Annotated in this window: 55 protein-coding genes, 1 other RNA gene and 2 pseudogenes (1 of these 58 cut by a window edge); 12 read left to right on the top strand and 46 right to left on the bottom strand. The window is 38.5% G+C overall.

Annotation, left to right across the window (positions count from 1 at the left end; all coding sequences use genetic code 11):
• Nucleotides 1-878, bottom strand: the 5' portion of a protein-coding gene (locus HNQ85_RS03705) for an IS110 family RNA-guided transposase (RefSeq protein WP_181536281.1). It extends 355 nt beyond the left edge of the window; the window shows 878 of its 1,233 coding nt (coding positions 1-878); its start codon is at nt 876-878; its stop codon lies beyond the left edge, outside the window.
• A 131-nt stretch (nt 879-1,009) separates the two neighbouring features.
• Entirely contained in the window at nt 1,010-1,786 is a 777-nt protein-coding gene (locus tag HNQ85_RS03700) for a recombinase family protein (RefSeq protein WP_003251245.1), read from the bottom strand.
• A 158-nt stretch (nt 1,787-1,944) separates the two neighbouring features.
• On the opposite strand from HNQ85_RS03700, the gene HNQ85_RS03695 reads away from it, so the two are divergent.
• Entirely contained in the window at nt 1,945-2,145 is a 201-nt protein-coding gene (locus HNQ85_RS03695) for a helix-turn-helix domain-containing protein (RefSeq protein WP_181536279.1), read from the top strand.
• Between the two features lie 333 nt (nt 2,146-2,478).
• On the opposite strand, the gene HNQ85_RS03690 is transcribed toward HNQ85_RS03695, so the two are convergent.
• From HNQ85_RS03690 to HNQ85_RS03645, 11 genes and pseudogenes are all read right to left on the bottom strand, one after another.
• Nucleotides 2,479-2,874 (bottom strand): CDI toxin immunity protein, encoded by a 396-nt coding sequence (locus tag HNQ85_RS03690; protein WP_153127507.1) that lies wholly within the window; start codon nt 2,872-2,874, stop codon nt 2,479-2,481.
• Between the two features lie 12 nt (nt 2,875-2,886).
• A pseudogene (locus tag HNQ85_RS17505) lies at nt 2,887-3,219 on the bottom strand (T7SS effector LXG polymorphic toxin); the annotation flags it as partial.
• Nucleotides 3,220-3,440: 221 nt separating this feature from the next.
• Complete coding sequence (locus HNQ85_RS03685) at nt 3,441-3,686, bottom strand: DNA-binding protein (RefSeq protein ID WP_144598446.1); 246 nt, start codon at nt 3,684-3,686, stop codon at nt 3,441-3,443.
• Between the two features lie 444 nt (nt 3,687-4,130).
• Nucleotides 4,131-4,505 (bottom strand): DUF2750 domain-containing protein, encoded by a 375-nt coding sequence (locus HNQ85_RS03680; protein WP_181536277.1) that lies wholly within the window; start codon nt 4,503-4,505, stop codon nt 4,131-4,133.
• Between the two features lie 7 nt (nt 4,506-4,512).
• Nucleotides 4,513-4,728, bottom strand: a pseudogene (locus tag HNQ85_RS17500) (polymorphic toxin type 8 domain-containing protein); the annotation flags it as partial.
• A gap of 106 nt (nt 4,729-4,834) precedes the next feature.
• Nucleotides 4,835-6,070 carry an IS110 family RNA-guided transposase gene (locus HNQ85_RS03670; protein WP_181536275.1) on the bottom strand — a complete coding sequence of 412 codons (1,236 nt, stop codon included), beginning with the start codon at nt 6,068-6,070 and terminating at the stop codon, nt 4,835-4,837.
• A gap of 161 nt (nt 6,071-6,231) precedes the next feature.
• A complete protein-coding gene (locus HNQ85_RS03665) occupies nt 6,232-7,008 on the bottom strand; it encodes a recombinase family protein (RefSeq protein ID WP_181536273.1) in 777 nt (258 codons plus the stop codon).
• 508 nt (nt 7,009-7,516) lie between these two features.
• Entirely contained in the window at nt 7,517-7,867 is a 351-nt protein-coding gene (locus tag HNQ85_RS03660) for a transposase (RefSeq protein WP_006324125.1), read from the bottom strand.
• A gap of 5 nt (nt 7,868-7,872) precedes the next feature.
• The gene (locus tag HNQ85_RS03655) at nt 7,873-15,993 is read right to left on the bottom strand and encodes a DNRLRE domain-containing protein (protein ID WP_181536271.1); all 8,121 of its coding nucleotides are present in this window, start codon (nt 15,991-15,993) and stop codon (nt 7,873-7,875) included.
• Between the two features lie 426 nt (nt 15,994-16,419).
• Nucleotides 16,420-16,569, bottom strand: coding sequence for a DUF2639 domain-containing protein (locus HNQ85_RS03650; protein WP_181536269.1), 150 nt, complete (start codon nt 16,567-16,569; stop codon nt 16,420-16,422).
• A 110-nt stretch (nt 16,570-16,679) separates the two neighbouring features.
• Nucleotides 16,680-18,713: a transglycosylase domain-containing protein gene (locus HNQ85_RS03645; protein WP_181536267.1), complete on the bottom strand. Its 2,034-nt coding sequence runs from the start codon at nt 18,711-18,713 to the stop codon at nt 16,680-16,682.
• Nucleotides 18,714-18,924: 211 nt separating this feature from the next.
• Between HNQ85_RS03645 and HNQ85_RS03640 the strand changes: the two genes are divergently transcribed.
• Complete coding sequence (locus tag HNQ85_RS03640; protein WP_181536265.1) at nt 18,925-19,260, top strand: hypothetical protein; 336 nt, start codon at nt 18,925-18,927, stop codon at nt 19,258-19,260.
• Nucleotides 19,261-19,474: 214 nt separating this feature from the next.
• On the opposite strand, the gene HNQ85_RS03635 is transcribed toward HNQ85_RS03640, so the two are convergent.
• The 13 genes from HNQ85_RS03635 to HNQ85_RS03575 form a co-directional block, all read right to left on the bottom strand.
• The gene (locus HNQ85_RS03635; RefSeq protein ID WP_181536263.1) at nt 19,475-19,864 is read right to left on the bottom strand and encodes a cytosolic protein; all 390 of its coding nucleotides are present in this window, start codon (nt 19,862-19,864) and stop codon (nt 19,475-19,477) included.
• A gap of 145 nt (nt 19,865-20,009) precedes the next feature.
• A non-coding RNA gene (gene ssrS, locus HNQ85_RS03630) (6S RNA) lies at nt 20,010-20,199 on the bottom strand.
• A 77-nt stretch (nt 20,200-20,276) separates the two neighbouring features.
• A complete protein-coding gene (locus HNQ85_RS03625) occupies nt 20,277-20,501 on the bottom strand; it encodes a YozQ family protein (protein WP_181536261.1) in 225 nt (74 codons plus the stop codon).
• A 117-nt stretch (nt 20,502-20,618) separates the two neighbouring features.
• On the bottom strand, nt 20,619-21,272 hold the full coding sequence (locus tag HNQ85_RS03620) for a CoA transferase subunit B (RefSeq protein ID WP_181536260.1): 654 nt from the start codon (nt 21,270-21,272) through the stop codon (nt 20,619-20,621).
• Between the two features lie 5 nt (nt 21,273-21,277).
• Nucleotides 21,278-21,967, bottom strand: a complete 690-nt coding sequence (locus HNQ85_RS03615; RefSeq protein ID WP_181536258.1) for a CoA transferase subunit A — start codon at nt 21,965-21,967, stop codon at nt 21,278-21,280.
• A gap of 24 nt (nt 21,968-21,991) precedes the next feature.
• A complete protein-coding gene (locus HNQ85_RS03610) occupies nt 21,992-23,539 on the bottom strand; it encodes an acyl-CoA carboxylase subunit beta (protein ID WP_181536511.1) in 1,548 nt (515 codons plus the stop codon).
• 27 nt (nt 23,540-23,566) lie between these two features.
• Nucleotides 23,567-24,349, bottom strand: a complete 783-nt coding sequence (locus HNQ85_RS03605) for an enoyl-CoA hydratase (protein ID WP_181536256.1) — start codon at nt 24,347-24,349, stop codon at nt 23,567-23,569.
• A 14-nt stretch (nt 24,350-24,363) separates the two neighbouring features.
• Nucleotides 24,364-25,281 (bottom strand): hydroxymethylglutaryl-CoA lyase, encoded by a 918-nt coding sequence (locus HNQ85_RS03600; protein WP_181536254.1) that lies wholly within the window; start codon nt 25,279-25,281, stop codon nt 24,364-24,366.
• Between the two features lie 12 nt (nt 25,282-25,293).
• Nucleotides 25,294-25,506, bottom strand: coding sequence for an acetyl-CoA carboxylase biotin carboxyl carrier protein subunit (locus HNQ85_RS03595; protein WP_181536252.1), 213 nt, complete (start codon nt 25,504-25,506; stop codon nt 25,294-25,296).
• A 28-nt stretch (nt 25,507-25,534) separates the two neighbouring features.
• Nucleotides 25,535-26,890, bottom strand: a complete 1,356-nt coding sequence (gene accC / locus HNQ85_RS03590; protein WP_181536249.1) for an acetyl-CoA carboxylase biotin carboxylase subunit — start codon at nt 26,888-26,890, stop codon at nt 25,535-25,537.
• 19 nt (nt 26,891-26,909) lie between these two features.
• Nucleotides 26,910-28,565 carry an AMP-binding protein gene (locus HNQ85_RS03585; RefSeq protein WP_181536247.1) on the bottom strand — a complete coding sequence of 552 codons (1,656 nt, stop codon included), beginning with the start codon at nt 28,563-28,565 and terminating at the stop codon, nt 26,910-26,912.
• 67 nt (nt 28,566-28,632) lie between these two features.
• On the bottom strand, nt 28,633-29,775 hold the full coding sequence (locus HNQ85_RS03580) for an acyl-CoA dehydrogenase (RefSeq protein WP_181536245.1): 1,143 nt from the start codon (nt 29,773-29,775) through the stop codon (nt 28,633-28,635).
• A 96-nt stretch (nt 29,776-29,871) separates the two neighbouring features.
• The gene (locus HNQ85_RS03575; RefSeq protein ID WP_181536243.1) at nt 29,872-30,507 is read right to left on the bottom strand and encodes a TetR/AcrR family transcriptional regulator; all 636 of its coding nucleotides are present in this window, start codon (nt 30,505-30,507) and stop codon (nt 29,872-29,874) included.
• Nucleotides 30,508-30,911: 404 nt separating this feature from the next.
• Here HNQ85_RS03575 and HNQ85_RS03570 point away from each other — a divergent pair, with 404 nt between their 5' ends.
• From HNQ85_RS03570 to HNQ85_RS03560, 3 genes are all read left to right on the top strand, one after another.
• Entirely contained in the window at nt 30,912-31,448 is a 537-nt protein-coding gene (locus tag HNQ85_RS03570; RefSeq protein ID WP_181536510.1) for an NAD(P)H-dependent oxidoreductase, read from the top strand.
• Nucleotides 31,449-31,771: 323 nt separating this feature from the next.
• On the top strand, nt 31,772-32,014 hold the full coding sequence (locus HNQ85_RS03565) for a DNA alkylation repair protein (RefSeq protein ID WP_181536241.1): 243 nt from the start codon (nt 31,772-31,774) through the stop codon (nt 32,012-32,014).
• A gap of 26 nt (nt 32,015-32,040) precedes the next feature.
• Nucleotides 32,041-32,181 carry a hypothetical protein gene (locus HNQ85_RS03560; RefSeq protein WP_181536240.1) on the top strand — a complete coding sequence of 47 codons (141 nt, stop codon included), beginning with the start codon at nt 32,041-32,043 and terminating at the stop codon, nt 32,179-32,181.
• 129 nt (nt 32,182-32,310) lie between these two features.
• Here HNQ85_RS03560 and HNQ85_RS03555 read toward each other — a convergent pair whose 3' ends face one another.
• Complete coding sequence (locus HNQ85_RS03555) at nt 32,311-33,096, bottom strand: GNAT family N-acetyltransferase (RefSeq protein WP_181536509.1); 786 nt, start codon at nt 33,094-33,096, stop codon at nt 32,311-32,313.
• 172 nt (nt 33,097-33,268) lie between these two features.
• Here HNQ85_RS03555 and HNQ85_RS03550 point away from each other — a divergent pair, with 172 nt between their 5' ends.
• Both HNQ85_RS03550 and HNQ85_RS03545 read left to right on the top strand, forming a co-directional pair.
• Nucleotides 33,269-33,520, top strand: coding sequence for a DUF6154 family protein (locus tag HNQ85_RS03550; protein WP_181536238.1), 252 nt, complete (start codon nt 33,269-33,271; stop codon nt 33,518-33,520).
• Nucleotides 33,521-33,654: 134 nt separating this feature from the next.
• Nucleotides 33,655-34,841, top strand: a protein-coding gene (locus HNQ85_RS03545) for an IS3 family transposase (protein ID WP_181536236.1) whose coding sequence is annotated in 2 segments (ribosomal slippage) — nt 33,655-33,952 and nt 33,952-34,841 — 1,188 coding nt in all. Because the reading frame shifts where the segments join, the coding sequence is not laid out codon by codon here.
• Between the two features lie 73 nt (nt 34,842-34,914).
• On the opposite strand, the gene ilvA is transcribed toward HNQ85_RS03545, so the two are convergent.
• Both ilvA and HNQ85_RS03535 read right to left on the bottom strand, forming a co-directional pair.
• Nucleotides 34,915-36,123, bottom strand: coding sequence for a threonine ammonia-lyase (gene ilvA / locus HNQ85_RS03540; protein WP_181536234.1), 1,209 nt, complete (start codon nt 36,121-36,123; stop codon nt 34,915-34,917).
• A 118-nt stretch (nt 36,124-36,241) separates the two neighbouring features.
• The gene (locus HNQ85_RS03535; protein ID WP_220129074.1) at nt 36,242-37,462 is read right to left on the bottom strand and encodes an MDR family MFS transporter; all 1,221 of its coding nucleotides are present in this window, start codon (nt 37,460-37,462) and stop codon (nt 36,242-36,244) included.
• A gap of 187 nt (nt 37,463-37,649) precedes the next feature.
• On the opposite strand from HNQ85_RS03535, the gene HNQ85_RS03530 reads away from it, so the two are divergent.
• Entirely contained in the window at nt 37,650-38,822 is a 1,173-nt protein-coding gene (locus HNQ85_RS03530; protein ID WP_181536232.1) for an MFS transporter, read from the top strand.
• A gap of 277 nt (nt 38,823-39,099) precedes the next feature.
• Here the strand turns inward: HNQ85_RS03530 and HNQ85_RS03525 are convergent, their stop codons facing one another.
• Entirely contained in the window at nt 39,100-40,305 is a 1,206-nt protein-coding gene (locus HNQ85_RS03525) for an MFS transporter (RefSeq protein ID WP_181536230.1), read from the bottom strand.
• Between the two features lie 349 nt (nt 40,306-40,654).
• Between HNQ85_RS03525 and HNQ85_RS03520 the strand changes: the two genes are divergently transcribed.
• The 4 genes from HNQ85_RS03520 to HNQ85_RS03505 all read left to right on the top strand — a co-directional run bounded on the left by HNQ85_RS03520 (nt 40,655) and on the right by HNQ85_RS03505 (nt 45,415).
• Complete coding sequence (locus HNQ85_RS03520) at nt 40,655-41,836, top strand: alanyl-tRNA editing protein (RefSeq protein WP_181536228.1); 1,182 nt, start codon at nt 40,655-40,657, stop codon at nt 41,834-41,836.
• Complete coding sequence (locus HNQ85_RS03515) at nt 41,833-42,588, top strand: TatD family hydrolase (protein WP_181536226.1); 756 nt, start codon at nt 41,833-41,835, stop codon at nt 42,586-42,588. Before HNQ85_RS03520 ends, HNQ85_RS03515 begins: the two co-directional genes overlap by 4 nt.
• A 74-nt stretch (nt 42,589-42,662) precedes the next feature.
• Nucleotides 42,663-43,928, top strand: a complete 1,266-nt coding sequence (locus HNQ85_RS03510) for a two-component system sensor histidine kinase NtrB (RefSeq protein ID WP_181536224.1) — start codon at nt 42,663-42,665, stop codon at nt 43,926-43,928.
• A 116-nt stretch (nt 43,929-44,044) separates the two neighbouring features.
• Entirely contained in the window at nt 44,045-45,415 is a 1,371-nt protein-coding gene (locus HNQ85_RS03505; protein WP_181536222.1) for an MATE family efflux transporter, read from the top strand.
• Between the two features lie 162 nt (nt 45,416-45,577).
• Here the strand turns inward: HNQ85_RS03505 and HNQ85_RS03500 are convergent, their stop codons facing one another.
• From HNQ85_RS03500 to deoD, 16 genes are all read right to left on the bottom strand, one after another.
• Nucleotides 45,578-46,336 (bottom strand): glucose 1-dehydrogenase, encoded by a 759-nt coding sequence (locus tag HNQ85_RS03500; protein WP_181536220.1) that lies wholly within the window; start codon nt 46,334-46,336, stop codon nt 45,578-45,580.
• A gap of 154 nt (nt 46,337-46,490) precedes the next feature.
• Nucleotides 46,491-46,628 carry a YjcZ family sporulation protein gene (locus HNQ85_RS03495; protein WP_181536218.1) on the bottom strand — a complete coding sequence of 46 codons (138 nt, stop codon included), beginning with the start codon at nt 46,626-46,628 and terminating at the stop codon, nt 46,491-46,493.
• Nucleotides 46,629-46,738: 110 nt separating this feature from the next.
• On the bottom strand, nt 46,739-46,837 hold the full coding sequence (locus HNQ85_RS03490; protein WP_181536216.1) for a YjcZ family sporulation protein: 99 nt from the start codon (nt 46,835-46,837) through the stop codon (nt 46,739-46,741).
• Between the two features lie 216 nt (nt 46,838-47,053).
• On the bottom strand, nt 47,054-47,989 hold the full coding sequence (gene rarD, locus HNQ85_RS03485) for an EamA family transporter RarD (protein ID WP_181536214.1): 936 nt from the start codon (nt 47,987-47,989) through the stop codon (nt 47,054-47,056).
• A gap of 158 nt (nt 47,990-48,147) precedes the next feature.
• Nucleotides 48,148-48,300, bottom strand: a complete 153-nt coding sequence (locus HNQ85_RS03480; RefSeq protein ID WP_181536212.1) for a hypothetical protein — start codon at nt 48,298-48,300, stop codon at nt 48,148-48,150.
• Nucleotides 48,301-48,590: 290 nt separating this feature from the next.
• Nucleotides 48,591-48,686, bottom strand: a complete 96-nt coding sequence (locus HNQ85_RS03475) for a YjcZ family sporulation protein (protein ID WP_181536211.1) — start codon at nt 48,684-48,686, stop codon at nt 48,591-48,593.
• 24 nt (nt 48,687-48,710) lie between these two features.
• Nucleotides 48,711-48,800: a YjcZ family sporulation protein gene (locus tag HNQ85_RS03470; RefSeq protein WP_181536209.1), complete on the bottom strand. Its 90-nt coding sequence runs from the start codon at nt 48,798-48,800 to the stop codon at nt 48,711-48,713.
• A gap of 136 nt (nt 48,801-48,936) precedes the next feature.
• The gene (locus tag HNQ85_RS03465; protein ID WP_220129072.1) at nt 48,937-49,665 is read right to left on the bottom strand and encodes an NAD-dependent protein deacylase; all 729 of its coding nucleotides are present in this window, start codon (nt 49,663-49,665) and stop codon (nt 48,937-48,939) included.
• Nucleotides 49,666-49,842: 177 nt separating this feature from the next.
• Nucleotides 49,843-50,286 carry a TlpA family protein disulfide reductase gene (locus tag HNQ85_RS03460; protein WP_181536207.1) on the bottom strand — a complete coding sequence of 148 codons (444 nt, stop codon included), beginning with the start codon at nt 50,284-50,286 and terminating at the stop codon, nt 49,843-49,845.
• Between the two features lie 21 nt (nt 50,287-50,307).
• Nucleotides 50,308-50,850 (bottom strand): peroxiredoxin, encoded by a 543-nt coding sequence (locus HNQ85_RS03455; RefSeq protein ID WP_181536205.1) that lies wholly within the window; start codon nt 50,848-50,850, stop codon nt 50,308-50,310.
• 193 nt (nt 50,851-51,043) lie between these two features.
• Nucleotides 51,044-52,003 (bottom strand): magnesium/cobalt transporter CorA, encoded by a 960-nt coding sequence (gene corA / locus HNQ85_RS03450; RefSeq protein ID WP_246326763.1) that lies wholly within the window; start codon nt 52,001-52,003, stop codon nt 51,044-51,046.
• Nucleotides 52,004-52,091: 88 nt separating this feature from the next.
• A complete protein-coding gene (locus tag HNQ85_RS03445) occupies nt 52,092-53,294 on the bottom strand; it encodes a YeeE/YedE family protein (RefSeq protein ID WP_409994113.1) in 1,203 nt (400 codons plus the stop codon).
• A 226-nt stretch (nt 53,295-53,520) separates the two neighbouring features.
• Nucleotides 53,521-54,444, bottom strand: coding sequence for a cysteine synthase A (gene cysK / locus HNQ85_RS03440; protein ID WP_181536200.1), 924 nt, complete (start codon nt 54,442-54,444; stop codon nt 53,521-53,523).
• Between the two features lie 212 nt (nt 54,445-54,656).
• The gene (locus tag HNQ85_RS03435) at nt 54,657-55,532 is read right to left on the bottom strand and encodes a cation diffusion facilitator family transporter (RefSeq protein ID WP_181536198.1); all 876 of its coding nucleotides are present in this window, start codon (nt 55,530-55,532) and stop codon (nt 54,657-54,659) included.
• A gap of 310 nt (nt 55,533-55,842) precedes the next feature.
• A complete protein-coding gene (locus HNQ85_RS03430; RefSeq protein ID WP_181536196.1) occupies nt 55,843-56,667 on the bottom strand; it encodes a M15 family metallopeptidase in 825 nt (274 codons plus the stop codon).
• Nucleotides 56,668-56,850: 183 nt separating this feature from the next.
• Complete coding sequence (deoD, locus tag HNQ85_RS03425; RefSeq protein ID WP_181536194.1) at nt 56,851-57,555, bottom strand: purine-nucleoside phosphorylase; 705 nt, start codon at nt 57,553-57,555, stop codon at nt 56,851-56,853.
• Nucleotides 57,556-57,671: the final 116 nt, after the last annotated feature.

Here is a 57,671-nt window from a genome sequence, read left to right as displayed (position 1 = left end):
ATTTCTGCAATGAAAGCGGATGCGGTCACCGTATCAATGCCTGGCATCGTTTCAAGCTGCATCCCTAATGACTTGATAAGTGCTTTTAACTCTTTATCCACTTTTTTGATTTCCTGTTTCTTAAAGCGAATATCCCTCACCATGCTTTGAATGATAAAATCCCTTGTTGTCTGATATTCACGCTTTATTTCTCCATCTGCTTGAATGAGAGATAAAATCTCCTTCGCTTTCCTTGTGGAACAGGATTTGTGGCTAGCTGTTAATAGGAATGTTCGTAAACTTTCTACGGTTTCTCCCTTCAAATGTGCGGGAGAAGGATAGCGTTCCCAAAAGGCTAAAGCGGTTTGACCATCGACTTTAGAAAAGAATTTCTTGTAACTTGGATAATGATGGCTTAATTGAAGATGCAACTGATTTTTAAGGGCAGTTTGCGACTTGACTAAAGCGTTTCGTCTCCCCACCAATTGGGCAATCATCCAATACATATCGGATGGGATGGCATCAGGCAAATAAGGGAATTGACGGATTAACACATTCGCTACACATTGGGCATCCCAACTGTCATGCTTTTGGGTCATGGCATAGCTGTTTCGTTCCGCATTGGATAAAGAAGAATTGACAAACTTTACAATGTGCCCTTTCTCTTTTAAGTACAATGCCAAGTCCCTGCCATAGCCCCCCACATCCTCTAATCCAAACACAGGAGTGATGTCTTCTGTAAGAAACCCATTCACATACTCTAGTAAACTCGGAAAAGCGGATGGTTTATTTTCAAATGTCACTTCTCCCAGCTTTTCAAACCAACAATCTAAAATCACCGATGTATGCTGAAACTTATGCAAATCTATCCCTACATAAATATGCTTATCTCGTCTCATCAGAACATCTCACCCCTATCTTGGATTGAACGGATAAAGCAAGACAGAGAATGTCGGCAACCTTAGGTCGAGCGTTCGTCTCTATGGACTCGCAAGGGTACGAAAGCCTATCCATTCTCTATCTCGTTCCGTTATAAAATCGCTTCATGTGTTCCGTTGGCGATTATCTCTCCATAACGGTATACACCACTGTAGAACGCTTTTCTGTCCAAAATTCGCTTGACTTGGACTTTCGTAAACAACTTCCCTTGTTTGGTTCGATGTCCTTCCTCATTCAGTTGTGATGCAATTTGTGACAGAGACCATGAAGGATGTTGTTCTCGTAAGTCAAACACTCGTTGAACGGTTTTTGCTTGTGTTTCATCTATAACGAGTCGCTTTTGGCCTCTTTTAACCGTATATCCAAAAGCGACATTTCCTCCTGCATAACCGCCCTGTTGTGCTTTTTTATTCCTTCCTCGCCCTAGCTTTAACGCAATTTCTAAGCGTTGATATTGGTCGAGGAGTTCCATTAACCCATTAATAAGAAAATCATTGGGGTCTTTCTTGTAAATACTGTATTGCGGTTGTTCGATACTCCGAATGTCTACTCCATACTTTTTCAGTTCACGATGTACTAACACCTTAACAATGTCTGAACGCCATAATCGGCTTGTGTTAAGTGTCACCACATAATCCACCTGATGGCGGGAGAGATACCCCAACATCTCCTGAAATCCTGTCCTGTCGATTTCTAACGCTTCTTCATCCACTTTCGCCCCACTGATACCCTCATCCTTAAACAAACACAGGAGAGTGTATCCTTGTGCCTGACAATACGCTTTAATTTCATCTTCTTGGTAGGCAAGACTGTATCCATCTTTGGCTTGCCCTTGTGTGGAAACGCGGATATATCCAATCACCTTCATGATACCTTCCCCCTCCGTTACGCAAATTGAGATTAACGTAACGCTTAGCCGCTATGTTAAGTCTATTGTATGCGGCTTAACCGATACAATCAATCCCTTTACCGATACAAATTTTTTATGTATCGTATAAGTAATACAGATAGAGGAAGGGATGTAGTATGCCAATTAAAATCAAACTGAAAGAAATCCTGAAAGCACGTGGCATTTCTCAGCGTGAATTGGCTCGACTCACAGGGCTTCGCCCAAACACTATTAGCCACCTTTGTTCAGACCAAGTAGACAGAGTCTACCTCTCAACATTGGAGAAAGTATGTAAAGTGTTAGACATCGACATCCAGGAGTTAATCGAGGTGGAGTAATCCTCTCGTTATAGTAATCGGTGGTAGCGAAGAAAAAGTTGCGAAAAAAATTTTTATAAAATGGTGGGAAAACAAGGGTAAGGTTTTTGGCGATAAAAACGGTAGTAACTGATAATTTTTCAGTGGGTTATATTTGATGAAAATTATAAAATAGGGCATCTTTTTTATACACATTTTGTGCGTACAAGATAACTCTAAAAATTATCATATAGAAATTGAATAGATTACATGCACAAATTGTATCACTAGCAGCTCGTTCGGCACTACGTCACTAGTAGAAAACCCTCAAAAGAGAATTTATATTCCCCTTTTGAGGGTTAATTCAATGATATTTTACTTCAATCCTATTCTTACTTCACCGTCATGAAATATCTCAATAACATATCCTGAAGATGGTGAAAATATCCATGTATCAAAACTTACAGCAGTAACATCATCTATAACTTCAAATACTTTATTTAACTCAGATTGAATTATAGGTAATGTCCCTTCATCCCAAATAACATATATAACGTTGCTGTATTCATCAATGTTTTGGTTCAAAAAGGAGATGATCTCATCAACTGTATTCACTTTAGCATGATAAGTCACTTTCTCCCATTCAATACGCCCCCACTCAGTAAATGGAAAAGAATTCTCAAAATCTCTTAGTACTTGCTCTCTCTCACTATCAGATAAGACGTGTACATTCTCACCTAGTGCTTCAATACACTCATCAAATAAACTCATTCAAATTCCCCCTTATCTATTCAAATGTTTTAATAAAGATTTAAAGGTGCTTTCGTTACCCTCAAATGGAATAACGATTTTTCGAGCATTAGCCCCTTTACCATTGCGAAAATCTTCAATGTTTATATGTGTCCCCTTATTTGGGTCATAATCTAATCTCCATCTTACTTTTCCGTCAGCAGACTGCCTACCAATTACTTTACCATATCCAGCACTTGACTTAAGAGTTCCTATATATGGCTTTGAATTTGGTCCTAAATCTCCAACTAGGTCTAGTGCTTTATTTCTAGCCTGTTCATATGTCTTGACTTTATCTAATACTTGTTCCCCTTTACCAATACCCTTAGTTTAAACCTTACATCCTCTTTCTCGCCACGAGAATGCGTTCTCACGTGTTTTAAAGTGTACTCGAAGGGTATTTTAATGGTGTAGTCGCTTTACCATGCATATCAGCCAAACTCCATGTAGGTAAAACCATCATGAGCTCTGAAGTTAATATTTGGTTAACTATAACTAATAAAAAACCTCGAAAGGCTTATAGCCAATCGAGGTTATTTAACACTTTTTTAATTGCTATACTTGTTTATCCAATCTATAATGTCTTGTTCTACATGTAGATATTCATCTGGACTATCTTTTAAATCAACTCCGGAAACAATTTGTAAAAGTTCCCAAACAGTTTCATCTGATATATTTGGCTCATCCTGCATCACATATTCTGAAGCCCAATCTGCTACTTCTTCTCGTGTTAGCTTTCCTAGTAAAATCATTTTTAATTTATCAATTATTTCTTCTCTTGTTGGTTGACTCATTTTTTCACCACTTTCCAATATAATTCCCATTGCTATCAAAACGATAGTGAACCTTGACACCACCAGTAAATTTGGTATCTGGTCTAACTTGTCTAATCCTACCATTATGGTCTACAGTCTCATGCCATGTTCTCTTTTGACCAGTAGTAGGGTTCCATTCTCTAACTACTCTTCGGCCTGCCATTTCACCTGGTTTTGAAGCGGGAGTTATCTTACCGTAATATCTAATCCTTCCATCTGGTAGTTCTCTTATTCCGGCCTTTCCATAACTTCTCCCATTGCTTATAATGGGTTTTTAATTTAGCATATTGTGTTGCATTATGCGCAACATTTCCCGTACCCTTAGGAAATTCTAAACATCTACTTGATAAAAGAGTGGCAGTTCAGTAACTGCCACTCTTTATATCAACTTATTTTGTTATTAGATATGTTATTCTCAAAATTTTAGTAATTATCTAATTCCCTTTTTAAATCTTGTAATAAAACTTCAACTTCCATTACTGCCGAGTCATAATTATTCCAAAAAATCGATGGTTTATATCCATCTTTTTTTATACCAGGGAGCCATTCATTAAGAAACTTATCAAGCTCAATTAATTCAGGAGTATATCCTTCCCATTCTCCAATGGCACAATATTGAGCAAATTCTTTTCTAGGCCAAAAAGGAATTAGTAGATTACCATTATCATCTTTAGTCATTGCCCATCCGTCTTGATAGAGCCCCCATACTTCTTCCCAATCAACTACTTTTTTTATAAAGTATTCATATCTTTTTGTAGCAGGTAATTTTATAACAGAATAAAATTCTTTTTCATTCATCTCATTTTTACCTCCTTCTTCCGTATCCATCATACTTGTGCTGAGTTCTATGGTTTCTTATAATTTGTAAATCACTGTATTCATATCCATATCCTTTTCGGGCTTCATATCCACGTCTATGAGCTAGCTCATATCCTTTTGGAACTCTTATATTTTTTCTTTTCCCTCTTTTAATCTCATTAATATCACGTCGAATTTCACCACGTAAAGCTGATGATAGTTTGTCATCATTAGCTAATTCTCTTAAACGTGCTTGTTTACCTTTTCTACCAAGTTTACCCGTACCCTATGTAGTAATCTTAAAAGCTATTATAAAAAAAGACCACCTATTAAATTACCTTTCGCTCTGTTATATTCGGCAATTGATAAGCCGTTTTATGCTTCATCATGCCATAAATAATATTTACCAGCCTTCTCATGATACAAACCAACGCTTGTCCTTTTGTTTTGCCTTCCTTTCGCTTGCGTTGGTAGTATTCATAAAATACAGGATTTCTTGGCTTTTTACTTTCTTTTGCCACTTGTATTTGTTGTATCGCTAATTGATAAAATAACGCATGTAACGTTCGATTGCCTTGTTTGCTTTTGTGGTCTTTTCCTTTTCCTCCAGAGCCAAAATGCACAGGCGCAATTCCCGCATAACGAGCAAGTTTATTGGCATTTGGAAAACGCTGAATATCTCCAATCTCGGCAACCAAGGCGGATGCTGTCACTACATCAATCCCCGGCATTGTCTCCAGTTGGTAATCGAGTAATTTCATTAATTTTCTTAGTTCTCCTTCGACCAATGCCATTTCCTGCTTTTTAAAGCGCAAATCTCTCACCATGCTTTGCACGAGGAAATCCCGTGTTTCTTGGTATTGTTTGGTGGTCGTTCCATCTGTTTTCACAAGTTCTAGTATTTCTTTTGCTTTCTTTCTTGAACAAGTGTTGTGGCTAACAGCTTGTAAAAAAGCAGTAAGCTCATCTATCCTTACTCCCTCTAAACACGATGGTGACGGATATCTTTCCCAAAATGCTAATGCTGTTTTTCCGTCTACTTCCGCAAAAAATTTCTTATAGCTGGGGTAATGATGGCTTAATTGTACATGAAGCTGGTTTTTCAGCGCCCCTTGGGCTTTCACAAGGGCGTTTCTTCTTGTGACTAGCTGTTTAATAGACCAATATACATCCTTTGGCTCTGCATCCGGCAAAAAATCTAGTTTGTTTACAAGAACTCTCGCTACACATTCCGCATCCCAGCTATCGCTTTTTTGCATCGTAGGATAACTATTACGTTCGGCATAAGACAAAGCGGGATTCACTTCTTTTACCATTTGCCCATGATCGACTAAAAACGTTGCCAATGCCCGTCCGTATCCACCAACGTCCTCTAAACCGAAGACCAGTGTCATATTCTCAGGTACTAATTGACGAACCTTGATGAAAAAATCCGTAAAAGCCGCGGGCTTATTTTCAAATTGAATCTCTCCTAATCTTTCATGCCAACAGTTGATGATAACCGCCGTATGATGGTGTTTATGTAAATCAATCCCCACGTAAATATGCCGTTGTTTGTGATGCATACATCCTCCCCCAATCCATTGAGTTTGATGATGACTCCCATGGCGGCAACCTTAGTTCGAGCGTTCACCATTTTAGATGCGCATTGGTACAAAAGCCTGTCCATGGATGTATCATCTATACGGATATATAAGAAATTTCATGTATTTTTTAAGTGACCACTTTAAAGAATGGCTTGGTGTTTCCCTTTCGCCTGTATGCATCCATAGGTATACATCCCTTTATAAAAGTCCTTTCGGTCTAAAATCCGTTTCACTTGTACTTTGGTAAAGGGCTTACCTTGTGTCGTCAAATGCCCTTCCTTGTTTAACACATCAGCAATTCGAGTAAAAGACCATGTAGGATGTTGCTCTCTTAACTCAAACACTCGTTGTACGGCTTTGGCTTTATCCTCGTCGACTCTTAACTCTTTTTCTCCCCTTAACTTCCTATAACCAAAAGTCGCTCTTCCTCCGGCATATCCTCCTTCTTTTGCTTTTTTATGCCGACCTTTCTTTAGTTTTAAAGCAATTTCCAATCGCTGATATTGGTCTAATAACTCCATTAGTCCATTGACCAATATATCACTTGGGTCTTTTTTGTAGATACTGTAATTTGGCTGTTCAATACTTTTAATATCCACCCCATACTTCTGTAACTCTCGATGAATCAACACTCTCACCATGTCAGAGCGCCACAACCGGCTTGTGTTTAACACCACGACATACTTAATTTGGAGAGAAGAAAGGTGGGCTAACATCTCTTGTAAGCCCACCCTGTCCACTTCCAACGCTTCTTCATTAATTTTTGCCCCGCTGATTCCTTCATCTCTAAATATATGTATCAAATTCCAACCATGTTTTTCGCAATACGCTTGTATTTCCTCCTCTTGGTATTTCAAGCTATATCCATCTTTTGCTTGCCCCTGTGTCGAGACTCGTATATACCCGACAACATTCAATGTTACATCCCCCCGTTACGAAAATTACAATTTATGTAACGCTTGTTAACAATGACGAGTATTATACGACCGTCTCTAGTGAAAGTACAATATAAAAATAATGTGTCCGTTTAGTATCGTCACAGTCGGTTAAATGTTTATCCCCACTTTCTCGCCACGAGAAAGCTTTCTCTCGTGTTTTAAAGCATACTCGAAGGGTATTAGTGTTGTTAATAGTTTCACCATGCATCACAGCCAAACTCATAGTAGGCGGAACCATTATGAAGTCTGAATTAAAATGTTGGTAAAAACGATATATAAATTTTCTCGTAATTGCACTTTATTATTTGATACATCTGTTAGTTTTAAAATAAAAACCTTGAAAGGCATAAAGCCAATCAAGGTAATATAATTTATTAGAAGCCTTCTTTTTGTTCCACTGATACATTGTATCTCAACTTCACAAATTACTTTAAAAGAAAGTTATAAATGGTATTTTAACAAATACAAAATCGTATCTCTAAACTTGTTACCTATTCTCTTCATCATACTCCAAAAATAGGTCTTGTAAATCTCCATTAATTGGTTCATTATTATCGTTAATTGTCACTTTAAACTCAATATCCTCTTCTCCTATTGATACTACCCCATCTAACACCCCTAAAATATTAGATACAGCATCCACTTCTACTTGTTCGATTATTTTAAATAATATTTCTTTATTTTTATCTGATAGTTCTGAATAAAACATCAATGCTTCTTTCCAATAGGGGTCTGTAACTTCATTAATATCAGTATTATTGAATATATCTCGATAAAAATTACGATTTTCTTTTATAATTGACTGATGTAAAAGTTTAACAAACTCTTCTTTATTCATATATCTCATCTCCTTCTCATCTCTGGATACAATTGTTTATTTAATTTAATTAATTTTCGAAGTTGAGAATTAGGAATGTCTGGATATACTCTTCTTAACTCCATTATATCTCTTGCTAATAATTGTCTTACACTCTCAATTCCTTTTGAACTTCTCGAAACTATTCCCCTAGGACCTTTTCTTGTATGTCCAGCTTTTGGTACTAATATTGCTGGTGCATTATTTGGATCATAATTTCGAATGAATTTTTTCATAATTGCTTTTTGTCCAACATGATGTGCATCTAACCCCGGTACACCTTTTATTTCTTTATATAATCCTACATCATACTTACTAAATTTACCCGTACCCTTAGCTCTTAAATTTACTCCAACATTATCCCCGGAGACTGGTCTACGAAGTTTAGGCTTTATCCTAGCGCGGCTGGCTTTCGCCTTTAACTTCGCCTTCCGCATCTTTTTGATCGATGCCGCAGCGAATTTCCTCGACTTCTTCATCTTCTTGCCGTATTTTACGGCTTTTACGCCCCATTTTAGTTGACCGGCTCCTGGGATGAAGTTGCTGGCGATGCTTGCGGCGGCTCCAGCTTTATGGTACCACTTCGATTTCGGGCTTTTCAATGTCCGAATATCGTCGCCAATTGCGAAGTCATATCCTTTCTTCGCCCATTTTTTCGTTGCTTTCCATCCGCGCTGCAGCCATTTCGGCAAGTGGCCGTCCGGGTCGATGTTGTTGACTGGGTCTCCATCGGCGTACAAATAACGGTTCAATGAAGTAGGCTCATCTTCTTCTCCTTCATATTCATCCGGTACAATGAAGCGGCCTGTTTTCGGATCATAATCGCGCCAGCCCATTAAATACATGCCTGTATCTTGATCGTAGAACACACCGTATTTTCCGACATATCGGTATGGATTCGCTTCGGCGACTTCTTGATTACCGGTTATGCTGGTAACGTTGCCCCATTCATCATAATCGTACGTAGCAACTACATTCCCCGCAGCGTCCGTTAATGCCACAACGTCTCCGCGAACGTTGAATTGATAGTAGTAGACGACATCCTTATAACGGAAGCTTAATAAGTTTCCGTCCGAATCTTTGTAGAAGCTTGCGGTTGTTTCGTCTCCTCCGGAAATTTGTTTGGTAATCGTAAAGATTTCTCCGTTTGTATCACGGTGGTAATGATAATGTGTATGACCAATTGTCTTCGATAGACGATTTCCGTCTTGGTCATATTCGTACACAATATCCTTGACTACACTTCCGTCAACCGTTGTACGAACGGAGACAAGTTGGTCATCACTATTGTAACCGTAATCGACAACCGTTTCCTTTGTTCCTTCCCTTGTCGTCGTCTTCGCAAGGGAGCCATTTGGGTGGAACGTGTAATCTGTTGTACGGATTAATGCCCCAGTTTGGTCGTTGTACTCTTTCTTTTGCTTAATCCGGTTCCCTGTCGTATACGTATATTCCGCCTTCACTTTTCCGGTTGTTACGTTTTCTACTTTTGTAATATTTCCATTTCCGTCATACGTATATTTCCACTTGGTGCCGTTAGCCTCTGCTGTTTCTAAATAACCATTTGGCGTATACGTATACTTTTTCTTTACTTGGCCCTTTTCGGTAATTTGGGCGATTTGCTCTGTATCCGTATAACTGTACGCATAATCAATGACCGTAGTACCGCTATTATTGACTCCTTTTATTGTGGCAACTTTCGAGCCGCCGTTGTAAGTAAAGGTAGTAGTCATCCCCGGTGCGGTCACTTTGGACAAGGAATCATCAACATAATAATCATACGTAAACTTATCAAAATTCGGTGTGGTTATTTCTTTTGTTCGATCATCATTATCATATAATACGGTCGTTGTTCCAAGGGAATTTTGGAACGTTTCCATATTCTCCTTATCATCAAAGCGATTGACTGTGGCCGTTGAAGTATGAGAAATCGATTCGTGTATTAATCGGTTGTTCGCATCGTAAGTCGATTCTGTTTCACTGTTAAAATATCCGTCTCCATCCGGATCATATTGTATCGGGACAGTAATGGTTTCGTCGTATGTCCATGTATTTATGACATTACCATTATTATCAAAATAGTAACGTGTTTCCGTAACTTTACCGTCCGTAATACCTGTTTCCTTTACGACTCGTCCAAGCTCGTCATACGTATAGGTAATTTCCTTTGCCGTGACCGTTGTGTCACCGGTTTGTTCTGTTATGGTTTTCTTATGGACTTGTCCAACGTCGTCATACTGATAATCTGTAATCTGATATTTCGTTTCATTTTTCTCTGCATCAACAATTTTTACAATTTCTTTTTTAATTTGTCCTTCATCGTCGTACTGCCATTCTGTTTCCGAACCTGTTGAATCGACTTGTTTTAGTTTATCTCCTACTGCATTGTATGTGTATGTGGTCTTCTTTCCTTCAGAGTCAACAACCTGCAGCAAGTTGTCGTTCATGTCATATATGTTGTAAGTTGCGCCTTGTTTATCTAAGGAGATTGCTAGATTCCCTGCCCCATCATACAATGCCCATGTTTCAACTGGTGGTGAAGAAGATTCTTTTGAATAAATGCTTTCATTGTTTCGGTTATATTGATATTCTGTGACAACGCCTGTCCCGCTGACAACTTTCATCTCATTGCCAACAGCATCATATTTCGTTTTCTCCACAATCGCATCCGGATTTCCGGAAGCATCTGTGAAAGAAATGAGCCTATTCAACTCGTCATAATTATAGAATGTAGTTCCCTTTTTATATAAAGTATTCGTTACTGTATCGTATGCCCAGTCTTCCTCTTTATATTTATTGTCATTGGCATCATAAAACATGCGACGCTCATTTTGTAACGGATCAATGGTTTTAACCAATCGTCCTGCCTTGTCATAAACATTGTGAGATACATATCCATTTCCGTCTTTCTCAGCTATTTTTTGCCCAAGCTCATTATACTCAAAGACCTCAGTAATGGTTACGACTTCTGGCGGAAGCGGAGTCTGACCCTCATAACGTACTTTGGTTACCTGTGGATGTTTAATTAACGTTAGTCTATTGCTTTCATCATAATCGTATTCTACGACCTGATTTAACGGGTTAATCACTTTTATAAGGTTACCGTTTTTATCGTATTTATTTTCTGTTTTCTTCCCTAATCGGTCGATGGACTCTACTAGTCTTCGATCTGCGTCATATTTAAAATGAGCTGTTTGATTTAGGGCATTTGTTTCAGCAATTTTGTTGCCTGCCTCATCATATTGAAAAGACGTTACATTTCCATAAGCGTCCACTTCGTATTCAAGGTATAAACCGTCTTGACTGTAGTGAAATTCTTCCGTTACATTGGCTTCTTCCATCCATACGTCATCAATGTAGGCAGCTCCCCCTGTCATGGCTGCAGTCAATTTGTAAGTTACGTATTCTGCATTTTCCGGGATCGATGCTGCAACGTGAAGCAATTTCCAATCGGAAGTTCCTGTTAACGATGCCGTAGAAGATTGTTCACTAATTTTTGTTTTATTGCTGTCATAGAAAATGAGCGTTCCTGTTACTCCTGTTCCCTCTACTGCTTCAGTTTTTACCCATGCAAGTCCGCGAACCGGAAGCTTTCCTTTCTTAATTGGTACATAATCGCTCTCAATGGAAGCAGATCCTGTTACTTTAACGCTTCGAGTACCGCTTTTTTTACTGCTTGTATCATACGTCCAAGTTCCCGATGTTTTCCAATCTTTTAAAGAGGAAGTATCTCCATCTTCAAAACTAAAGTTTGGAAGATAGCCATATAACGCACCGCGCTCTGATGTTTCTTTCACTAAGTTACCATACTGGTCATATTCATATGTCGTTTTAAAGCCATCGCTGTCCATCATCCAAATGCGATTTCCTTTGGAATCATAATCATAACTCGTCGTACGTCCAAGCGGGTCGGTTTCCTTTATCAAAAGATTGGTTCCCGGTTTGTACTCATACGTCGTAACAGGAGTTGTGGTACCTCCTTCTATATCCTGGAACGTTGGTTCGGTTTTCTTTAGCAGATTCCCGCGTGAGTCATAAACAAAAGAAGTTTTGTAGCCCTTCCCATCAATAATATCTGTTAACAAGTTATCTTCATATACAAATGATTCTTTAATGTTTAGTCCGTTTGGATCGGTAGTGGTCTCAACTAAGTTCCCTTGATCGTTTATGACATATTCCATTTCCTGCGAAACAGACGAACCGCTTGTAAGTAGGGACACTTTCTTTGTAGTTAAGTCATAAGTGAAACTTTCGTTAACTGTTACCGTGCTTCGCAAATTACCTGTTGCTGCTTCACGAGGAGTATGTTTACTTGCCACATTAATGACGCGCATACCGTTGTAGCTATATGTTACTACGTTTCCATTTGGATCTACTGCCTCGACTAAACGCTTATTTGTATCGTATTTATAACTTAATTGGCGATAACTTACCCCGTCTTTATCGAAAAATTCCACGTTTGATAGTAATTGTTCATCATTGTAAGAATATACTACTTTATTTCCGCTATATAATAATATTTCCTGTAAAAGATTATTAGGGTAATACTTAAACAGAATTTTACGTCCAACGTCGTCAGTCATTTCTGCCAACAATCCATTTTCATAGCGGAAAGAAATGGTATTGTTATTTTTATCGGAAATAGCGGCAATACGTCCTGAATTGTCGTAAGTGACAGAGATACTTTCTGGTGTCAAATCTGTTAAAATATATTGCCCATCTGTATTTTTAGTAAGCTGCTTAAATACCCCTTTTGGAGCCGTATACGATCCGTCTTCATTTTTTGTAAAGCGATGAATCGTTCCATCTTCATCGGTATATAATACGTCCCCATTACTTTCCACTTCTAAATTGGATTCTACGCTTAGCCTCCAACCTTGTCCAAGCATTCCACTTTTTTCATCTTGACTATTGTAGGTTCTTTCAATAGAAGGATCTAATTGACGACCGTCAAGTGACGCGTCTTCAAATCCTAAAATTAAGTTTCCATTTGATAAATTGACCAAGCTGCTTCCAAATCCCGATGCAGTAGCTTCCATACCCCAATATGTTTCCGTTCCTAAACGACCATTCAATTGGTCTATCCACACATATTTTTGAGAATACGTCGTGTTACCGGCCAAATCGGTAACTGCTAAACGCACCGTATACTTTCCTGTTGGAATGTTTGCCGTATCCCACGTTGCCAATACACCATCACTTACATTTTCTGTCCCTCTCTTAATAGTAGTCCATTCAACAGGAGATGTACCAGATCCATATTCAACTACATATTCTTTTAAATCACTATCGGATGCACTTCCTCTAATTTCAACGGTTCCGTTTAGGTAATCTAGTTCCTCCGGTGATGTGATGGTCGCCGTAGGATAATTCGTATCTAATTTAATAGTTGCAGAGACGGGAACCGATTCATTTCCTGCTGCATCCTTAAATATAACGGATACTCTTTTATCACCGTTTCCATCTGATAATGTCCATTGTTTCGTCTGTGTATATGGTTCATACTCCGTAAACGGCAAATCTTCATTTTGGAGTTTTTGCAAAATCTGTCCTTCTGCATTATCCTCGGCATTCAGTGTAAGAGTGACATTTCGTGAGTTCGTAAATGTCTCGCCATTATTAATAACAATGGCTCCCTCTGGCGGATTCGTATCGACGACTGTTACATCTTTTGATAACGTATCCCCGAACCAGCCTGTACCTACTTTCAACATCCTCCAACTTGTATTGAGTGTTCCTAGTTTTCGCCCACCATTGAACGTAAGATTAAATGTTTTGGACTGTCCCGTTCCAATCGAGTCAGAGGAAGAAAGCGGAAGACGAGTTTCTGTTGTAAACGGATCGGTCTCATTTACAGATCCAAGCATAAAATTTTGGGCGGCTGTCCATGTTTCTAATCCTTCATTTTTTACAGTAATTTGAACGTTATAGGTTCCACTAGCCTCCATTGGACTTGGAATAGATGAGAATTGAATACTTGCATCCCTTGGTAAACGAGCAATACCATTACCGACATCAGAATTTAAGGATGTGTTGCCATTGTTATCAACGGCTTTTACGTAAAAATAATAGTTTACCCTTGGATCAAGCGGAGGATCCCCAGCCTGCGGGTATGTAAACGTAGTACTTGTTACTTCTCTTCCGTTGACCACATCAGCTTGATTAGAGGACCTACCAATATATACTAAGTATTTTTTCACACCAGAGTTCGAGTCTGAAGATGCAGACCATGTAAATGTAAACTGACTGTTCAACGCATTGGTTAGTACTGGTTTGCCTGGTTTTGAGGGTGAGGTTTGGTCCGGAATCGTCGGCATAAACGCATCTGAAAGCGCTGTTTCTCCCCAAGCATTGTACGCTTTTACACGGAACCAGTAATTTTTCGAATTCGGATAATTTCCGCCAGTAGCCTTATAAAGATAACTTGGATCATCTGGTAATTCCTGACCGTTTCCTACTTGGGAACCACTGCTAATCGAAATCCAGTTCGTTTCGTTTGTAGGATCAGGATGAGATTGGACTTGCTGAGGCGTAGGCCATAATTTTTTCCCTTTTGTAGACCAAGATGTCACGTTTCCAACATCAATATCTTCATAGTTTTTCCCGTTAAATATGGAGACTTTGTACCCAGTCGCTCCAGGCACTGGTGTCCAACTCAAGTTCACATAACCCGTTCCTGTATTAGTTCCATTTCCGGAGGCTGTTCCTGTTGGCGCAGAAGGCTTAGGAGAATAAGTAATTTCCAATCTTGGAGCATATGCGCCGCCATTGTAATCACTTGAATAAAATTTTCTGTAACTTCCAACTGTATTTTCGTTTGAGGCTTGCATGACCAGCCCATGATATTGACTTGGATTATCATACCAGTAATTCACAAGATTCGTTACATCCCAAGAATACCAGCCATTAGCGGCTCCTGAAGCCAATAATTTCGATGCGTAAGAACCACCGAAGCTCGGTTGATTGTTCCATGTAATCGTCGAACTAGACCAAGATGCATAAGCGCGATGAATCGTAATCGTCGTATCTACACTCGATGGCTCATAGTACTTGTACGCTTTAAAGACCGCGCTTGTTAATAACCCGCCATTTAAGCTTGGCAAGCTGCTTCCAAACTTGATAAAAGAACGATGACTGTAAACACCAGGAGCATAACCAGTCCTTAATTCAGCGTCCCCGCCATAGTTTACATTGCTGTAGTATTCTCCCACATAAGCGTCGAACGTATTATTAATATCTCCGCCAGCAACGACAGTAGGGTCTAGAGTAACGGGATATTTTGTATCTTTATTGTCAAAGAAGGCTTGATCAAGCTGTAATGAAATTTGAATTTTTCCTTTTGTATTTTTAAGTTTGTAACTGACGTTGTGTGATTCTTTATCCTCCGCATCCCTTAAAAATGGCGGGGTAAAGGACCAAATCACTTTGTTTTCGGACTTGTCAACAAACTCAATGGCTTGGTTATTTTCTCGCACCTCTAAATTTGTGTTTATATTAAATAATATCTCGTTAGTCGCAGGCTTTTCGTGAAATACTAGATCTTCTTTGACTCCATCGCCCCGTATATAGTAAACGGCATCTACATGATCTATAATATCTTTGTAGACAATTGAATTGTTTTTGGCCTTTCCAACTGCTGAATTTGCTCCTTCAATGGAATAAGAAATCCAGTATTTCCCTTCCTTTATTTTAAAAATTTCTTTATCTCCGTGTTCAGCGAAAAATGCTTTAAATCGGTTTTCTTTGTTTACGAACTTAAATTTTCCTTTTTCTTGCTCATCCTTAATATCGGTAGTTAAGTTATTATCTATTTCCTTCCATTCTTTTTTACTATCACTTTCTATTTCATAGTGAATAGGAGAAGAAAAGAGTTCTATTGTTTCGGATAAGTCACTGTTTCTCCACGTTTTTGAATGTTTTGTACGTTTTTCTTTTATCTCCGTAACCCTTTTAGGCTCATATTTATACTCTTTTTTTCCTTTTTCATTTACCGTTTCCTGTAGCCTTCCATGGGCAGATACTGATTGTAAGTATTCAAATGGAAGAGAAGAGAATAAAAAATTGAAGATGATTAATATGGCTAGAGCCTTAGTAGTCAGTTTCCTCAAGTTTATTCCTCCTAAATAGAAAAGTCATTTCCATTTCTCGAAGAAGTATTGACTAGCATTTAAACGAAAAGTTTAATAGCCTTAAGCCTTTATCTGCTAACATTAACTAAGTGTATTCGATCACAATACGCTACCTTATCACCTCCCTCTAACCGATAAGAAGTAGAATACATATAAACACATATTTCTCCTACTTCTAAATAAATTGTAAAAAATAGTATGGATTGGAGTAAATATAAAAATGTTGGAATAATATCCTTGATTTCCATAATAACAACTTCATATTTTTTAAACAATAGCCCCTGTCCGTACTTATCGTCCTTTTTGTAATCAAGAAATCCAACTTTAGTATGTGATTTCCTAAATACAAAAAATTCCCGATCATCTCCCTCCTAGAAGAAAGAAATGAATCGGGAAAATGTTAATTTACTTATCCTTTAAAACATATTTTTGATATAAACGGTAAAGAACCGATGCTTTATAAATTTCAAGCTTACGACGCTCATCTGGATGATGAGTAATTCCAGCCTCTTTTAGTTGTTTGACTAGCCAACCTTTCGAACCAAAATGCGCCATTAAAAAAACCCCTTTCCTTTCGCTTGTCCTATATGTATGATGAATGTTATTTTTTCATGACAACAAAAAAGCTGATATGCCCTAAGTGCAAATCAGCTTTATTAACATCTTTAATCTTTCTTCCTCTTATCCTTTTTTCCATGTTTCTTTCCGTGCTTATGAGGCTTTTCTTTCGGATGTTTCTTTTCTCTCAGCATTTCTTTTTTCTGTTTTTTCTCCTTTTTCTTTTGCTCATGAAACTTTTCTAATTGTCGTTTTTCTGCCTTTAACTTAGGATAAGTAAATGACATCGGCGGAACGTCTTTCAATGCTTCGCTCATGATTTCACGGAAAATAACTGACACAGTTTGACTGCTTGTCGTTTTAAGATAATGATTCTGATCCGTATGATCGTAACCTAACCAAACCGCGCACACAAGTTGAGGAGAGTAGCCAACGAACCATTGGTCTTTCACCCCATCAACCCCGCTGATGGGTACTTGCGTGGAACCAGTCTTTCCAACGATATCTCTACCAGCCATTTTCGCTCTCTTTCCTGTCCCTTCTTCAATAACCCCTTCAAGCATAAACGTCATCTTTTGTGCAACTTCTTTCGATGTGACTTTCGTTGATTTTGGCTCCCACTCTGCGATGGTTTCCCCGTTCATATCAACGATTTTTGTGATGGCGTGTGCTTCTGTTTTTACTCCTTCATTTGGAAAGACGGAATAAGCTTCAGCCATTTGCAAAGGTGATACGCCTTCTTTCAATCCACCAAGGGCTAAACCTAAATAATGGTCTTCTTTATTTAAAGGAATACCGAACCGTTCTACAGCATCAATTCCTTTATGAAGACCGATTTCGTTGAGAAGCCATACCGCTGGAACATTTAATGAGTTAATGACAGCTTCATACATCGTTACCGTTCCACGATATTGATGATCGTAATTTTTCGGTTGATAGCCGTTAAAATCAAAAGGTTGATCTTTCAGTAAATCAAAGATTCGATACCCTTCCTCAAGCGCTGGTGTATAGACAGCGAGCGGCTTCATTGTCGATCCCGGCTGTCTTTTTAATTGTGTGGCACGGTTGAATCCGCGAAATACGTGCTCCCCTCTTCCACCAACTAGCGCTGTGATTCCACCGGATTTCGCATCTAATAATACGGTCCCACTTTGAAGAAGTTGATCGTTTGTGCTTTCTGGAAACAACGCTTCTTTTTTATATACCTCTTCTACTGCCTGTTGTATATGTTGATCCATTTCGGTATAAATGTGCAATCCCCCAAAAAGAACTTCATTTTCTGTCAATCCATATTTGTTAATCGCCTCGTCAATAATATGATCGACATAATACGGATATTTTCCTTTATAAGGATCAAGCTGCTTCTTTTCGAACACCATCTTTTCCTTCTTAGCCTCTAAAAATGTCTTTTCATTAATGTATCCTTGTTCTTTCATTAAACTTAGTACTAAATTGCGCCTCTCGATTGCTTGGTCATAATGTTTTATCGGAGAAAGGGCCGATGGTGCTTTAATGAGACCGGCAAGCAGCGCCGATTCACTTACCGTTAGCTTTGAAACGTCTTTTCCAAAATAAATTTCCGCTGCTTTTTTGACTCCCCAAGCTCCTTCGCCAAAATAAATGCGATTTAAGTACATTTCTAAAATCTCATCTTTTGTATAAGTTCGTTCAATCTTTTTAGCAATGAAAAATTCTTCCCACTTCCGCTTTAATGTTTTTTCATTTGTTAAAAATACGTTCTTGGCAAGCTGTTGCGTAATAGTACTGCCCCCTTCAACAAATTCCCCTGCTTTAACGTTTCGCCACATCGCCCGCAAGATGCCTTGATAATCGATTCCATGATGTTTGTAAAAACGTTTGTCTTCTGCCGCAATCACCGCTTGAAGCAAATGCTCTGGCATCTCATTAATAGAGATTGCCTCCATTTTTGAAACAGATAGTTTGCTGGCCATTTTTCCTTCACGGTCATAAATAATTGTAGGTTGTGGCAATGCTTCTTCCAATGAACGAATATCAATCTTTGAAATATAAAAATTCATGGCGAATAGACCTAATACGAACAATCCCATAAGCACCATCATCACTTTTCTTATCCTGACCATTTTACGCTTCTTTTTCTCGAACATTCTGCTTTTTTCCATGAAATTCCCCCTCGTAACCTTCCAGACGATAAAATAGTAGTTTCTTGAGGCTCATATAACGTTCGTTAGAATCCACCGTTTTATGTACAGATCTCCGCATATAATAAAGAGAATTAAGACAAAAGATTAAAATTCTTACAATGATAGTCTAATTTTCTACCATCATTCCTATAATGTAATAGATGGAAAATGAAGGAGGCTGTAGAAAACGATGATGCTCTATGATATAAGAAATAGATTATATTATAAAGTGATGAATTCAACGAAACCAAAGATGACAGCTTCTCATCTGGGGAGATCATGGGGATATGTACTTAAAATATTGAATGGAGAATACGTAAAATTTTGGATAGATTATACTCGTGGGCGTTACATGTACTTCGAATATGAGGAAAAGTGGTATCGTGTTCAATACTTACAATCCAATTATAAAAAGAAGAATCAAGATGTATTCAATGGAGTAATGATCGATTTAATTGTTGATGCTCAAGAGTTAAAGCTGATAAAAGGAAAAAATATTGAAAAAATGCCTTTACTGGCGATGTAATCTGAAAGTAATAGAAACAATGTGAAAGTACTCCAAGTAGAATGTGTGAAAAGATATTGTTCAGAGCGGAACGTAATAGAAAATAGCGTTTCTTATAGAAGATAATGTAACGAAAGTTAAGGCCGCCGACTGTATCTTGTTTTAATACTAAATAGAAGCAATAAAAACATCCTGAATCCAAAATCCATTCAGGATGTTTTTATCAATCGTAAGGTTACACTTCTACCGTTTTTCCTTCTTCGATAATGTGATACATAAGGTGGGCTAAGTGATGAATGGGACCGTATTCATCCTCATCGACTTCCTCGCTAAATTCCAAGTCATTTAAATAGAGTGCAGCGAATTCGTAAAAATCTTTTAGTTCAAAAGAATAGCAACCGCTTGGATCTTCGTTGTCATCTTCGTAATGAAGAACAAGATAAGATTCGGTACCATTCGTATCTTCTGCATCAAAAAATGCAAAAAAGCCAATGTTTGTATCCAAATCAAACAAATGTCTCGTTCCACCTTCAGTTGCCTTATGATAATCATCCTCATTTAACTTCTGAACGGTTATACTTTCCATTTGATCTTCACTATGAAAATCAACCGTGAACGATTTCATCGTTATCACACCTCCTAATTATGTATATTTCTATCATGAACGATTTTGTAAAACTTAAACAAAAAATGTTGATAATTTATTTAAACTCCTAAAAATAAAAAAGTCGGATTCTATTCAAGAATCCGACTTTTTTATTATACGGACCCAATGTGCCGCGATTGCCGTTTTCGAATGGAGTTTTCGAACCACACTCCACCAAGTGGGTGTTCGCAGGAATATTCCTGTCGTCCTCATGCATGTCTAAAAAGAGGCATGACATTCCTATTCCGATATAGAACTCCCTATTTACAGTCAACGGTTGAAACTTCATTCATCAACGCACAACGCAGCGAGCAATTACTATCATACATCGTTTTTCTCTTTTCTTCAAGAGACAAAATACAATTATTTTTGTTATTTCCCAATATAAAATTTATGATTTCTTGTCTTGGTATCCTTCCCGCGGTATTTTTACATCTTTTCCGTTAAGGTCATCGATAACTGCATCCACTGTCCCTTCAACATAGGCATCACTTACTTGTTCATGGGTCATCGCAAGACCAGACGATAAATCAGAGTTGCTCTTATAGTCAGATGGATCATAATTCCTTCCTGCAACCTTTAAGTTTTCATTATTATTTTTTATTTTACTATCCATTACTACTCCTCCTTTACAAAACGTTATTATTAATTTGAGTTAAAATTCGTCTTTTTATGAATGAACGAAGAACAATAAAAGAAAGCGATGCTTAAAAAACACCGCTTTCTCAATCAATTAATATGCGTTTAATTTTACATGTTCATCGATGATTAGTTGTGGTTCTGTTGTTGCTTGAACGTCTTCGATGGTATATCCTTCAGCAACTTCAACTAATTTCAAACCTTGTTCTGTTACATCAATCACAGCCCGATCGGTAATGATACGGTTGACAACCTTTTGACCTGTCAACGGCAGTTTGCACTCTTTTAAAATTTTCGGTTCACCGTTCCGGTTGACATGCTCCATAATCACAATGATTTTGCGTGCGCCGTGAACCAAATCCATTGCGCCGCCCATTCCTTTAATCATTTTTCCTGGAATCATCCAGTTTGCAAGGTCGCCTTTTACAGATACTTCCATTCCACCTAAAATCGCGATATCAATATGGCCACCGCGAATCATCGCGAATGATTCAGCACTGTCAAAAAAGGCTGCTCCTTTAATCGCTGTTACTGTTTCCTTCCCAGCATTGATTAAGTCAGGGTCCACTTCATCTTTCGTCGGATAGGGACCAATTCCTAACAGACCATTCTCTGACTGCAAGACGACTTGCTTATCTTCGGAAATAAAGTTGGCAACTAATGTCGGCATCCCGATTCCTAAATTGACGTAAAATCCATTTTGAATTTCTTTTTCGGCTCTTTTTGCAATTTTTTCACGGATGTTCATCTCATTCACCCCCGTGTAGTTAATCGTTCAATTCGTTTTTCCTGCTTACCGACAATGAGACGTTGTACATAAATGCTCGGCGTATGAATATGATCCGGATCAAGCTCACCAATTTCTACTAACTCTTCTACCTCTGCAATCGTTATTTTACCGGCTGCAGCAATCATTGGATTGAAGTTTCTTGCCGTTTTGCGGTAGACTAAATTCCCCATTTTATCGGCTTTCCACGCGCGTACAAGACTAAAATCAGCCGTAAATGCTTCCTCTAACAAATATTCTTTTCCGTTAAATACTCGTTTTTCTTTTCCTTCGGCAATTGGAGTCCCAACTCCTGCTGGTGTGTAAAACGCGGGAATTCCTGCACCGCCGGCACGAATTTTTTCTGCCAACGTGCCTTGAGGAACAAGCTCCACTTCTAATTCGCCAGATAACACTTGGCGTTCAAATTCTTTATTTTCACCAACATAGGAACCAATCATCTTTTTAATTTGCCGATTTTTTAACAAAATACCAAGGCCCCAATCGTCAATACCGCAGTTGTTTGAAATGACGGTTAAATCTTTTACTCCTGTTTCAGCAAGTGCCAAGATTAAATTTTCTGGAATGCCGCATAAACCAAAACCGCCGACCATAATCGTCATTCCATCTTTAATATCTTTTACCGCTTCGACGAAATCCGTATAAATCGGTTTCATTTCTCCCCCACCCCTTGTTTCTCGTTAAACAGGATATACACCGTGTTTACGTTCAGAAAACGTCATATATTTAGATATATATGCATTGAATCGTTTAATTAGCTCATCACGAAGTGCGTTTGGTGCAACAATACCATCAATGACCATTTCTGAAGCGAGACGGTAAATATCGATGTCCTTTCGGTACTCTTCCCGTTTTTGCTCAATAAATGCTGCTCTTTCCTCTTCTGGTAACTCGGCGATTTTGTTCGCATAAACCGCATTCACCGCCGCTTCCGGACCCATGACGGCGATTTGTGCGTGTGGAAGCGCTAAGCAGCAATCAGGTTCAAACGCAGGACCGGCCATCGCATAAAGACCTGCACCATATGCTTTGCGAACAATGACTGAAATTTTTGGAACGGTTGCTTCTGACATTGCCGAAATCATTTTTGCCCCGTGCCGGATGATACCAGCACGTTCTACTTTTGTACCAATCATAAAGCCTGGGATATCAGCTAAGAATAGAAGCGGGATATTAAACGCATCGCAAAGAGTAATAAACTTTGCTGCTTTATCTGCCGAATCATGGAACAGTACCCCGCCTTTCATGCGCGGCTGATTCGCGATAATACCAATCGGCTGTCCGTTTAAACGGGCAAGACCAGTAATTAGTTCAGGAGCAAACAACTTCTTAATTTCACAGAAAGAACCTTCGTCGATTAAGCGCTCAATCAGGTCATACATATTAAACGGCGCATTTTGGTTTAACGGAATGATTTCTTCAAGCGTTTTTTCGAAAGATTTTGGTAATTTCGGTTCTGCTACTGGCGGCTTTTCACTATAGTTGGCTGGGAAGTAAGATAAATATTTCCGCGCAAAAGCAATGGCTTCTTCTTCTGTCTTAGCGAGAACATCTCCGCAGCCTGAAACGGTACAATGCATGCGCGCACCGCCCATTTCTTCAAGCGTTACTTTTTCTCCAATAACCATTTCCGCCATTCGCGGTGAACCAAGATACATCGATGCGTTTCCTTCAACCATGACAACGATGTCACAAAACGCAGGAATATAGGCACCGCCAGCTGCCGACGGACCGAATAGCAAACAAATTTGCGGCACTTTTCCTGATAATTTCACTTGATTATAGAAGATGCGTCCTGCTCCGCGACGGCCAGGGAACATTTCGATTTGGTCCGTAATCCTTGCACCAGCAGAATCAACTAAATAAAGAATGGGACAACGCAGTTTTTCTGCCGTCTCTTGAATACGGATAATTTTTTCTACCGTTCTTGCTCCCCAAGAACCTGCTTTTACCGTTGAATCATTTGCCATCACACAAACTGTTTGTCCATTAATTTTGCCAACACCTGTGACGACACCATCTGCTGGTAAACCATCAGCTAAGCAGTTAGCAAAAAACGCATCCTCGAACTCAAGTCCTTCATCAAATAATAATTTTAAGCGGTCACGTACGAATAGTTTTCCTTGTTCGGCATTTTTTTGGTGATACTTCGGTGCTCCACCCTGTTCGATTTTTTTTCTTTCTTCTTCTAGCTTTTCTGTCAATGATAGCTTCACTTGGTTGATCACTTCATTTGAGTTCACAATAGCTACCCCCTATTCCCCTTTGTAAACTGGCTTTCTTTTTTCTTTAAATGCTTGTAATCCTTCGAGACGATCTTTCGTTGGAATCGTAATTTCATATGCCATTTGTTCAAGCTTAAGTCCTGTATTTAAGTCGACTTCTAAGCCACGATTGATAGCAACTTTTGCTTGAGCAACGGCAATAGGAGCATTTTCGACAATTTGGTTTGAAATTTGTACAGCTTTCTCTATCAATTGTTCTGACGGAACAGCATATTCAATTAAACCAATTTTTTCAGCTTCAATAGCCGTAATCCGTTTAGCAGTATAGATTAACTCTTTTGCACGTCCTCTTCCGATCAATCTCGGGAGCCGCTGTGTCCCGCCTGCACCAGGTATAATCGCTAATGAAGTTTCGGTTAGCCCCATTTTTGCTGTTTCAGCAGCAATACGAATGTCACAAGCAAGAGCCAATTCTAAACCGCCACCGAAGGCTGCTCCATTCATGGCACAAATAACCGGCTGTGGCAGTTGTTCAAATTCATTAATGGTTTCTCGTATAAGAGATACGGTTTGTCGCACTTGAGTTTCATTCATTTGCGCCCGTTCTTTTAAATCGGCTCCAGCGCAAAACGCTTTTTCTCCAGCTCCTGTGACAATCACACAACGAACATTCCTATTAAATTTTAATTCTTGTTGTATCTCTCGTAATTCATTAAGCATGTTTAAGGATAGCGCATTTGCCGCTTCAGGCCGGTTTAATGTAAGAATGGCAACACCATGATCTAACGTGGAATAGAGTACCGATGCGGACATGTGTAAGTTCCTCCTCAGCTAAGTTGGCATTCAGACTTATTTAATGTCTGTAAATAATGACTGTTTAGTTTTCGTCCTATTTTTTCTTGGATAAAAAACGCTGATTTTGCTAACTGCTCCATCTGAACTCCTGTTTCTATGCCCATCCCATCAAGCATATATAACAAGTCATCGGTCGCTAAGTTTCCTGAAGCACCCGGAGCATACGGACATCCCCCTAATCCGCCAAGCGCGCTATCGAACGTCGTTATCCCCATCTCAAGTGAGGCGAGAACGTTCGCCAATGCCGTACCGCGAGTGTTATGAAAATGCATTGCTAGCTTTTCTTTTGGAAATCTCTTAAAAAATTCTTCTAGCACCTCTTGTACCTGACGTGGATTGGCCACGCCAATCGTATCGCCTAATGAAAGTTCGTCAATTCCCATTTCAAACAGTTTGTCTGCTACTTTGATGGCTTGTTCTACATCAATCGAACCTTCGTACGGGCAGCCGAAAACGGTCGAGATATAACCTCGCACCGTTTTGCCGGCTTTCTTCGCCTGAATCACGACTTCCTGTAAAACAGGAAATGTTTCAGCAATCGATTTATTAATGTTTTTTCGATTATGTGTTTCGCTCGCAGACATAAAAACAGACACTTCGTCTACGTTGGCTGCCAGCGCCCCCTCTAAACCTTTTAAATTCGGTACAAGAGCAGCATAAGTGACTCCTTGTACTTTCTTAATTTTTGCTGCTACCTCAGCCGCATCGGCTAACTGAGGAATCCATTTCGGATGAACAAATGAAGTAATTTCGATATAAGTTAATCCTGTTTGTGACAGTTGATTAATCCAAGCAATTTTATCTTTCGTTTCAATAAATGCCTTCTCATTTTGTAATCCGTCACGGGGGCCTACCTCTTTAATCGTGACTTGCTTGGGCCATTTGCTCATCTTCATCCCCCCTTATTCAAGCTCCATTAAAACATCGCCCTCATTGACAAAGTCTCCTTCTTGCACCTTAATTTCTTTTACTGTACCAGATGTTTCTGCAGCAATCGGAATTTCCATCTTCATCGATTCTAAAATGACCACATCCTGACCTTCTGTAACTTGTTCACCAATGCTTACGACTATTTTCCATACATTACCTGCCATTGTTGCAACTATTTGACTCATACGATCTTCCCCCATTCCCTATGTTGAATTATTTGTTAGCTGTTGCTTTGTTCAAATATATATTTACAAAATTTGTTGTTGTATTTCCTGCTTGAAATTGAGGATGTGAAAGAACTTCTTTCAGCATTGGAATATTCGTCTTAATTCCTTCTACTTTATAGCTTTCGAGCGCCTGTAGCATACGTTCAATCGCTGCTTGGCGGCTTTGTCCTTTCACGATCAACTTAGCAATCATCGGGTCATAGAATGGCGTTACAGATGAGCCGCTCGTAACCGCCGTTTCGTTGCGGACATGTTCTCCATTTGGCGTCTCAAAAACGGTGATTTTCCCCGGAGATGGGAAAAACGTTTTTGGATCTTCGGCATAAATGCGCACTTCAATCGCATGACCATCTCGTTTGATTTGTTCTTGGGTGTAAAGCAGCTTTTTCCCTGCAGCAATCCGCAATTGTTCTTCGACTAGATCTAGACCAGTAATTTCCTCTGTGACCGGATGCTCCACTTGAAGTCTTGTGTTCATTTCAAGAAAATAGAAATTTTTTTGCTCATCAACGAGAAATTCGATCGTACCTGCGTTTGTATAGCCAATATACTTTGCCGCTTTCACAGCGGCTTCACCCATTCTTCTGCGGGTTTGTTCATCCAAAAATGGAGATGGAGCTTCTTCAATGACTTTCTGATGACGGCGTTGAATCGAGCATTCTCTCTCCCATAAATACAAGTAATTTCCGTGTTGGTCGGCAAGAATTTGAATTTCAATATGCCTTGGATTTTCAATATATTTTTCCATATACATCGCACCATCACCAAAGAAAGAGGAAGCTCGCTTTTGATTCCCTTCAAACGCCTTTCTCAATTCTTCTTCGTTATGGACAACTTGCATGCCGATGCCGCCACCGCCAGCAGATGCTTTCAGCATAATCGGATAACCAATTTCTTGCGCCGTTTTTGCTGCTTCTTCCACATCAGCTAGAGGGAAAGAGATTCCTGGTACAACAGGAACTCCTGCTTCTATCATTGTTTTTCTCGATTCGATCTTGCTTCCCATTCGTGCAATGACATCAGCTTTTGGACCAATAAAGACGATTCCTTCTTCTTCGCAACGACGGGCAAAAGTAGGATTTTCTGATAGCAATCCGTATCCAGGATGAATCGCTTCTGCTTTTGTTTCTTTCGCTACTTCTATGATTTTTTCAATGTTCAAATAACTTTCATTCACGCGCGGTTTTCCAATTAAATAAGCTTCATCTGCCAATTTGACGTGCAACGACTCTGCATCTGCTTCTGAATATACGGCGACCGTCTGAATCCCTAACTTTTTGCACGTGCGAATCACCCGCACAGCAATTTCGCCGCGGTTTGCGATTAACACTTTTGAAAACATATGAATCACTCCCATGTCTTTACACTGGATTTTGTTTTAATTGTTCAATCACTTCTTTCCCTTGTTCACGAAGCTTAAATTTTTGGATTTTGCCTGACGCTGTCATCGGATAAGATTTTGTAAACTCAATATAGCGTGGAATTTTATGGCGCGAAATTTTCCCTTTGCAAAATTCACGAATTTCTTCAGCTGTAGCCGTTTCGCCTTCTTTTAAAATAATCCATGCCATCACTTCTTCACCGTACTTTTCATCAGGCACTCCAACTACCTGTACATCTAAAATTTTTGGGTGTTTGTACAAAAATTCTTCGATTTCACGTGGGTAAATGTTTTCTCCACCACGAATGATCATATCCTTTAACCGGCCTGTAATGCGGCAGTAGCCGTTTTCGTCCATCACCGCTAAATCTCCTGTATGCAGCCATCCGTCTTCGTCAATTGCTTCCCGCGTTGCATCTGGATTATTATAATAACCTTTCATGACATGATAGCCGCGCGTGCACAACTCACCTTGTACACCGCGTGGAACTTCTTTATTGGTTCCCGGTTCGACAATTTTTACTTCCACATTTGGAAGAGCACGCCCGACCGTTTCAACACGCAACTCAATTGGATCGTCGGTTCGCGTTTGCGTAATAACCGGAGAAGACTCGGTTTGGCCATATGCGATTGTAATCTCTCTTGCTCCCATTTTTTCCATTACCGCTTTCATCACTTCGATTGGGCAATTGGAGCCAGCCATGATTCCGGTGCGAAGTGATGATAAATCGTATTTATGAAAATCCGGTTCATTTAATTCGGCGATAAACATCGTTGGAACTCCATGTAATGCGGTACATTTCTCATCTTGTACCGTCTGTAGTACTTGTTTTGCATTAAATTCTTGAATGGGAAGCATTGTCGCTCCGACAGAGACGCAGGCCAATGTACCAAGAACACAACCAAAGCAATGGAAAAACGGCACAGGAATGCAAAGACGATCTTCTTTTGTTAACTTCATGCATTCCGCGATATTACGAGCATTGTTCACAATGTTGTAATGTGTCAACATAACACCTTTTGGAAATCCTGTCGTGCCGGAAGTGTACTGCATATTAATAACATCATGTGGGTCCAATGAGTTCATGCGCTCATTCAATTCTTCGTCTGACACTTCTTCTGCCATTTTAATCAGGTCATTCCATGAATAGGTTCCTGGATAACGATTTTCACCTAAAACAATGACATTGCGCAAATAAGGTAAACGTTTTGATTGAAGTTTTCCTGGTTCGCACATGTTTAACTCTGGGGCAAGTTCATAAATCATATCAATATAAGAAGAATCGCGGTATTGCTCCATAAGAATGAGTGTTGTAGAGTCAGATTGCTTTAACAAATACTCTAGTTCGGCAGTGCGGTAATTTGTATTAACGGTAACGAGTACAGCTCCCATTTTTCCCGTTGCAAACTGACAAGCCAGCCACTCCGGCTTATTCGTTGCCCAAACAGCGATATGTTCGCCAGTCTTTATTCCAAGTTTCATCAACCCACGTGCAACTACCCGGCAATAATCGTCAAACTGCTTGTACGACAGACGAAGCCCGCGATCGGCATAGACGACCGCTTCGTGATCAGGATGCAAATTCGCTTTTTCTTCTAACAATTTTCCGACGGTAATATTTAGTAACTCAGCCATAGTTTTCCCCCTTAATTAGTACAATTCTATGAATCTATACTAAAAAACTATGCTTTAATGACGGAATTTAGCATCCTAGTTGACGAGCAATTACGATTCGTTGCACTTCAGAAGTTCCTTCACCGATTTCCATCAGCTTTATATCACGCAAATGGCGTTCAACTTCATATTCTTTCATATAACCGTAACCACCATGAATTTGAATAGCTTGATTACATACTCTAAAGCCCATTTCTGAAGCAAACAATTTCGCAAAAGAGGCTTCTTTTGTAAACGGTTTATTATTGTCTTTTAACCAAGCAGCTTTGTAAACCATGTTTCTTGCCAATTCAATTTGCATCGCCATATCCGCTAATTTAAATTGAATGGCTTGGAACTTGGAAATCGATTGGCCAAATTGTGTTCGTTCCTTTGCATACTTTAGGGCTTTTTCAAACGCTGCTTGAGCAATGCCCACAGAAAGAGCGGCAATGGAAATCCGCCCGCCATCAAGTGTATATAAAAATTGTTTAAAACCTTTTTTCGGATCACCTAATAAGTTTTCTTTTGGCACACGTACATCTTCTAGAACAAGTTCGCATGTGTTTGACGCACGAACGCCCATTTTGTCATAATTGCAATTGATTGTGAAACCTGGAGTATCAGTAGGAACGATAATCGCAGAGATAATATTTTTTCCTTTTTCATCCTTTCCTGTGACAGCAGTTACAATGACTTGCCGAGCATAACCAGCGTTTGTAATCCAACATTTTTCTCCGTTAATGACATATTCATCTCCATATAACACAGCTCTTGTCCGAGTACCTCCTGCATCCGACCCAGCATTCGGTTCAGTTAGACCAAACGCACCAAACGTTTCCCCTTTCGCCATCGGGACAAGCCATTTTTGCTTTTGCTCTTCCGTTCCAAAGTAATAAATTGGACTTGCTCCTAATGAAACAGCAGCTGCATAGCTAAGCCCTACTCCTCCACATGCACGACCGATTTCTTCAACAGCAATAGCGTATGAAATGGTGTCTCCACCTGAGCCGCCATACTCTTCAGGAAATGGTATCCCAAATAGACCTAACTCTCCCATCTTTTTAAACGTTTCAATTGGAAATTCTGCAGTGCGATCCCATTCTGCTGCATATGGTTTAATTTCGTTTTCAGCAAAATCTCTTACCATTTCTTTAATCATTTGTTGTTCCTTTGTTAATTCAAAATTCATGTTTTTCTCCCCCTTTGTTTGAGTGAAAAATTTTATAAAAACCGACTAGTCGGTCTGTTATTTCAACAAACCTCAACAAATTCAAAACGATTTTTTTTAAAAACGAGAGACGTTTTTCAAAAAGAATGTCGTAATCTCTTCTTTTTGCTTAGCACTCTCTGTAAGTAAGGAATGTAAAATTAAATCTGTAAAAATTTTCGCTATTTCTTCAATGGTCATTGAACCATTTGGCTTATACCATTTATACGTCCAGTTGACCATCCCGATAATCGACATCCCGGTAATTTCTACAGGAAGTTCAGACCTAAATTCTCCTGCTTCAATTCCTTCACGAATGACTTGGAAAATGACTTGTTTAAATTGTTCACGCTTTTCATTAATTTTTTTGGAATATTCTGGTTTTAGATAGGTGCTTTCTTGGTAAAAGACCGTGATGTGGGGTTTATATAAGTCAAATACTTTGACAAACGATTGTATAATTGCGCATAACCGCTCTGTCGGAGTTTTATATTTTGCATATGCTTCTTGAGCTTTATTTAGTACGTAAGTAATAAATACATCGTGGATATGATAAAGGAGCTCATCTTTCGATTTAAAATTGTGGTAAAATCCACCTTTTGAAGTATTACATTCAGTAACAATGCGATCAACGGTGACACCGTGATAACCATATTTTTCAAACAGTTTTAGTGCAGTTTCTATAATTCTTTCTTTTAGTTGCTTCTCTACCATATTAATCTCCTTTACTTTTATATTAACACACTTTTCAGAAAAGTAGTACATTTTTTGTGCGAAAAATTTAATTTTATGTATATAATTTCTATAATCATCCTTTTATTACGATGATTATAAAATATAGGATGTTTATCATGTCAAATATATACTTTCCTTGTTTATTGTAAGTTCCTTGATAACTCAGTTAATAAAACAGTAGCATCTGAAAAAATTTATGCTCATGTTCTATGGTTCATTTTATTAAATATGGCCAACAAAACAAGTCATAATTCGTTAACATTTATATCATGATTAATGATGATAAGAATCTGTTGTATCTTTTTAACATCACTACATTCGATTAGTGTTATAATTATGTAGTAACATAAAAAGAATAAAAGGGGAATGAAGAGATGAGTAAAATTCTTGTCATTAATGGTAGTTCAAGAGTGGATGGAAATACAGAACAATTAACGTCTATCATGTTAGAAGATATTTCGCATACTCATATTCATCTAAGGGATTATGTCATTGAACCAATTATTGATAAGCGTCATACTGAAGAAGGATTTAGCCCAGTCGATGATGATTACGATCAGATTATTCAATCCGTACTTGAACACGACATTCTAATCTTTGCTACACCACTTTATTGGTATGGTATGAGTGGATATATGAAAAATTTTATCGATCGTTGGTCACAAAGCTTAAGAGACAAACGATTTGATTTCAAAAAAGAGATGGGCACGAAAAAAGGGTTCGTTGTCATTTGCGGTGGAGACACCCCTTATATGAAAGGATTGCCGCTGGTTCAACAATTCCAATATATCTTTGATTTCGTTGGTCTTGAATACATAGGTTATTTAATTGGAAAAGGCAACGCTCCTGGTGAGGTATTAAAAGATGAAAGAGCCATTGCCCATGCAAATTATTGGAATGGATATTTCAAAATGATTTAAAAATAAAAATTCCCCGTATTTTGCGGGGGATTTTCATTGGGTACTTCCAGTTTCCCAATAAACGATCCTCTGCTCACGATCAGTTCTTCTAAAACCTGCTTTCTCAAACACTCGCACCGAAGTAAAATGATCTCTAAACACTACACAACTTTTTCAATAAATTCCCTTTCCCATCCAAGCTTGTAGAATATATGATTTATCACTAACTTATACAAAAAGTTTTTCTTTACAAATATGTAAAAAAGTATTGTTATGTGAGGTTTTTTCATTTTTATGTATAATCACCGCTTTTTCCATCTAACAATATAAATGGAGGTGGTCCAATGGAGCCGATGTTATGTCCCAACTGCAAGACGAACCGTACTCGCTTTAACATTATTGAACAAATACCAAAAGCTGTTAAAATACACCCTCAAACAGGCGCAATTGAGCAAGAATATACTGACGGAAATCTAGATCCGTTTCATATGCCGTACCGTGGCCCAGCCTACCGTGTTCAATGCGCCGCTTGCGGACTCATTGAAACCCCTGAAATGTTTATTAAACGAGCGCAACATCAAATGTAATGATTAAGTTAAGGAGGCATTTACTCATGGCAAACAAAAAACAAACTCCATCAAATGAAGTTAATCAAAAGAAACTCGTTGATGATAAGGTGAACAAAGCAAGAGCAAATGGTTTTGAAGATGATCACATTCGACGCGTGACACAAAGCGGCGCTGATGGTCAATAACTTCAAACGAGGCTATCTTATGATAAGATAAGACAGCCTCTATTTTTGATGTCTCCCCCCTCTATACGCCCCCCCAGCGCGCCTTATAGTTTGGCAGGACGCTTGCGTTTTTCTAATGAATACAAAGTGTTATCGATACATCGTCCATGTACCAATATCGTAAAAGCCTAATCGTTTATAAATGTTACCAGCTTTAGGGTTATCATAAAACAAGCATAGTCTTTTTCCCTCTGAAATAAGATCTTTTATTAATTTTTGCATAATCGCGCTTGCATAGCCTTTTTGACGATAACGTTCATCGGTACAAACTCCAACAACCATCGCTGACAAAGAATTTTCAGCGGTCGTCGATGCGCTGGATACCATTTTACCGTTTTCTTCAATATAGTATGTTCTCCCTGTTTTCGTTTCAAAAGATTTTAAAAGCATTCTCCGTGTTGAAGGAGTAGTCTTAAACTCGGAGATGCCGTTTCGCAATTCGATGATTCGGTCGACGTCTTCGATGGTTGCTATTTTTATATCGAAGTTTGTTTCTTCCTCTACATATGTATCTGATGTACATTCACAAAAATACATGACTCTCTTTTTTCCTAATGGTAATCCCCTTACCTTTTCAAATTGTGCAACTACTTCCGTTTTTCCGGACAATTGAATCGAATCGTGTTTGCTTTTCATCATTTCCGCAAAAGCATCAACATTGAACGGAGAGCGGGCATATGGAATGTATGAATCGTAATACCTTAAAAGCACGGCCTTTAACGTTCCATCCTCGGTGAACTCTCCCCATATTTCCTGAAAATCTTCATTATAGCCAAATGATTCAATGTCTCCGATGATAAAAAGATTAAACGAGGCTTCTTCCTGTAAAAAAGAAAATAGTGTTTCGTGATCGTGTGATGTTAATTTCCGAATCAGTCTTAACTCCCCCAAATTCAACGTGAAAGTTTTATATAATATTCTAAATTTTTATTTCAAATAAGATACCACTATTCACCATAACAGGCAATAACTTTTTTGTATTCCTAATCGAGTATAATTGAACCCATTTTGTTCAAACTGATTGTATAAAGTGTCAAGGGGGAACAAAATGCGGTTTGTTGATGAACTTTATGAATATTGTAAAGATCGATTGACAGGCGATGAAGAGGATGCAGAAGTGATTGCGATATCTGTACTTGAGGAATTGAGCCGCAAGGACCTGTTAAATTTAGTGAAAGAAATGAATGATGAAGAACTGAAGAGCATGGTCGGCCTTTACTTAATTGAAAGTTTGAGAGCGAAAATAACTGAAGAAGGAATTGGGCATACAACAATGCCTTCCACTCAAGTCCTTCATTAGCAACAGATAAAGAAACGGCAGCCGATCAACCAATAGAAAAAGCCCTAGTTCTGATATTATCCCCTTTAAGTAGACAGTGTAAAAAGCCCATTTTTAATCGTTGGGTGTTACACTATACTTGGAGGGGATTTTTCATGGCGAAAAAAGGACAAACATTTCAATCGTATACAGAGGAGTTCAAGTTACAAGCCATTCATTTGTATGAGAACGGAGGAATGAGCTATCAAGCGGTTGCGAAGAAATTGGGAATACCAAGTAGTACTCAAGTGAAGGTTTGGGTGAAAAAGTATCGTAATGGAGAATCTCTTGGCGATCAACGCGGAAAACACGTGAACAAGAATCCATTGGTTGGTCGTCCCCAAACGAAATTTAACAGTATTGAGGAAGAAAGGGATTACTTGAAAGCGCAGGTAGAGTATCTAAAAAAGCAGTATCCCAATCTTCACGGGGAAGGAGGATTCCAAAACGAAACCGATTTGAGATCATCCATGAGCTAAAACAACAGTATCCATTGACTTGGTTAGTAGAAATCGCTGAAGTTTCTCGTACTGGTTATTACAAGTGGCGTAGTACAGAGAGTAAGAGAAAGACACGGCAACAAAGAGATCAGATCCTAAAGAAGCACCTATTGGCGATCCATCGTTCTCATCCTTTTTACGGCTATCCGAGAATGCAAGTCGTTTTAAGAAAAGAGGGATTCTATGTGAATCATAAGCGAGTCTACAGACTGATGAAAGAGTTGAACATTCAGTCCGTGATTCGAAAAAAACGACGATATTTCGGAAAGGAACCGTCTGTGATTCATCCGAATCGATTAAATCGAAAATTTAAAGCAAGTGAGCCTAATCGTATGTATGTCACAGACATTACTTATATCCCTTTTGGTACTCGCTTCTTTTACCTATCGTCGATTCAAGACTTGTATAATAACGAAATTGTAGCTTGGAGAGTTTCTCATCGGAATGACTTAAAACTAGTCATGGACACAGTGGAGGAATTAGCGAAAAAAAGAGACGTGCATGGAGCCATCCTTCACTCGGATCAGGGCTTCCAGTACACGTCCAAGCAGTACAACCAACGAATAGAAGGACTAGGCCTGATGGGCAGCCACTCTCGCAAAGGAAACTGCCTAGATAACGCTTGTATCGAGTCCTTCTTTTCGCACCTCAAAACAGAAACGTTGTACTTTTCTCAGTGTAAAACAGAACAAGAACTCTATCAAGCCATTGACAACTACATATGGTTTTATAATCATGAACGATTTCAGAAAAAACTCAACCATTGTGCTCCAGTTGAATACCGAAACACAATGGTTGCATAGTCTTTTTTATAGCTGTCTACTTGACAGGGGTAAGACCAGTTCAATACTATGGGCTTTTTCTATTACCATATGCTTAACCTAGTATATCGACTACGTACCCTTCATTTATTAAAACTTGATGGATTTTACGGATATGCTCTTGGTTTTTTGTTTCTAAAGAAAAGTATATTTCTGCCTGTCCAGGTAATACTTTCGTCCCTATGCGCTGATGATGAATCGAAAGAACATTTGCTTCCAGTTCAGCGATGATGCGTAGCAATTTATTTAACTGTCCTGGTTTATCGGAGATAACAGTTGTAAATGTGACGTAACGGCCTGCTTCGACAAGACCGCGTTCAATAATACGCGAAATGAGAGTGACGTCTACATTTCCACCACTTAATATAGAGACAACTTTTTTCCCTTTAAGCGGCAGTCGATCATAAAGTACGGCAGCTAACGAACAAGCAGCCGAGCCTTCAACTAACAGCTTATTACGCTCCAATAAATAAAGCATTGTTCGCGATATCTCTGTTTCATCGACACAAATGACTCCATCAACATATTGCTGAATAATCTGATATGTGATTTCTCCTGGTCTCTTTACAGCGATACCATCCGCAATCGTATCAGATGCCTGGATGACAATTGGTTTATTATTGCGAAGTGCTGCTGTCATGCCTGGACATGCCGATGACTCAACACCGTATACTTTAATATTCGGGTTATGTTGTTTTAAGGTAAAGGCAATCCCGGCTAAAAGCCCACCTCCACCAACCGGACAAAGAACGGCATCGACATCAGGCAGCTGTTCTAATATTTCTAAAGCAATCGTTCCCTGTCCGGCAATAACCGCTAAGTCGTCAAACGGATGAACAAATGTCGCGCCTCTTTTCCGCTGTAAGTCTAAAGCGAATTCAAGAGACTCATCAAAAATATCTCCGTGTAAAATAACCTCAGCACCATATCCTTTCGTTGCTTCAATTTTACTTAATGGTGCCCCTTTTGGCATAACGATCGTACACGGAATACCAATCATGTTGCTCGAGTAGGCAACTCCTTGCGCATGATTTCCAGCTGAAGCGGCAATCACACCACGTTCACGCTCTTCATTGCTTAGTGACATAATTTTATTAAATGACCCCCGCACTTTAAAAGAGCCGGTTTTTTGCAAATTTTCTAGCTTCATATACACATCATTGCCGGACATTTTACTAAATGTATACGAATAATCTAATGGAGTTTTATGAATCGTTTTTTCCATTCGTTTTTTAGCTTGCAAAACATCCTGTAATGTCAGCATTTGAATAATCACCTAACTATTCGACAAGATTGAGCAGTTTAAACGCTTTCAATGATACATTATATCGATATATTACTGATGGTATCAAGTCGCTGCAACAACATTCGTCTAGTTTATCTTATAAACTGTACTCCATGTTCCTTCTTCCTTCCTTAATAATAGAAGACACATAAAGAAGAAATGGAAATCCAGCAAAACTTAAAAGTGCTAAAGAGCCGAATAAATAATTTGCATGAGAAAAACTGAAAAGAGAAATGAGTAGTCCACCCAGCGTTGGGCCAAAAGCATTTCCGATTGCTGTAAATCCCATTGCTCCAAAGTAGATGCCCTTCATGTTTGGCTTGGCAATTTGGTCAATAAATAAATCACTCATTGTAAACATCATCACTTCACCAATGGTAAAAATAATGATTGCCATTACCAGCATCCATGAATGATGAAATAATCCGAATAAAAACAATCCTAAGCCGACCATAACTGTTCCGAGCAGAATGGAAACAATCGGAGAATAGTATTTTCCAATTCGTGAAACGGGATATTGCGCAATTAAAACAGTGATTGCATTAACAACAATTAAATAGGAAAATAGCTGGACACCGTCTTGAAAATATGGTGCGTTTGACAAATATTGCGGTATTGTGGAGCTAAACTGTGAATAGCCAGCAATACCTAGTGTCATACCGATAAGTGAAAACAACAAGATTTTATCATGAACAATAATGCGACATGCCATTATAAAGGTTGGCCGCTCTTGATGACTGCTTTTGTCTGAGGAAACAATATCCCCCATGCGCTGAAACATGATGAATAAAGATATACCGTATAAAACATAAACAAGCGCTGTAATCCAAAACGCAGTTGTGGATGTCGCGCTTCCTATTTTTAATCCTGCAAGAGGTCCGACCGCTGCACCTACATTAATCGCGGCATAGCGTAAATTGAAAACAAACAATTTATTTTCTTGTTTTGTAATATCTGATAAAAGCGCACGCGATGAAGGTTCAAAAAAAGAACGGCACAACCCGTTTAAAGCATTTAGAATAAAAAACATAAATACATGTTCGGCAGTGGCAAAACCGATAAACACAAGCGACCAAACAAAGATAGACGTCAACATAATCCTTTTTCTCCCATAACAATCAGACAAATATCCGCCAATAAAGCCACCAAATAAGCTGACAAACGCACTGACTCCGATAATAGTCCCTGCCTCAACGGGGCTAATCCCTTTTGTTTTCGTCAAATAAATTGCAAGAAAGGGAATGGTCATAAACGTAGCCATTCTTGAAAATAAAGTACCGATGATGATATTTACACTAATAGGATGAAGTTGTTTCATTGCTTCTAATATTCCTTTCCGATCTTTTGATAATAATGAATAATCCTATTTTTGAGACTTTTATCAACAATTTCCATTATAAACAAAGTTAATCAATTTTTGCACTGATTATGATTCAGTTTTTGAAAAATAAACACATTTCGATTATGATATAAAGGCAACAATGTCATATAATGAGGTGTCATTTATGGAAAAGCGACGTTATCTTCCGCTCTTATTCGCTGTTATGTTTCTCGTCATGGCCGGTTTTGGGATTATTATTCCTGTATTGCCTTTCTTCGCTGAAAAAGTCGGGGCAAATCCTACACAATTAGGGCTTTTGATGGCTGTATATTCCTTTATGCAGCTCATCTTTGCGCCAATATGGGGACGGCTGTCAGACCGTTATGGACGCAAACCGATTTTGCTGATTGGAATCAGCGGGTTAACGATTTCGTTCTTTTTATTTGCTGTTTCCACTGAACTTTGGATGCTTTTTGCAGCGCGCATATTAGGTGGATTGCTTTCTTCAGCAACGATGCCGACAGCAATGGCATACGTAGCTGATGTGACAACGCCGGAAAACCGCGGAAAAGGCATGGGGATGATTGGTGCAGCAGTTGGATTAGGATTTATTTTTGGACCGGCGATTGGCGGTATTTTTTCGAAAACAAGCTTAAATGCGCCATTCTTTATTGCCAGCTTTCTTTCATTCGTTACTTCACTGTTCGTCTTCCTATTTTTAAAAGAATCTCTGCCAAAAGAAATGCGCACCGAAAAGTCGCAGCAGCGCGAACCGATTTGGAAAGCATTCAGAGGAACGATTACTTTTTTGTACATATTGCAGTTTTTCATTTCTTTTTCTCTATCTGGTCTTGAAGCGACATTTGCTTATTATGCTGCAAAACGAGCGAATATTGAGTCAACGGAATTAGGATATATTTTTATGATTATGGGGTTGGCAGGGGCATTTGTCCAAGGCGGATTAATCGGCAAACTGATCAAAAAGTACGGCGAAGGAAAAGTCATTCAAAGCGGAATTATTGTTTCGGCAATCGGCTTTGCATTAATTTTATTGATTAAAGACTTTTTGACAGCTGCTTTATATTTATCCATTTTCGGAGTCGGAAATGGCGTGATTCGTCCATGCCTTTCATCACTGATTACGAAGCATTCAACCGTTGGACAAGGAAGCGCTACAGGTCTTTTGTCTTCATTTGATTCGCTCGGCCGCATTATCGGCCCACCTGTAGCAGGTTGGCTGTTTACAATGATGATTGGGCTGCCGTATGTGTCCGGTATAGTATTATCATTTGGCGCATTAGTCTTATTCTCCCTCTTCTCTCGACAAGCAAAAAAGGGAAAAATAACAATGATATAAAGGTCTGATTCCCTCAAATCCGTTCCTTTCATCGTTGAGGGGTCTGGCCTTTTATTTTTACACTATTCCTTAGTGAATATTTTAGCTATGTTTTATTTTTCATTTAGAACATAGTTTTACTTTATAAAATTATCAGTAAAAAGAGGCTGACCCTCAAGCAAAATGTCAGCCCCCTCAACCACCATATATAGGACAGAACAATGGATAAAAACACGATATATGTTGGATTGTGTATGAGGTCAGACACATATGAGTCAGCCTTTTCCTTCACAAAGGTTTAAGCAATCGTATCTTGTCGGCTTACATAATCGCTCTGCCCTTTTTTGTTTTTCATAATGAAATAAAAAACAAGAACGAGTGAAATGCTGCCAAATACGACAACCATCCATTGTAAACCGATTGTATCAAGCAATAAGCCCGTTCCTAGTAAAACGATTTGGAACATGACGCGATCTAACATATTTTTAAACGAGAAAAACCGCCCGTGGAAATCTTTGGATACTTTCGTTTGGAAAATGGTCGTAACAATCGGAAAAAAGCAACCGACAGCAAGACCGAAAAGACCGAATGAAACAACTGAAGCGATTTTTATATGAGCAAAAAAAAGTGATAAATGCGCTAAGGCGATGATCATAGTAAAACTGTACATCCATTTTAATAAGTCTTTATTTATCGAAATACGCTTTACGATAAACGCACCGATCATAAAACAAATCCCTTCCGTCACATACAATAATCCTTTAATCGAACTGTCGTGCTGGAGTTCACTTATATTGATGACCATTAGATTAAAACCGCCGATAAACAAATATGGTATAATCATTAAAATTAAGGCAATTTTAACGATTGGAATTTGCTCAAGAACAGGAACGATTTCTTTAAAACTTGCTTTTGAGTGCTGATTGTTTTTATGTTGTGATGTTTCTTCCTGAATCATTAAGAAAAAAGTAGAAACAAACAGCAGCGCATACGCGACCATTGAACCAATATATAGAGAATATAAGTTCATCACTACAAGCAACGCACCGCCAAGAGCTGTACCTAGTATTCTAGCAATAGTAGCTACATTCATATGTATACCGTTCATCGCCAATAAATCTTTTTCTGCAACAATAAGCGGTATAGCTGCCTGTAACGCTGGAAAATAAAACGCAGCCGATATTTGAATCGCCACCATAAAACATACCATCCATAACACAGAAGAATACTTCAATGCCAGTAGCATGAAAACAACACTTAACATCCGGGCAAAACCGGAATAAAGAAGTACTGTTTTCTTTTTATTGCTATCAATCACTCTTCCTGCGAGCGGTCCAACTAACACACCCGCGAGCAATCCCGTAAACAAAATCAATGACTTAAAAAAATCAGAAGGAACATGATTTTGCAAAAACTCCAAATTTCCGATAATCCCCAACCAAAGTCCTAAGCCAGCGATAAATTCACCGATTAATATTAACCATACATTTCGATTACGCCACATACTGTCTAATCTCCATTCGTTGTAATACTTACTTTGCATTATTTTACCACATTACTTCGGTTTACGAAATAATTTCAGCTCTTATTTAGAGCATCATTTAAATGAACCTCCCTCACCTGTCCTCCATTTAGAGGAGGAAGGCTTTTCGGAAAAAATGCTAAATCCCATAATCATATGATACTTCTCTGTTTTTCTCTGAAAATAATGGTTATCTCATCATCGCATTGGAACTAGTGTTTTTTGTCCAAAAACGATTAAGGTATATTTTCTATTTATAAAAATAGGAATTTTCCTATAAAATTGGTATGATATGATGAAAAGAGATGATTCGAGAAAGGAAGTAGTAACAATGACAAAAAAGCTTTATTATGTTTCCCCTTCCACGGTCAATTGGACAACGACCATTACAAGCATAAAAAAAGAAAATAATGATTATCTTATCACTCTTGCAGAAACTGCCTTTTATCCCGAAGGTGGAGGACAACCGTCGGATTCCGGTACGATCGACGGTATCAAAGTGATTGATGTATTTGAGGAAGATGGCGAAGTATATCATAGACTGCCTGCTCTTCCAGATTACAGCTCGGTCAGCTGTCAAATTGATTGGCACCGCCGGCTCGACCACACACAACAACATAGCGGTCAACATTTACTATCAGCTGTCTGCATTGAATTATTTGACGTTCATACCGTCAGCTTTCATCTTGGAAAAGAAACAGTAACAATCGATCTAAATATTTCTCACTTATCTGAGCAACAGTTGAAATCCATTGAGGAACGTGCTAATGAACTTATCTACTGCAACGTTCCGGTAAAAACATATTTTATATCAAAAGAAAAGGCTATTTCCTTACCGTTTCGTAAATTCCCGGACATTGAAGAACCCATTCGTGTTGTTGAAATGGAAGGAGTTGATACTTCCGCTTGCTGTGGCACACATGTCAGCCGAACGGGAGAAATCGGAATCATTAAACTTTTGAAAACAGAAAAACATCGCGGACTAACACGCCTTCATTTTAAATGCGGCATTCGTGCTTTTGCTGACTATTCCAGTGCGCATAACATCGTTACAAAGATTGCACAACATCTTGGAACAAACAGAGAAACACTTTTTGATAAAATCATAAAACTTGAAGAAGAAAACAAATTATTGCTCAAGGAACTCGAACATTTAAAAGGCGAACTGCACGATTTTGAAGCAGACAAGCTCATACGAAATCATCATTCACTCGTCGTACAAGTTTATGAAAATAAAACGTTGAAAGATTTGCAGGCGATTGCGCAGCGAATCACTGCTAAACAAGATAAAGTTGTCATCTTGGCAACGACGCTTGAGAATCGTTTAGTCGCAGCAAAAAGCGCAGCATTCACCTTCCACATGGGACAGCTCTTTAAGGAGCAACAAGCGCATTTTCACGGAAAAGGCGGAGGCAACGAACGACAGGCGCAAATGACATTTACTAACTCAACAGACTTAACCGCATTTATGGTCTCACTTCAAACTGAAATCGAAAGGCTGATTAACAAGTGATTGATGCTCATATTCATTTAGATCAATATCCAAATGTCGAGACCGAAATAAAAAAATGGGAAGAAGCGGGAATAAAAGGAGTTGTCGCTGTTTCAACCGATTTGCGTTCTAGTTATCGAACACTTGAATTAAAGCTTAAGTTTCCTCATTTTGTCTATGCAGCAATTGGTTTTCATCCAGAACAAGCATTGCCAAATGAGACCGATTGGAATGAATGGTTAAGTTTAGTAAAAGCAGAGCGACATCGGCTATCAGCTATTGGTGAGGTGGGGTTACCGTATTATACTCTTCAACAATCTTCTCTTTCTTTGGCAAACTATGTTGAATTCCTTGAAAAAGTGACAGAAGTAGCAAGAGCTTATGATTTACCTTTAGTGCTTCATGCCGTTCATGAACATGCTGAATTAGCCCTGGCCATTTTACGAAAATACAACATCCGCTCTGCCCATTTTCATTGGTTAAAAGCCCCGTTATCAGTTATCGAGGAAATCATTCAGTTTGGTTATTATATTTCTGTTACACCAGAAGTATGTTATCGCCAGCGTGATCAAGTATTATTATCGTACATTCCTCTCCACCAATTATTATTGGAAACAGACGGCCCTTGGCCATTTATAGGTCCATTTACCAATATAAAAACATCACCGCTATTACTATTCGAATCTGTGAAATATGTGGCCAATGCTTATCAAAAAAACATAGACATTGTTCAAAAAGAAGTGTTGGCCAACACACTTAAAGTCTACCAGTAACAAACGTTTTGTTGTATACTACTTAAGGAAATTTTATGTAATTGATATATTGCTATAATGAGGAGTAGTGCTATATGACCCAGCTATCGTATGAGCAACTAAAGGAAAAATATGTTGCATTAGAGAAAGAATTGCAACTTTATAAAGGCTTATTAAAACAATTACATTTTCCATTTAAATACGTTGATTATAAACTAGGTCTTTCGATAGAAAAACGACGAGAACATCCTGACCCCATCATTCATTCATTTCATCCTGATGGAACAAAGACATCGGAGTTCAATTTTCAAATCGATCCGCAAATCGATTGGCCATTTGAACAAGTCGAAAGCTTTTTGGCGCCAATTCTCGACTTAGTCCCGCACCATATTGTGTTTGTCGATGGTAACGGAATTATTACGTTATGCAACTTGCAGGCAGCAAACGATATGGGAGTAGACCGTGATTCTGTTATTGGAAAACATATGCGCGATTTATTACAATTGCCGGATGAATTAATTATGACATTAAAAACAATTGAAACGAATGAACCGATTTATAATCAAGAAGTATTAGACCGTTATTACGGTATTATTAATACACGGATTATTCATAACCCTGATGGAACGATTAAACGGGTTATTAGTATGTTTCAATCACTAAATATGATTAAAGAAACGGAAAAACTTTCGTTAGCAGGGCGAATTGCTGCGGGTATTGCTCATGAAATCCGCAATCCTCTTACAACGGTAAGAGGCTATTTGCAATTCTTTAGAGACAAATTACCAAATGACATTGTGAACTTGATCGATAAACTGCTCATTCCTGAATTAGATCGCGCTAATGAAATCATTACTGACTTTTTGAACATTGCTAAGCCAGGGGAACTGAAGATGGAGAAAATTCACATTAACAAATTTATTCGCGACGACCTTGGCATTTTATTACGAAGTGAAGCTTTGCTTCATAATGTAACCGTCCATTATGATTTAGATGAACAACTAGCCAATTACGATGTGGAAATCGACAAAAATCAATTGTTGCAAGTATTCTTAAATTTATTCCGCAATTCAATCGAAGCAAAAGTTACAAAAACAATGAACGTTTCCATTTCAAGTAGATTACATAATAATACGGTAAAAATTAAGTTTTGCGATGATGGTCCGGGAATTCCATCAACAATTGTCGATCATATATTTGACCCGTTTTTCTCAACAAAGGAAACGGGGACTGGTTTAGGGCTTCCGCTATCCCGTAAAATTATCGAATTGCATAAAGGAAGCATGAAAGTCGAGAGCAACAATCATGGGACATGCTTCATTATCGAGTTACCCGTAATAAAAAAACAGCCCTCCAAATAAAAACATTGGAGGGTTGCTTACTTATGATTTACATAATTTTAATTCGTATTTTTGACAATTTTTATCCAAAACTATAATAATAGTTATATATATTTTCATAAAGGGATGAACCGCCTATGCAATATACACCTACACTTAAAGGAAAAACGATGCAATTTATTCGAATTTTACTTCCTGTTCTCATTACTCAAGTTGGACTTTTTGCAATGAACTTTTTTGATATTATGATGTCAGGACATGCTAGCTCCTCTGATTTAGCAGGAGTTGCAATTGGTTCAAGCATATGGGTACCGATTTATACCGGATTAAGCGGAATTTTACTTGCGTTGACTCCAATTGTTGCCCAACATCTTGGCGCAGGCCGAAAAAAAGAAATTGCTTTTTCTGTTATACAGGCTGTCTATCTTGGGATCACCATATCATTGATTGTCATCATTAGCGGCAGTTTTTTTCTCGATCCTCTTTTGCAACAGATGAAACTCGAGCCATTCGTACGACAAGTTGCTCATGATTATTTAGCCGCTCTTTCAATGGGAATCGTTCCGTTATTTGTTTACAACGTATTTCGCTGTTTTATCGATGCGCTGGGACAAACACGCGTAACGATGACGATTACTCTTGCTTCTTTACCAATTAATATCTTTTTGAATTATTTGTTTATTTTTGGTAAATTCGGATTCCCGAAATTAGGTGGAGTTGGTACAGGATATGCCACTGCGATTACCTATTGGTGCAGCTGCATAATGGCGATTTTCATTATCCTTCGCAACAAACCATTTGTTGGTTATGAAATATTTAAACGATTTTATACTATTTCTTTTAAAGAATGGAAAACTTTGCTGCAAATTGGGATTCCGATCGGCTTTTCCATCTTTTTTGAAACGAGCATTTTTGCCGCTGTCACATTGCTGATGAGCGAATTTGATACTGTGACAATTGCCGCTCACCAAAGTGCGATGAACTTTGCTTCACTGCTCTATATGATTCCGTTAAGCATCTCAATGACATTAACCATTGCCATTGGCTTTGAAGTCGGTGCGAAACGTTTTGTTGATGCGAAACAATATAGCTTTCTAGGAATTGGCATCGCCGTCTTCATGGCGGTTTTGACATCTCTGTTTCTATTCTTCTTCCGCGGAGAAGTCGCTTCGATGTACACACAAGAGAGAGAAGTGTTTGAATTAGCAAAACAGTTTTTACTATATGCGATTTTCTTTCAATTGTCGGATGCAGTAGCTGCCCCGATTCAAGGTGCTTTGCGAGGTTATAAAGATGTCAATTCAACATTTTTTATGTCTTTCGTTTCTTACTGGATTATCGGTCTTCCTCTTGGTTATTTACTGGCAAATTTTACTTCCGCTCATGCATTTGGCTACTGGATCGGGCTGATTACCGGACTAGCAGCCGGGGCATTGTTTCTTTTTACCCGTTTGCTCTTTATTCAGCGGCGTTTCGCAAGACAATCCGCCAACATAAAGTCCGCATAATAAAAGGGGCTGACCCAAAGTGTCTGACCTTACGCGAAATCCATCATATAGAGTGTTCACATCTAACATTCGTTATGTACTATAGATGGTTTCGGGGCCTGACACTTTGGTTTAGATTCAGCCTCTTCATCATCTTCTGCTTAGATGAATTTTAGGATTATGCTAAAAATTCATTTTTGATTGTCCACCATCTACGTTCATTGTGGCTCCGACAATCCATGAAGCTTTGTTAGAAGCAAGAAACACAACCACATTTGCAATCTCTTCGGGAGTGCCAAATCGTCCTGCTGGTATTTGTTCTTGAACAAATTTGCGGATTCCTTCTGGATTTTCTTCTAATCGTCTCTGCCAATTGCCAGTTGGATGCAGAACGCTTCCCGGTGCTACGCTATTTACACGAATACCATATGGCGCTACTTCATTTGCTAACGCTTTTGTAAAACTAATTAATGCTGCTTTCGCGTTATTATATGTAACTTTGCCTCCGCTTTCTCTTCCATAAATGGATGTGATATTAATAATGCTGCCTGATTGCTTCTTTTTCATTTCCCGAACAGCTAATTGACTTAAGTGTACAGCGGAAAAATAGTTTAGTTCCATCGCCTCATAAAATAACGACAAATCTGTTTCCATTACACTACTTCCGTTACTTCCACCTGCATTATTTATTAAAATATCCAGTGAACCGAAGTCATGAATAAACTGTCGAAACACTCTCTCACGTTCCGTTTTTTCCGTTAAATCCGCTTGATACAGAACAATATTTCCGAGTTCTTTTTTTGCCTCTTTTAAATGGACTAAATCACGGGCGATGATGGCAACGTTAGCTCCTTCTTCTACAAAGGCCTTTGCGATGGCTTTACCGATTCCTTTGGATCCACCTGTAACTAATACGTTTTTTCCATTCAGCTGCAAATTCACTTTCCCTGCTCCCTTCGATACAATAATCGTTTGTTCATATGTACCACTATTTTATCATTCCTTCCACAAGTCGATAAAAGAAAGAACGGAAAAAGCCGCTTACAAATAAGGCTTTTTCCGTATCTCCCTGCTAATTTTTCAATTTTTCATTATACTAGAACCAGGCGGCGCCAACAATAATGAGTAAGATAAACAATACAACAATTAACACAAAACTGTGGCCGAAGTATCCGCCATAACCGTGTCCACCATAACCGTAGCCGCCCCATCCATATCCGTAACCAAATGGCATAAATTCCACCTCCTTAAACGATTCGAACACTCCTAGCTTATAGTCAATGTTAGTGAATGTAACATCAGCAGAAAGAAAGTTTCCTACTGATGAAACTCAGATTTTTCAACTTAGTAGAATCGACCACCAATGCATGCACAACCAACGATAATTAAAAGGATAAACAATACAACGATTAAAGCAAAACCTCCACCATAACCTGCACCCATCTTAAGCACCTCCTTCACTTCTGTAATATTAGACTATTCAAGTTACCATAGAATGGTTAGGCGATTTTGCAAAAATGGGTGTTTGTTGATAAAAAAAAAGAGCTGACCTATAGTGTCTGACTTCACGCGTATTCCACAATATATAGCTTATCTTACTTCATCTTATCTCCTATATATTGTGCTGCGGAGTTTGACACTTTGCTTTAGGGTCAGCCTCTAAATGCGAAGGGAGTTTCGATTCATCCATTTCTCATGCAATGACTCCATTTGTTTCGTCTTTGAAAAAGAAAAAATAATAAGAGCGGCCCAAATAAAACTAAAAGAATAGAAATGGATTTTTGTAAATGTTTCATGAAATAAGAAGATTCCTAGCAATAAACTGATTGTCGGAGCAATATATTGCAAAAAACCGATCATGGTTAGTGATATTCGTTTTGCTCCCTTAGCAAAATATAATAGCGGTAATGCCGTTGCCGGACCAGCTCCCATCAATAAAAGAGTAGACCAATCTGTTACATCAAAGGAGCCGATACCTTTTGCCTGTACATAAACAATGTAAAGTAGTGAAACTGGAGTGACAACCATTGTTTCAAGCGTTAAACCGATGGACGAATCAAACGTTGCTATTTTTTTCGCTAAACCGTAAAGTCCGAAGCTTACAGCAAGTGAGATGGAAATCCAAGGAAAGCTGCCATACTGAATGGTAATAATGAATACACCAATTATCGCTAAAATAAAAGAGATCAACTGCCAAATATTAAGACGCTCTTTTAAAACGACCATACCTAATACTACACTGACAAGCGGATTAATGTAATAACCTAGACTCGCCTCAACAACATGTTCATGGTTCACAGCCCATATGTAAATAAACCAATTCATACTAATGAGTAACGCAGCTACAATCACACCAATAGCTTTTTGTGGATTTCGAACTATTATTTGTAATTGCTCCCGAAATAATACGAGTTGCCGATTGAACATAAGCAATAATATCATAAATACAAATGACCAGAAAATGCGGTGTGCCAAAATTTCACCTGCCGCTATATGATCTAACAACTTCCAATACAACGGCAAAATTCCCCACATAAAATAGGCAAGTGCCGCATATAAAACTCCAGCTTTTTCATTGTTTATTGAGTCTTTCATGTTCAGTCTCCTCTATTCATGTTAGTCACAATATAACATTATAAAGTTTTTTTATTTTTTTCTCCACGAAAAAACACCTGTTTCCATTTCTGGTAAACAGGTGTTTTCATGTGTCGGCAAATAATGAAATCTTCATTTTTTTAGATCTTCCTTTACAGTTAAATCATTTCTGCATGTTGCACCATCGATTCAATTTGTTCCATCGTAACGGATTGCAAAAATTGATAAAAACTTAAATTTGTTGAAATTCCGTGTTTTTCACAACTTTTTAAGAAAAAGTCCCATGCAATTTGACATTTCTCCATATCCATCATTTTCATCACCCTCATTGTATTATAACAGAACGATTATATTTATATTTATTGTATAACAAATCAAAAAGATGTCAATAACTAATGGATATTTTGTATGTAAAACTTTATAAAAAATAGAATCATAAAACCTTTTCTCTCTTTCTATTCATTTCATCATTCTTTTAAAAAAATGAGTTAACGCATGAACAGTTTATTCCGTTTCTACAGAAAGCGCACTAAGGTCCATTTCAGGAACGCTGACTATAAGCTAAACCATAACAAAAAAAGGCCGTCTAAACAGCCTTCTTTTACGTCCCTGCTACTAATATAATAATTAAAATGAACAAAACAACAATTAAAGCAAATGTATAACCATATCCATAAGGGCCATCCCCATATCCCATCTGCTCTATTCACCTTATTTTGTATTATCGAATGATGCATGCACAGCCAACAATAATCAATAAAATAAACAATACGATAATTAACGTAAAGTTCCCACCGTAAGCGCCGCTCACCCTGCACACCTCCTTTAACTGTTCCAACCTAACATATGCATTTACCCACAAAAAATAATGGGCAAATACCTAGTTTTTATAAAGAAATCGCCCACAAAATTTCCCCATGTGAGCGATTGAACCAGAAAGTTAATCTTTATATATGCAACTGCTGAAGTACTTCTCCAATCTTTGCTTGAATACATACATCAAATAAATAATCAAAGCGGGTGCGGTCTTTATTGATGATGACAGTCGGAATATTTGTTTCGGTTGCGATGATTATCGGGATTTGATTAATTGGAGTTACTTCAAGAGAAGAACCAAGGACAAGAAACAAATCGCTTTGGTACGCAGCATCAAGTGCTTCTTCAAAGTGATGAATCGCATCACCAAAAAGAACAACATCAGGCTTTAAAATCGTGTGACAGTTTTCGCATTTCGGAATGTCATGAGCATTGATATAAGACAAATGATATTTTTCCTTGCATGTATGACAAGTGGCTGTTTGAATCGTTCCATGAATCTCGTATACATTTGTACTTCCTGCTCTTTGATGAAGCCCATCAATATTTTGGGTAATAATATGTACCAATTTCCCCTTTTTCTCTAATTCTGCTATAAATACATGTCCCTGATTCGGCTCATATTGCTGCATTAGTTTGACGCGAAAAATTTCTTTAAACGCCTGCCAAAACTTAATCGGATGTTTTTCAAAATAGGAGCGGGAAACAATATCGACAAAACTTTGATTTTTTGTCCATAATCCGCTGCTCGAACGAAAATCAGGAATGCCAGACTCTGTACTCATTCCGGCTCCGGTGAAAAAACAAATGCGTTTCGCTTCAATTATTAAGTTTTCCAACTTTCGAATAGTTTCTTTCATAAAGCCATCCTCCTCTTTATACGCAATCTATATAAATGTAGATTGACTTTCTGATATATGCAAACGATTTTTGACCACTCTTTTTATCTGATGCCTATATCGATTATCCATGTATATTTTAACAAAAAAATAGCTCTGAATAAGACATTCCTATTCAGAGCTTCATCGCCGAACCGTTTATTCTCCTTTACCTAAAACGCGATTAATCCGCTTTCTTAACATCGTCATGCCACTTCCGCCTGCTTGGAAATGACGAAGTTTCCCTTCGGCATCGAATACATAATAAGCTGGTACATATTTATTTTCAAATGCATCCGTTAGCTTATGTTCATTATCAACAAAAATGGGTTGAATAATATCATGAGCTAGCGCCATTTGCCGGATGACATTAATATCTAAATCGTCCTCCGAACGCGGCATATGGACGGCTACGACATTCAGTTCATCATCGTATTCATCGCGCAGCTCATTCACTTCCGGCATCGCTTCTTTACATAAATAGCAACTTACAGACCAAAAATGAATAAGCGTTGGCTTTCCTAATAAATCCGCTTTTGTCACTTCTCCATTAATCCACTCTGTCGCACCTGTTAATTCCGGCATTTCCTCACGTAATTTCATTATATATCCACCTTCCTATCATTATATTGTTTTTTGTCCTGGCTTCCAGTTGGCTGGGCATAAGCCACCAGTTTGTAATGCTTGTAAAACACGTAACGTCTCGTCAACATCTCGGCCAATATTATTATGGTTGACGACAGAATACATCAATTCTCCTGTTGGACTAATAATGAACAAACCGCGAAGCGCAATCCCCTCTTCTTCTATTAATACACCGTAATCTTTTGAAACTTTCATATTTTTATCGGATGCAAGCGGAAAATTTAGCGCCCCTAAACCATTGTTCTTACGTTCGGTATTGATCCATGCAAGATGGGTATGAACGGAATCTGTCGATACGCCAATGATTTCTGTATCTAATTCTGCAAACTCGCTATAACGATCGCTTAATGCAGTAATTTCTGTTGGGCAAACAAATGTGAAATCATTTGGATAGAAAAATAGTATGGTCCACTTCTTGTTGTTCATGTTTTCTTCCAACGAAACTTTTTTAAATTCCTTATTCGGCATGACTGCTTCCATTTCAAACCGCGGTGCTTGTTTTCCTACTAGTCTTTCTGGCATTTAAGCAACCCCCTATTAGATTATAATAATTATTATTTAATACATTTTTTATTATAAACAAATGAGATTTAAATTCAATACTTTTTTATAATTATTTTAAATAAATATTTTTTATTTTTTACAAACCATTATCAATCCAATCTGACAATAAAAAAGTTGACCCTAGTAATGAGTCAACCTTTCTTAGAAAACTTTATTTTTGATGCTTGCTGCGCTCACCCCACCATCCTTTTTTCTTAAAGTAGAGGGCAATGCCGATCCCTAGGCTCGCCATCAGTAGCAACGCATAGAGATAGCCATATTTCCATTTTAATTCTGGCATTTTTTCAAAGTTCATTCCGTAAAGCCCGGCGATAAATGTCATCGGGATAAAAACAACACTGACTAACGTCAATGTTTTCATAATGACATTCATATGGTCAGATTTTAACGATAACTGTAAATCGAAAATACCTGTCAACGTCTCTCTGAACGTATCTAGAGCCGACGTTACCCGAGCAAACCGTGCGATGGCATCTTGAATATACGGATTACTTTCTTCATTGACATAAGGAAAATTGGAATGACCAATCGTTTTCATCACTTCTTCCTGTGCTTCCGCGATTTGCCGCAGTTCATGCAGTCGTACTTTCCAACGGAATACGAGATGACCAATTTCGTTGGCAAACGGCGTTTTAAAGACTTGTTTTTCCAGCGCTTGAATATGACGGGCGATGTAATCGACCAACTCTAAATACTCCATCGCCGCTGAATTTAAAAATTCATATAAGATATATCCCGGATGAGAAAGGTGATCGGGGTGGTGTTGGAGATGGACAAACAGCTTCTTGGCTAATTCTATTTCCCTCTCTGTAAAGCTGATAACATATCGTTCTGTAGCAATGATTCGCAGTTGTGTTTTTTGAAACTGATCATTAACAATAAAGATGGAAACAAATGCACACTTCTCGTATTGATCTACTTTTGGAAAATCACTTCCGTTTAATAACGCTTTCTTGGCTAACGGATGAATAGAAAGCTTCTCCAATAAATCTTGGAGCATTTCTTTTGTTTGTTCCGTAAAATGCAGCCAACATACTTCGTGATCTTGAGGTAAGTGCGGCGCTTTCAACCTCTGTATTTGTTTTGTATTAGCATTATAACATAGCATCATCTTAATCCCTTTCCATTTTTAGTATTAGTTTCTTCATTTCTGCAATAAAAAAACGTGATTTCCCCAAAGGAAAATCACGTTTTCACCGTTAATTTTTGTACGCGCAGTACGGGCGCAGTTTTACACCAATGATACTGCCCGCAAAAGCGGCTACAAACCAAAGCCAACCGTGTAAGCTAAAAGAAGCAATTCCGTCAAAATAAGCGCCAATGTTACATCCGAAGGAAAGGCGTGCTCCATATCCCATTAACACACCGCCGATTAGGGCACCAACTGTCATACGTGTCGGCCGCTTCCACTGAATCGGTTTTGCGTAACGACCGGCAAATGCAGCAGCTAATAAAGCACCAAACATTAGACTAATATCCATCACCGTTGTTACATCTTCATATAATGGATTTTTTAACGAAGCGGCTCTCGTCGGATCTTGCCAATATTCCCATTGCTCTGGTTCGGTTCCGATCAATTGCAGAAATTTCGCTCCCCAAAGTGCGAACGCAGATGTAATTCCCCACGGTTTTCCTTGAATCATTAATATAAGAGCATTCACAACAGCAAGGATAATACCGCCCCATACAAGAGACCATGGACCTTTATAAATCGCTTTCCAACCATGATGATTGACCGTGCTCGTTGAGACAAGCTTGCCATGGTAGCGTTTCTCAATGATGATTGTCACGTAGTAAACAAGGGCTAACATTACAAACTGAATCAAAAATCCAAAACCTACTCCAAAGCTTTGGATGAGCGAAATCGGTGCAAAATGAGGAGCATTTAACCAAAAATCAAAATGAGTCGTAGCAATGACGGACCCGGCAATAAAACCGATTAATGTTACAAGTCCATTCATATCGCCGCCACCAATATGGTAAAGCGTACCTGAGGCGCATCCATCACCTAGCTGCATCCCAATGCCGAAAATAAACGCTCCAATAAGAACGGACATACCAACAGGAAAAACATAACCAGATATAGGATGTCCGAATACCGAGCCTTTTAAAATCAATGGTAAAAATAATAGATTTGCTGCTAACATCATAATCATTTGCGCGCGAATGCCTTCCCCTTGACGATATAAAATAAATTTTCGCCATGCGGAAGTAAAACCAAAACGAGCTTGATATAATACAAATCCGCCAATGCCACCTAAAATATATAAGAGCGCTTGCTGAAGAGATACTTGAACGTATAAAAATAAAGTTCCCCCCATTAAAACAGCCAACGCAACTGTCGTAATGAGTTGAGTTACGTTTCTCGGATTACCATCTGTTTGTTTTGTTGATATTCTTATTTCACTTTTTGCTAACTCTGCCAACTTGACTCCTCCTTCCCTTAGTATAATATATAATATACGATAAAACATATCGTTTTTCTAGGATTTATGTTGTTTTAAAATGAGGCTGACCTAAAGAAAAATGTCAGCCCCCACAACTATCCTATATAGTACATAACGTTAGATGATAACATGATATATGATAGATTTATTGTGAGGTCAGACACTTTTCAGTCAGCCCCTATCAATGAGTAAATAAATCTGATGATAAATAGCGTTCGCCTGTATCTGGAGCAATACAAAGGACGCGGGCAGTTGGCGGAAGCTGCTTGGCAATTTGAACAGCATGATAGGCTGCCGCTGCTCCCGATGCTCCAACAAAAATCCCTTCCTCTGCTGCAAGACGCCGTGCCATCATTTGTGCCTCTTCATCTTTAATGAGTAAAATTTCATCAAAAATTTCTCGATTTAATATTTTAGGAATAAATCCCGGCCCAGTTCCTGGGATTTTATGCGGACCAGGCTGGCCTCCTGATAGTACAGGAGAACCATATGGCTCAACGACATAAATTTTTAAATCAGGAATATGTTTTTTTAGCTCTTCCCCCGTTCCCGTTACAGTGCCACCTGTTCCTGCCGTTAGCACAAAAGCATCTAGTTTCCCTTCAAACGCCTCAAGAATTTCTACTGCCGTTGTACCACGATGTGCATCGGGATTCGCTTCGTTTTCAAATTGCATCGGAATGAAGCTGTCCGGGATTTCATTCGCCAATTGCTCCGCTTTGTCAATCGCTCCTTGCATTCGTAATGCTGCAGGTGTTAAATACACTTCTGCTCCATATGCCTTTAAAATTTTCACACGCTCTTCCGTTGCGTTATCAGGCATTGTAATAATACAGCGATAGCCTTTTGCAGCGCATACCATCGCTAAGCCAATTCCTGTATTTCCGGATGTTGGCTCAATAATGGTGCTTTTTCCCGGTATAATTTTCCCTTCTGCTTCAGCGCGACGAATCATATTTAGTGCCGGCCGATCTTTGACGCTTCCGCCAGGATTAAATGATTCTAATTTTATATAGACATTCGCCCCATCGGGATGAGGAATATTGTTTAGTTTCACAATCGGTGTATTGCCAATTAAATCAAGAATCGAATCGTAAAGTTTCATTGTCTCTCCCAACCTCTATTTTATCATTTTGAAATGATTATACCGATTTTTTGTCAAATAACCAACTATTTTACTCTGATTACTTAGTTTTGCATTCACAATAGAAAAGAGACTGACAAACAAAGCGTCAGAGCCCGCAACACAATCGATACATGACATTGGATCAATGAACGACATATTGTGAAATGCACGTGAGATCAGACACTTTTCGGTCAGCCCCTTTTTGGAACATGGACCGCTGGCTCCACATGAACATGGGTCGTTTGGATATTATGTTGTTCTTTCATAACAGCTTCAATTCGATCAGCAATTTCATGACTTTTGACGACATTTAACTGGGGATCGACTTGAATCGTCACATCCAGAATGATTTCATTCCCTAACATTCTTGCTTTCACGTCAGCTACTTTCTGCACACCTTGAACAAGAGCAATTTCTTTTTTGTATTCATTTAAAATATGCTCGTCAAACCCGTCTGTTAACATATGTGACGTTTCTGAAAAAATTTCCCATGCTGTTTTGCAAATCATCATACCCACGATGATGGCAGCAAGCGGGTCAAACCAAAATAATTGAAACTGCGCTCCAACGATGCCAATGACCGTACCTATGCTTACAAGAGCATCAGAAAGATTGTCTTTCGCCGCTGCTTCAATCGCTTGGCTCTTTGTTTGCTTCGCTAAACGTCTATTAAATGCATAGACCCCAAGCATGACTAGTGCCGAAAATCCTCCCGTCCATGCTGCTAACCATTCCGGAGCCTCTTTTTTCAAATGAACGATAGAATGAAATCCTTCGATAAGAACATCCATGCCGATGAACATCATAAGAAAAGCTGCGACCAATGAAGAAATATGTTCAGCGCGTGAATGTCCATATGGGTGATTATGGTCGCGTGGCTTTTTGGAAATTTTTAAACCGATTAATATCGCTGTCGAAACAACAATATCACTCAAGTTATTCAGACCATCTGCTCTCAAAGCTTGCGAACCGGCTATATAACTAATGATGAGCTTAATAATGGATAATCCGATATATGCCCCTATGCTTAGCCAAGCTCCCGTTTCTGGTTCAATGTTTTTGTTCACTTCGTTCACCCTAACTTACATTCATATATTTTGCATGTATTAGTTTACCAATTTTACATCATGTGGGTCTACAGAAACAAAATTGGTTTGATGAATGAATATAGATTTAAACAAACTTTTTCATCTATAGATAATTTTTTTCAACGATACCAAAAAAGTTGCCTCTGTACAAAAGTTTAAAAAATTCACATCATGAAGAACAACTTAGTTTTAGCATTAACGATCTAATGAATGGATAAAAACACGCCTTCTTCCATGTTTTGTAATATGAAAGAAGGCGTAAAAATTTTGAGTATTGATTATAATAGCATTAAATTTTTTTCACCACTTGAAAATACTCTTCCAAGGTAAGCCCGTGCTCAAAAATAACCTTTGCCGCTTTTTTACCAACATAACGAATGTGCCAAGGTTCATATTGATATCCGGTAATTTGCTCTTTCCCTTTCGGATAGCGAATAATAAACCCAAACTCATGAGCATGTTCAGCGACCCATTTCCCTTCTCGTGTCTCTCCGAATGCTATCGTGATTTCATTTTTCACGCTTGGACTTGTAATATCCATCGCCAAACCTGTTTGATGTTCGCTCTGTCCCGGCATCGCAACAGCATGAATCGCTTTTTCTTTCCCTGCCTTTTCTACTTCTTGTGTAAATAATGACTGCTGTCTTTCATAAGAGCGAAATCCCGAAGCAGCTACTAAATTCACTCCCGCCTGCTTAGCGGCTGAAAACATCTTTTCAAGCGCCTTCGCTGCCTCAGCCCTCATAAAACGCTTATCAACGTTTTGTTCCGTAAATGTAAATGGAACATTCGGTATGACTAAATCTTTCGGTTTGTAATTTGCCGGCAAATTATTTTCCTTGTTAACAAGAGATAATATGTTCTCAGGATTCATAATGACATTGATCCCGTTTTGTACTTCAATGACGTTCCAATATTGTGATTCTAAAAGTAAATCTGGATCGATTGTTGACTCCGGATCTGTTTTAGACGTTTGTGTTGCTTTCTGTTCTTTTTCTGTTTCTGAATTAACGTGAGCTGAATCGTTTGTTTTCTGTTCATGAGAGTAAAGCAGCATACAGCCGCTCAATAAAACAGAACATACAATGAACAGTAAAAAAAACAATCGTTTCATCGTTCCACCTTTTCCCTTTAATAAAAATATTAATGAAACAATCGGCTATGAAAAAAGAACTGACCTAAAAACGAAGTGTCACACAATATATAGAACATAACCTTGTACAAATAAACTATATATAATGTATCGTGGAATGCATGCAAGATGAGACACTTATTAGGTCAGTTCCTTTTTTCTTTATCATTCTTTAATTGCCGCTTCTAACGCTACTTCAATCATCTCGTTAAATGTCGTTTGCCGTTCTTGTGCCGTTGTTTCTTCTCCTGTTAAAATATGGTCGCTGACTGTTAAAACAGAAAGTGCTTTACGACCGAATTTGGCTGCTAATGTGTAAAGAGCCGCTGTTTCCATCTCAACCGCTAAAATGCCGTAGCGGGCCCATTTTTCCCAATCGGCATTATCATTGTAAAACATATCCGCAGTAAAGACGTTACCAACTTTTAAGTTTAATCCTTTCTCGACTCCGACGTCATATGCTTTCTTTAACAGTTCGAAATTAGCGGTAGGAGCATAATCAATTCCACCAAACGTTAAGCGGTTCATTTGTGAATCAGTGGAAGCGCTCATCGCTAAAATGACATCGCGAACTTTCACATCTTTTTGAATTGCTCCGCACGTTCCAACGCGAATTAACGTTTGAACATTATAGCTTTGCATTAATTCTGTAATATAAATCGAAATGGAAGGTACACCCATTCCCGTTCCTTGTACAGAGATGCGGTGACCTTTATATGTACCGGTAAATCCAAGCATACCGCGAACATTATTGTAGCATGTCGCTCCTTCTAGAAACGTTTCAGCGATATATTTTGCACGAAGTGGATCGCCAGGAAGCAATATTTTATCGGCAATTTCATGCTCCTTCGCTTCAATATGTATACTCATTCACAACTCCTCCTTGTTTTACTAATCGACACTTTACCATCTTACCATATTTACGATTTCTCGCAAAAGAAGAAACTGGTTAGTAAACATTGCTAAAAAAGTCGAGTATCAAGAAT

Source organism: [Anoxybacillus] calidus, from assembly GCF_013760845.1.
GTDB lineage: Bacteria > Bacillota > Bacilli > Bacillales > Anoxybacillaceae > Paranoxybacillus > Paranoxybacillus calidus.
Note: the sequence above shows the minus strand (reverse complement) of the source record. Positions and strands in the feature narration are given on the sequence as shown.

Bases quoted from the DNA above. Each gene is read 5' to 3' on its own strand.
- HNQ85_RS03480 (WP_181536212.1), bottom strand. From the start codon at position 48,300: ATGGATATGGAGAAATGTCAAATTGCATGGGACTTTTTCTTAAAAAGT.
- accC (WP_181536249.1), bottom strand. From the start codon at position 26,890: ATGTTTTCAAAAGTGTTAATCGCAAACCGCGGCGAAATTGCTGTGCGG.
- HNQ85_RS03620 (WP_181536260.1), bottom strand. From the start codon at position 21,272: ATGAACATCCGTGAAAAAATTGCAAAAAGAGCCGAAAAAGAAATTCAA.
- deoD (WP_181536194.1), bottom strand. From the start codon at position 57,555: ATGAGTATACATATTGAAGCGAAGGAGCATGAAATTGCCGATAAAATA.
- HNQ85_RS03585 (WP_181536247.1), bottom strand. From the start codon at position 28,565: ATGGCTGAGTTACTAAATATTACCGTCGGAAAATTGTTAGAAGAAAAA.
- rarD (WP_181536214.1), bottom strand. From the start codon at position 47,989: ATGAAAGACTCAATAAACAATGAAAAAGCTGGAGTTTTATATGCGGCA.
- HNQ85_RS03700 (WP_003251245.1), bottom strand. From the start codon at position 1,786: ATGAAGGTGATTGGATATATCCGCGTTTCCACACAAGGGCAAGCCAAA.
- corA (WP_246326763.1), bottom strand. From the start codon at position 52,003: ATGATGCTATGTTATAATGCTAATACAAAACAAATACAGAGGTTGAAA.
- HNQ85_RS03535 (WP_220129074.1), bottom strand. From the start codon at position 37,462: ATGAAACAACTTCATCCTATTAGTGTAAATATCATCATCGGTACTTTA.
- HNQ85_RS03615 (WP_181536258.1), bottom strand. From the start codon at position 21,967: ATGAAACCGATTTATACGGATTTCGTCGAAGCGGTAAAAGATATTAAA.
- ilvA (WP_181536234.1), bottom strand. From the start codon at position 36,123: ATGCTGACATTACAGGATGTTTTGCAAGCTAAAAAACGAATGGAAAAA.
- HNQ85_RS03490 (WP_181536216.1), bottom strand. From the start codon at position 46,837: ATGGGTGCAGGTTATGGTGGAGGTTTTGCTTTAATCGTTGTATTGTTT.
- HNQ85_RS03650 (WP_181536269.1), bottom strand. From the start codon at position 16,569: ATGGCGCATTTTGGTTCGAAAGGTTGGCTAGTCAAACAACTAAAAGAG.
- HNQ85_RS03460 (WP_181536207.1), bottom strand. From the start codon at position 50,286: ATGAAATTACGTGAGGAAATGCCGGAATTAACAGGTGCGACAGAGTGG.
- HNQ85_RS03605 (WP_181536256.1), bottom strand. From the start codon at position 24,349: ATGTCCGCATCGGTACTCTATTCCACGTTAGATCATGGTGTTGCCATT.
- HNQ85_RS03475 (WP_181536211.1), bottom strand. From the start codon at position 48,686: ATGGGATATGGGGATGGCCCTTATGGATATGGTTATACATTTGCTTTA.
- HNQ85_RS03565 (WP_181536241.1), top strand. From the start codon at position 31,772: ATGGAGCCGATGTTATGTCCCAACTGCAAGACGAACCGTACTCGCTTT.
- HNQ85_RS03595 (WP_181536252.1), bottom strand. From the start codon at position 25,506: ATGAGTCAAATAGTTGCAACAATGGCAGGTAATGTATGGAAAATAGTC.
- HNQ85_RS03525 (WP_181536230.1), bottom strand. From the start codon at position 40,305: ATGTGGCGTAATCGAAATGTATGGTTAATATTAATCGGTGAATTTATC.
- HNQ85_RS03660 (WP_006324125.1), bottom strand. From the start codon at position 7,867: ATGAATAAAGAAGAGTTTGTTAAACTTTTACATCAGTCAATTATAAAA.
- HNQ85_RS03495 (WP_181536218.1), bottom strand. From the start codon at position 46,628: ATGCCATTTGGTTACGGATATGGATGGGGCGGCTACGGTTATGGTGGA.
- HNQ85_RS03645 (WP_181536267.1), bottom strand. From the start codon at position 18,713: ATGGAAAAAAGCAGAATGTTCGAGAAAAAGAAGCGTAAAATGGTCAGG.
- HNQ85_RS03580 (WP_181536245.1), bottom strand. From the start codon at position 29,775: ATGAATTTTGAATTAACAAAGGAACAACAAATGATTAAAGAAATGGTA.
- HNQ85_RS03635 (WP_181536263.1), bottom strand. From the start codon at position 19,864: ATGAAATCGTTCACGGTTGATTTTCATAGTGAAGATCAAATGGAAAGT.
- HNQ85_RS03510 (WP_181536224.1), top strand. From the start codon at position 42,663: ATGACCCAGCTATCGTATGAGCAACTAAAGGAAAAATATGTTGCATTA.
- HNQ85_RS03685 (WP_144598446.1), bottom strand. From the start codon at position 3,686: ATGAGTCAACCAACAAGAGAAGAAATAATTGATAAATTAAAAATGATT.
- HNQ85_RS03680 (WP_181536277.1), bottom strand. From the start codon at position 4,505: ATGAATGAAAAAGAATTTTATTCTGTTATAAAATTACCTGCTACAAAA.
- HNQ85_RS03465 (WP_220129072.1), bottom strand. From the start codon at position 49,665: ATGAAAGAAACTATTCGAAAGTTGGAAAACTTAATAATTGAAGCGAAA.
- HNQ85_RS03455 (WP_181536205.1), bottom strand. From the start codon at position 50,850: ATGCCAGAAAGACTAGTAGGAAAACAAGCACCGCGGTTTGAAATGGAA.
- HNQ85_RS03520 (WP_181536228.1), top strand. From the start codon at position 40,655: ATGACAAAAAAGCTTTATTATGTTTCCCCTTCCACGGTCAATTGGACA.
- HNQ85_RS03430 (WP_181536196.1), bottom strand. From the start codon at position 56,667: ATGAAACGATTGTTTTTTTTACTGTTCATTGTATGTTCTGTTTTATTG.
- HNQ85_RS03690 (WP_153127507.1), bottom strand. From the start codon at position 2,874: ATGAGTTTATTTGATGAGTGTATTGAAGCACTAGGTGAGAATGTACAC.
- HNQ85_RS03600 (WP_181536254.1), bottom strand. From the start codon at position 25,281: ATGAGCAAATGGCCCAAGCAAGTCACGATTAAAGAGGTAGGCCCCCGT.
- HNQ85_RS03575 (WP_181536243.1), bottom strand. From the start codon at position 30,507: ATGGTAGAGAAGCAACTAAAAGAAAGAATTATAGAAACTGCACTAAAA.
- HNQ85_RS03560 (WP_181536240.1), top strand. From the start codon at position 32,041: ATGGCAAACAAAAAACAAACTCCATCAAATGAAGTTAATCAAAAGAAA.
- HNQ85_RS03505 (WP_181536222.1), top strand. From the start codon at position 44,045: ATGCAATATACACCTACACTTAAAGGAAAAACGATGCAATTTATTCGA.
- cysK (WP_181536200.1), bottom strand. From the start codon at position 54,444: ATGAAACTTTACGATTCGATTCTTGATTTAATTGGCAATACACCGATT.
- HNQ85_RS03640 (WP_181536265.1), top strand. From the start codon at position 18,925: ATGATGCTCTATGATATAAGAAATAGATTATATTATAAAGTGATGAAT.
- HNQ85_RS03625 (WP_181536261.1), bottom strand. From the start codon at position 20,501: ATGGATAGTAAAATAAAAAATAATAATGAAAACTTAAAGGTTGCAGGA.
- HNQ85_RS03550 (WP_181536238.1), top strand. From the start codon at position 33,269: ATGCGGTTTGTTGATGAACTTTATGAATATTGTAAAGATCGATTGACA.
- HNQ85_RS03530 (WP_181536232.1), top strand. From the start codon at position 37,650: ATGGAAAAGCGACGTTATCTTCCGCTCTTATTCGCTGTTATGTTTCTC.
- HNQ85_RS03670 (WP_181536275.1), bottom strand. From the start codon at position 6,070: ATGCATCACAAACAACGGCATATTTACGTGGGGATTGATTTACATAAA.
- HNQ85_RS03695 (WP_181536279.1), top strand. From the start codon at position 1,945: ATGCCAATTAAAATCAAACTGAAAGAAATCCTGAAAGCACGTGGCATT.